The following is a 57671-nucleotide window of genomic DNA, read 5'->3' on the forward strand; positions in this document are numbered from 1 at the left end:
CGCACCTAAGAAAAACTAGGAGCGCACCTAAGAAAAACTAGGAGCGCACCTAAGAAAAACTAGGAGCGCACCCGGTTAAAATTAGCCTTCTCCTAATTTCACTTAGGTGCGCTCCTAAGTAAACTGCGCGCCGTTGCAGTGTAGGGTTTGCGCTCCGTTTCGTGCAGGGTTTTGAACGCCTCCATGTAGCGTTCTGTGTAGGGTTTACCCCCACCCTTCGTGTAGGGTTTTGCACGCTTCAATGTATAGTTTGTGTATAGTTTGTGTAGGGTTTGAAGCACAAACTATACATTCCGTAACGCACGGGGAATCAATAAGATACATGGTTGAATATAGGATTTGTGTATAGTTTGCAGAGTTTTTTCTTTTCCCCTTTTATTTACGTATAGTGTAGAGTTGAATGCAGTTACAACAAACCCTACACAGCGATGAAGGTGCCGCCGCTGTGTAGGGTTTGTGCAGAAAACAGTTGGTGGCTTTTCAGACGACAACAGCATTGAAAAAGGTGCTCCCCAATAGCCCCTCGGCGGCGTTGTCCTCGGATTAGGCTTTGGTCACGCATTTTCCTCCCGATGCCACCACGTGTCAAACAAAAAACGCTCCGCCCCAACAAACGGGACGAAGCGATTTTTTTGAGAGGGGGTGTAAGAGAATGCCCCCTTATGTGTTTTCAAAAGAAAACGCCGAGTGCGAAGACTTATTTTCCGGCGAGGGGAGACGGAGTGGAATAGACGCGAGCGGCGAGTTCCTTGTCGAGCATGAAGAGACCGTAGCCGTTGTCGCCAATCATGCGAAGGTTGTCAATCATGTTCTGAGCGTTCTCTTCTTCTTCGACCTGCTCGTCGATGAACCACTTCAGCATGCTCTGAGAAGCATAGTCATTCTCGGCGGTGGTCAGTGCGAAGAGGTTGTTGATGAGAGCCGTCACTTTCTGTTCGTGAGCCAGGGTGGATTCAAACACGTCCAGCGGAGATTTCCATTCCTGCGGAACGGCTTCAATCGGCTGAAGTTTCACCTCGCCGCCACGCTGCAGCACATAGTTGAAGAAGATGCGAGCATGGTCCTGCTCTTCGCGGAATTGGATTTCAAACCAGTTTGCCATGCCGGGGCGTCCGGTTTTGGCACACCAGGCAGACATGGAGAGATAGAGATAAGCCGACCACATTTCGGCGTTGATTTGGGCGTTGATGGCGTCCTCGATTTTTTTGTTAAGCATAATTGTAAGTGTTTTATTATTGATTGTTTGTTACTGCACTACTTTATCGCCACCGCGGCGACCACACCGCAAAATTACGAAAAAATGAAATGCTTGTCACAAGCCGGACCGAAAAAACTTGTACCGACTTTCACTCGTCTTTCCAAAAGCCGGGAACGAAGGGGAGCAGGAGACAGAAGATTTCCAGACGTCCGGCGAGCATGAGCAGCGAAGACCAGACTAACTGGGCATCGCTGAGCACGTCCCACGTACCGAGTGCGCCGACGGTGTAACCAATGGCAGGACCTACGTTACCGATGGAAGTGAAGGAAAGACCAACGGCGTCCAAAGCAGGAAGTCCGCTGAGCAGGAAGAAGAAAATGGAAAGGATGACGAGAAGCACGTAGAGGCTGAGGAAGACGAGCAAGGTGCGACCCATGCGGGGCGTGATGAGACTGTGCTGAATGCGAAGGGGAATCACGGCATGCGGGTGGAGCATCTGCCGCAGTTCGCTGCGAATCATCTTCCAAACCATCAGAATGCGCACACACTTGACGCCGCCCGAAGTGGAGCCGGAGCAGGCGCAGACAAAGGAGCAAAGCAACAGCACAACCCACGTCACGGGATGCCACAACATGAAGTTCTCATCGGTGAAGCCCGTCGTGGTCTGAATCGAAGCGACGGTGAAGAAACCGCTGCGCAATGCGTTCTCAAGGGGAAGATGATGCACAAAAAACAAGGTGGCGCTGATGGCGAGGGAGGCAGAAAAATAGAAGCGAAGATAGAAACGCAACTCCTCGTCGCGGAACACGTCTTTCACACGGCGCTTGATGAAGAGCAGATAGGTCAGCGCGAAATTCACGCCGGAGAGCAGCATGAACACCGTGGTGACCCACTGAAGTAGCGGAGACTGATAGTGCGCAATGGAGGCGGAGTGAGTGGAGAAACCACCGGTGGAAACGGTGGAGAGAGCGTGATTGACAGCATCGCCGAACGACATTCCACAGAGGAAATAGGCGGAGGTACAACTAATCGTCAGAAAGAGATAGACCGAAAGGAGCCAGCGGGCAGTGGTGGAGATGCGGGGATGGAGTTTCCCCGTGCGAAGCCCGGTGCTTTCCGCGGTGAAGAGTTTCAGGTCGCTGCCGCCGATGTGCGGAAGCACGGCGATGGTGAAGAAGACGATTCCCATGCCGCCAATCCAGTGGGTGAGACTGCGCCAAAGGAGCAGGCTCTGGGGGAGCGGGTCAATCTCGGGCAGACACGTGGCGCCGGTGGTGGTGAAACCGGACACGGTCTCAAAAATGGCGGCTGCAAGGCGCGGCGTCGCACCGCTGAGCAGGAAGGGTAGCGTACCGATGAGCGAGAAGGTGACCCAGGTGAGCGCGACGATGAGATAGCCATCGCGGCGGCTGAGACGGTTCTCGGCACGGCGACCAAAGTGGCGAAGCAAAAAACCGAGCAACGCCGAGACACCCACGGGAACGCCAAAGGTGAGCAAATCTGCGTCGTAACCGGCATCGGCAATGCCTACGCCGAGACAAAGCAGGAGCATGCCGGTCTCCAAAAAGAGCAGCATGCCGACGGCTTTTGAGATGAGGGGAAAGTTGAACATGACGTGAAAGCAACAAAAAGCGGGGAGCCTATAATTATATGGTATAAGTATCCTCTCCCCCTACTTGAAGAAGCGTTCGAGTTTTTTGATTCCTCCGGCGAGACAGAATGCAACGACGGTGTCGCCGGGTTCGATGACGGTGTTACCGTTGATGAGCACGCCCTTGCCGTTGCGCACGAGACCGCCGAGGGTGACGGAGTCGGGCAGTCCGAGGTCTTTCACGGGGCGGCGAGTGACCAGCGCCTTGGCAGGTGTCTGGAACTCTGCCACGTCGGCGTTGGCGACGGTGAGGCTCTTGACGGTGGTGATGTCGGCGCGGAGCATCATGCGATAGATGTGGTCTGCGGCAAAGGTTTTTTTGTTGATAATCGTTCCGATGTCAAGACTCTCCGCCATGGAGATGTAGTCTGTGTTCTCAACCATCGCCACGGTTTTTCTGACTCCGAGGCGTTTGGCGGCGAGGCAGGCGAGGATGTTTTGTTCGGAGTGTTGTGTGAGGGCGACAAACGCCTGTGCCTTTCTGACCCCCTCCTCTTCCAGCAGGGAGAGGTCGCGACCATCTCCGTGAAGGATGAGCGTGTGGTTGTTTTTGACAACTTCGTTGAGCTGCAAGGCTCGTGTGGCGTTGGACTCGAGAATTTTGGCGTGCATGTGGTCAGGCATGTGATTGACAAGATGCACGGCAGTGCTGCTGCCGCCCATGACGAAGAGATGCCCCACCTCGGGATAGTCCTCCTTGCCCGCCGCGTCACGGATGATGTCGATGTAGTCGGGCGTCGTCATGAAATAGACCACATCGCCGGCGATGAGACTGTGGTTGCCGTGGGGAATGAGTGTCTCGTCGCCACGCTTGATCGCCACGATGTGATAGGGCGCATCTGCGCCGCACAGTTCCTTCAGGGGTTTGTTGAGGATGAGGGCGTTCTCTCTCACCTTGACGCCGAGCAGGATAAGGGCGCCGTTCTGCACCTCCCACCACTGGCGGGTCCAACTGCGTTTGATGTTGTGGAGAATCTCCATGCCGGCGAGCATCTCGGGATAGATGATGGAATCTATACCGACCGTGCGGAAGAAATCGCTGTGCTCGGGCAAGGTGTATTCATAGTTATCGACACGCGCCACGGTGCGTCGTGCGCCGATTTTGGAGGCGAGCATACAGGCGGTCATGTTGTGCGCCTCATCGGGGGTGACACCAATGAAGAGGTCTGCTTTCTTCACCTCAGCCTCTTTGAGGGCGGAGATGGAGCAGGGCGGCAGGGCGAGGGTCAGGATGTCAAAGTTGGAGGAGATGTCTTCCAACTTCTCGGGATTCTCGTCCATGAGCGTGATGTCGTGGTGCTCTTTGGAAAGCAATTTGGCAAGGTGAGTGCCCACTGCGCCGGCACCGGCAATGATGATTTTCATTCTATGGGGAACCTAAGTAATATGAAAAAAATAAGTTGCGTCAGATTTGAATTAGATTTTCGAGGTCAGATTTTCACCCGAAGAAGGAGCATAGCCGTAGCTATGTGACTGATGAGGGAGGAAATATGGACCGATAAGATTTTCAAAGATGATGCAGGTTATTTTTTGAGGATTACTAAAAACAGGTTGAGTTGATCTTTGATTTCTTAGAGATGAACTTTTGGCAGTTGAGGGGGCATGGCGAGCCATGTGACTGACGGGACTCACAAAAAGGGCGCGCTAAGAAATGAATTACTCTTAAAGACTCTGCAACCCAAAAAGGCAGCGCTTTCCTTTGAACGCTCCTTATCCCGTCATTTATAGAACACCTCACTCTCTGATAACGGAGTAATTCGCTGCGAGGAGGACTGCAGCCCCTAAGTAATCTGAAAATAATAAGTTGCGTCAGATTTGAATGACATTTTCGAGGTCAGATTTTCACCCGAAGAAGGAGCATAGCCGTAGTTATGTGACTGATGAGGGAGGAAATATGGACCGAAAAGATTTTCAAAGATGATGCAGGTTATTTTTTGAGGATTACTAAATCTTCAAAATGGCTTCGGCGATGCCTTCGGCGTTCAAGCCGCAGAGGGCGCGAAGTTCCGCCACCGTGCCGTGTTCCACGAAGTGGTCAGGCAGCCCGAGGCGCACGATTTGCGGATGGAAACCGTGGTCGGACATCCATTCCTCCACCGCACTTCCCATGCCGCCGGCACGGGAACCGTCTTCCACCGTGACGATGCGCTCAAACTTCGCTGCAATCTCGCGGAGCATCTTCTCATCCAGCGGTTTGACAAAGCGGAGATCGTAGTGCGCCACGCTGAGTCCGCCAGCCTTTCCTTCGGCGAGACGGATGGCTTTCTCCGCTTCCGTGCCAATGGGACCAAGGGAGATGACGGCAATTTGTTCGCCGTCCTTCAAGCGACGCCCGGTGCCGACGGGCACCATCTCCAACGGACACTTCCAATCAACGAGAGAACCTCTGCCGCGAGGATAGCGCAAGACCCAGGGGCAGTCCTCGGAGGCTTGGGCAGTGAACATGAGTCGGCGGAGTTCGTGCTCGTCAAACGGCGAAGCAATCACGAGGTTGGGCACGGTGCGGAGCGAAGGGATGTCAAAAGCACCGTGGTGGGTCGGACCGTCTTCACCAACCAGACCGGCACGGTCGAGACAGAGCACAACGGGCAGCGAGGGCAGTGCCACGTCATGGATGACGTTGTCGTAGGCTCGCTGGGCAAAGGCGGAGTATATGTTACAGAAAGGTTTAAGTCCTTCTTTCGCCATGCCGGCAGAGAAGGTGACGGCGTGTCCTTCGGCGATACCGACATCAAAGGCGCGGTCGGGCATCTCGTTCATCAGGATGTTCATGGAACAACCTGTGGGCATGGCGGGTGTGACCCCGACGACGAGAGGATTCATGCGGGCGAGTTCCAGGAGCGTATGTCCGAAGACGTCTTGGAACTTGGGCGGCAAGGGGCGTCCGGGGTCTTCCTTGATTCTCTCTCCGGTCTCCACGTCAAACTTGCCGGGCGCGTGCCAGATGGTGGCTTCCTTCTCGGCGGGCTCATAGCCTTTTCCCTTGACGGTGTGGATGTGGAGGAGTTTGGGACCTTTCATGTCCTTTATCTCTCTCAAGACCCTGACGAGATCTTTGACGTTGTGTCCGTCGGTAGGTCCGAAGTAGCGGATGTTCAGCCCCTCAAAGATGTTCTGCTGGTTGGTCAGGAGGGATTTCAGCGAGTTGTTGAAACGAAGGATGGAATTGCGGCGCTTCGGCGTCAACCACCCGATTTTCTCGAAGAGGTGGGAAAGGGCAAAGCGCAAGCGATTGTAGCGATTAGAAGTGTGAAGATGCAACAAATATTCCTTCATGCCGCCGACCGGTCGGTCGATGCTCATGTTGTTGTCGTTGAGGATGACAAGGAGGTTGTTGGGCGTGTCGGAAGCGTTGTTGAGACCCTCAAAGGCAAGTCCTCCACTCATGGCTCCGTCGCCGATGAGTGCCACGACGTGGCGGTCGGGGTGTCCGTTCTTCAGCGTGGCGAGCGCCATGCCGAGGGCTGCGGAAATGGAGTTGGAGGCATGACCGCAGGGAAAGGTGTCATATTCACTCTCCTCGGGCGAGGGGAAAGGACGGATGCCGTGGAGTTTGCGGTTGGTGTGGAAGGCATCGCGGCGTCCGGTCAGGATTTTGTGACCGTAGGCTTGGTGCCCGACGTCCCAGACAAGACGGTCGTAGGGGGTGTCAAAGACATAGTGCAACGCCACGGTGATTTCCACCGTTCCAAGACTGGAGGCGAAATGTCCCGGGTTGTCGGACAGTTCCTTGATGATGTCGTGCCGCAGTTCGTCACACACTTTGGGCAACGCGTCCAAGGGGAGTTGCCGCAAATCGGCGGGGGAATTGATATGTGGGAGATACTTATAGTCTGCGTCCATAATCACAAATTTCGCTCGGCGGTGAGCACAGTTGTCTCATCGCCGAGCGATAGATTTTTAGATGCCGCGAGCGGTCATTTCAATGATTTTCACCACGAGGCGTGATGCCTTTTCCAACGAAGGAATGGGGAGGAATTCGTGAGGACCGTGGAAGTTCAGTCCGCCGGCAAAGATGTTGGGACAGGGCAGTCCCATGAAGGAGAGCTGTGCGCCGTCCGTGCCGCCGCGGATGGCTCTGACTTTGGGTTCGATGTCAATCTCTCGCATGGCGTCAAGGACGATGTCGATGATGTGGGGCATGGGCTCGACTTGCTGACGCATGTTGCGATACTGCTCGGTGATGGTGGCAGTGGCAACGCCTTCGCCATATTTCGCATTGACCCATGCCACGGCTTTTTCCACAAATGTCTTTCTCTCTTCAAAGCGCGCGCTGTCGTGGTCGCGGATGATGAAGGAAAGGGAAGCGTGCTCCACGTTTCCCTCGATGTGAAGGAGATGGTAGAAGCCCTCATATTCGGCAGTGTGTTCCGGTGTCTCGTGAGTGGGGAATTCGGCAGCGAGCACGGCGGCGACCTGTGCAGCGTTTATCATTTTTCCTTTGGCATAGCCCGGATGCACGCTGACGCCCTTGATGTCGATTTTGGCAGCGGCGGCGTTGAAGTTTTCATATTCCAACTCACCGAGTTCGCCTCCGTCCATGGTGTAAGCCCACTGACAGCCGAACTTCTCCACGTCGAAGGCTTTGGCACCGAGTCCGATTTCTTCGTCGGGATTGAAGCCAACGCGCACCTTGCCGTGTTTGATTTCGGGGTGTTCAAGGAGATAAGCCATGGCTTGCACGATTTCGGCGATGCCGGCTTTGTCATCGGCGCCGAGGAGGGTGGTACCGTCGGTGACGATGAGGTCTTCTCCGATGTGGGCTTTGAGTTCGGGGAACTTCTCGGGCGTGGTGACGATGCTCTTCTCTTCGTTCAGGACGATGGGCGCGCCATCGTAGGCTTTGACGATGCGGGGCTTGACGTTTTCGCCGGAGCAGTCGGGGCTGGTGTCCATGTGGGCAATGAAGCCGATGACGGGCACGTCATCGGTGGTGTTTGCGGGGAGGGTGGCATAGACGCAACCGTTGTCGGTCATTTCAACGTCTTCAAGTCCGAGCGTCTCCAGTTCGTTTTTGAGGAAGCGGGCGAGGTTGAACTGTTTGTCGGTGGAGGGTGTTTTACCGGTGTCTTCGGCAGACTGTGTGTCGAAGGCTACGTATTGGAGGAATCTTTCAACAATATTCATGGTTCTTTGGTTATTTTCAACTCGCAAAAGTAACCATTTCCGCTGAACCGCGCTTCATGTTCTCTCTTTTTCCTTGATTTTAGGCAGTTTTCGTGCGCGGCATACGGTTCGTACACGGCTCTTCTATTCTTACATCTATTTTTTGAACACGAATCGAATGAAGGTTTTTGAACACAAGTCCTAACCTGTGCCACGAACTGCGCTGCGAAGGCACACTCTGTCTTGATGCATACGAGCAGAGCGCCGCAGCGCGGATGGGCAGTAAAATGGAACAGGTGGCGAAATCTTTGCGTTGCAGACGATGGGTTTATCCGGTCATTTCTTGATTTGCTCGATGTCAACGAGGTGGTTGGCGACGGCATAGATGGTGAGACCGGCGACGCTGTGGATTCCGAGTTTGCGGGCGATGTTCTTGCGATGCGTGAGCACCGTGTTGAGGGAGATGAAGAGTTTTCCCGCAATTTCTTTGTTCGACATGCCGCAGACAACGCAGTGAAGCACTTCCCTTTCGCGCTCGGAGAGATTGCTGTCGGGCGTGGCAGCGGACACTGCTGCAGCGGCAGGCTGTGCACCGTCCACGCGCACCCGTGCTTCCAAGATTCTGACGGCAGGCACGAAGATGCTGTCCTCCACGAGACAGTGGAGACGCAGGTCGTTCTCGCAGGTGAAAATGTCAAAGAGCACGGAGTGAAGGAGTTCGGTGCGTCCCGAGGGAGCGTAGTAGCGAATGATGATGTTTTTGAGTTCCTGCAGTTTGGTGTCGATGCTGCCATGGACGCGGGCATAGCGTTCAATGCTGTAGTCCTCGGAGACTTCCCCTTGCAGCAGACGAGCGACATAGGCAAAGACCCGCTTGTTCTCGTGTTGCATGTGCTTCCTCACCTCCTCCATGTAGTCGTCATAGTAGCGAAGGATGTGATAGGAAACGTCATCGGGGCGGGAGCAGTCCAGTGCTTCGAGGAGTTTGCGCCGGATGGCGGGAAGTTGGAAGTCGAGGAAATAGTTGTGTGCGCGGCGGAGATAGTCAGTGAGGCAGTTGACGGAGAGTTGTTCAAGTTCTTCGGGCAGTTCTCTCGCATTTTGCTTGATGAAATTGGCAACGGTGACGAAGGTGAAGGCATCGACACCCTGTTCCTCGCAAACCTGTGCGACCGTCTTGTCGCCCACCCCGAGGGGGAGACCGAAGCGTGCCATCAGTTGAAGCAGTCCGGGCTGGTCGCTGATGAGTTCCGCCATGGGATGCGTCTCTTTGTATTTTCCGTGAATCATGGGAAGACAGCGTTTTTACGCTGCAAAATTAAGTTTTTTCTTTCATCACGGCGGCTCACCAAAAGTGGGTATTTCTTCGGCGTCAGAGGTGAGAAACGGCAGAAAAGGGGTTCACGCGGTGGGAGGGAGAATGCCCCAACAGTGTGATTGCGAGGGCTTCGGCATCGCCCTACCTTTGCAAATGATTTTTAACCAAGTTTTATGCGACTCTTTCTTCTCCTTTCACTGCTCACGCTGACGACAACCTCGCTGACCTCCGCCGCGCCGGAGGCATCGAGAACAGCCACGTTTTCAACGGTGGATGCCGTGACCTGCGCCACGCCGCCCCAACGCCCCGCAAAGCAGTCGGGTAAGACCAAAAAGACTAAGAAGAAAACAGCACCGGCGGACACCGTCCACACCTTATATATATAAGCAAACGAAAACTTACGCGAACGCATCTCGCTAACAAAACCTCTCTCCAAAATGAATCACCTTTCCTTCCCCTCTCCCCTTCTGGCGGGAACGCTTCTGCTCGCCTTGGGCATGACATTTTCCACCCCTGCCGCCGCCGAGAATGACTCGATTCCGGCGAAGAAGGACAAACCGCACCTGACGCTGGGCGGCTACGGCGAAGTTGTCTTCAGCCGCAACTTTCACAGCGACAACATCTATCGCTACCAGAACCCGGCGAAATATCGCAACGACCCGTCCCACGGTCGCTTCGACGTTCCTCACGTGGCAATCTCTTTGGAGTATTATTTCGGCAAAGGCTGGCGCATGGGTTCTGAAATTGAGTTTGAGCACGGCGGCACGGGAGGCGCCTATGAGCAAGAGTATTTTGAAGGCGGCGAATGGGAACAGGAAACCGAGCGCGGCGGCGAGGTGGAGATGGAACAGTTTTGGATTGAGAAGACCTTCTTCCCCTGGCTGAACGTGCGAGCCGGTCACATCGTCGTGCCTGTGGGCTACACCAACGCCCGCCACGAGCCGCTGAACTTCTTCACGGTCTATCGTCCCGAAGGAGAAGCCAACATGCTGCCCTGCACATGGCACCAAACCGGACTCAGCATTTGGGGCGAAGTGGGTTCACTGCGCTATGAGGTGCAGGCGCTGGCGGGACTCGATGCCTTCAAGTTCTCCCAAGACAACTGGGTGCAGAACGGTGCGGCGTCTGCCTTTGAATTTTCCGTCGCCAACAAGATTGGACTCGCAGCACGTCTGGACTGGTGGGCGATGCCGGAACTGCGCTTGGGACTGAGCGGATACTATTCTCACACGATGCACAACTCCTATCCTCACGACCTCGAGGGCAACGACGAGAACGGCAACAAGAAACGCTATTCGGACGTGAAGGGCAAACTCGCCATCGGCTGCTTCGACTTTTCGTTCGAGAAAGGCGGATTCCGCGCCATGGGTTCTGCAGACTACGGCTATCTGAGCGACGCTTCGACCATCAGCAGCATCAAACAGAACCTCACTGCCAACACGGCACCGACCGACAAGTCGCGAGTGGGAAAGAATGCCTACGCACTGGGAATTGAGGCGGGCTATGACGTGCTCCGACCCTTCGCCAAAAGCCTGCCGAAAGCGGGGCAACTCTTTGTTTTTGCGAGATATGACAACTACGACTCCTACGTTCCGGCGTCAGACATGGCGGAAGCGCCCTACACGCATCGGCAGGTACTGACGGCGGGCGTGAACTACATGCCCATCAAGCAGGTGGCAATCAAGGCGCAATATGCTCACCGCTTCCTGCGCCACACATTCAACGACGAACCCTCCGTCTCCCTCGGAGTGGTCTATCAAGGCTTCTTCATCAAATGAGAATCTACGGTAGCATAAATCACCGATAAAAAACATACGTAACATGAAACACACCAAACACCTGATGCTCTCCTTCGCCGTGGCTGCTGCCACCGTCACGCTTGTCTCGTGCAGTGACGACAACGCGGTCATCAACCCCGCCGAGGCGGAAGAAAACGAGAAAGTGACAGCACTCACCGCCATCAACAAACAGTACATCGAAGGCACGGTCTATCCGACCTATGCACTGCTGGCGGACTCCACCGCCTGTCTCTTCGACGCGCTCCACGCCATCAAACTGAAACTGCGCCACGCACCGGAAACACTGACCGACGCGGAGGTGGCAGAGGCATGCGAGACGTTCCTCCGCGCACGCTCCAACTACGAAACCAGCGAGGCATTCCTCTATGGCGCAGCCAGCGACTTCGGCATCGACCCGCACATCGACTCTTGGCCACTCGACCTGCAGGGGTTGGCAGTGGCACTGACCAACACGGCACAAATCGCTGCCATGGACACCTACGAGGAAGGCGGACAGGATGACCCCGAACGCTTCACGGGCGACACCTACGCCGGAGAGAAACTCGGACAGGCGCTCTTGGGCTTCCACGGCATTGAGTTCATCCTCTTCCGAGAAGGCAAACCGCGCACCGCCGATGACCTGCGAGGCACGGACAACTATTCCGGCACTGCTCTCGCGGGACGCTATGCCGTCAGCGGTCTCCACGAAATCATCTTCGCCACCGCCGTGGCGGGTGACCTCCGCAACAAATGCTGGCAGATGGAAGTGTCCTGGAACGCCAACGCTCCCGCTGAACACATCGCCAAAGTGGAGGACATGGAATGGCCCTACACGCTGGGAGGCAGCGGTTTGTCCTACGGTGAGAACTTCCTCCGCGCCGGACAGCAGGGCAGCACCTACGCCTCTGTGCGCAAAGCCGTCGAAGCGATTCTCGTGGCAGGATGCGCCAACATCGCCGATGAGGTGGGCATGACGAAAATCGGGAAACCGCACACCGGCGAGGACGTGAACTACATTGAGTCGCCCTACAGTCACATGTCGCTCGTGGACTTCCAAGACAACATCCTGGGCATTGAGAATGCCTACATGGGAGGACGCCTCGGAACTCACCGCAACGAGACGCTCAGTCTCCACGCCTACATGCTGAAGCATCACCCGGAACTGGACACGAAGGTCGTGAATGCCATCGCCGCCGCAAAAGAGAAAATCGCTGCCTGCCCCGCACCGTTCGTGCTGAACTACACGGACGCAAGAGTCGCTGAAGCCTCTGCCGCCTGCACCGACCTCTCCGACGCGCTCATCGAAGCCTCTAACGCCATCTTGAGAGAATAGACTGAGAACTGCGAGACGCTCGGCACCGTGTTTGCATCCGTTCTTCGCCTGCAAAATCCACAGGAATCCGCTCCTTTGCTTGAAGAATCTGCTCTGCCGTGGTCAGTCTCCCACCCCCGTTCGCATCGCGTAAGCGGTGGGCTACCATGGCAAAACACGCCGACCCTTTTGACCTTTTGACCCTCTTAACCCCTTTCTCATGAAACAACTTCTTCTTCTCACCTCTCTTGCTGTCTGCTTCTCTTGCAGCGACGACAACAACCTCATCGTGCAGGAATACGTTCCGACCGACGACGCCTCTTTCGTCGGAAAAGCCGTGGGAAACTTCTCTAAAGAGGAGTGGTTCCCGGGCGGAGAACTGGGCACGTCCGACGACGTCAGCCCGTCATCCTACGAAGCACCCACACCTGCCACGGACAACCAAGGTCTCACCCAGAACTTCAAAAACGGCGAGACCTTCTTTGAACGCAACTTCAACATTTCCACCGCGCCGTTCTCCGGTCTCGGACCGGCTTGGGTGCGTCAGTCCTGCATCGCCTGTCACCCGGGCTACGGACACGGCAAACGTCAGACCATCTATCGTGCCAACGACTATGGGAACGGCTATCTGCTTGTGGTCTATCATCCCACTGCCGGCACCGATGCGCTCGGCAATTCCTACGCCGCCAACAGCTACGTGACCGAAGTGACGGGCATGCCGCAGACCAAAGCGGCTGAACCGTTCCTCCCGCCCATCGATGAGAGCGGAATCCACATCAGTTGGCCCGAAGCCGCCGAAGGAGCGCTCCCCTTCACCTTCCCCGACGGCGAGACCTACAGTCTTATCTATCCCGTCGTCACCATCGACCCCGAAGCGTTCCACACCTCGCCCGTGCCGACAAACTACGAGTGCCGCATTGAAAGCACAATCGGAATCTATGGCTCGGGGCTGCTCGATGCCATCACCGAGGACGACCTCCGCGAACAGTATCGCGCCGCTGCGCCCTACTGCGAACTGAACCCCACCATGTGGGACAAAACAGCCAATGACTTCGCCGCTTCGGCGTGGTACACGCTGGCAGACGGCACAAAGGCGGTGAAACGTTTCACCTACGCACTCACCCGTGCCTCCCTCCAAGACGGCGCCGGCGCCAACGCGATTTGGAACATCACAAACGTGACACGCTCCGACCGCCACAAACTCTACACCACCGACGCCTGGGCACGCGCCATGAGCGAGACTCCGTCCGTCATCGATGCCATCCTCGCCGACCCGACTTCACCCTACCGCGGCGACGGCACTCGAGAAGGTGCGGCACAGGCGGTGAAAACGCTCCTCTCACCCACCACGGACCAGACCAACAACCTCTTCCACAATTTCGCGGAAGAGATGAAGGACAGGGACTACTATGACTTCATGGTGTGGCACCGTGGACTCGCCGTGCCCCGTGCCCGCAATCTGCAATCTGAAGAAGTGCAGCGCGGCAAGAAACTGTTTGAGGAAATGGGCTGCGCCACCTGCCACCGTCCGTCGTGGACCACGGGAGAGGACAACTACTGGGCACCGGAAAACATCAAGGCGCAAGGCGCACTGCCGAAATATCCGCGTCAGGTCATCTATCCCTACACGGACATGCTTCAGCACCGGCTTTTCATGCTGAACGACATCCGCACCGGCTGGTGTCGCACCACACCGCTCTGGGGACGCGGACTTTCCCTGCAAAACACGGGAGCTGACGACCGACTCCACGACTGCCGCGCCCGAAACGTGATTGAAGCCATCATGTGGCACGGCTACAGCCGAGAGAGCGATGCCTTCAGCACCACGCAGAAGTTCTACAATCTCCCGAAAGCGGACCGAGACGCCGTGGTGGCTTTCATCAACGCCATCTGACAAGAAACAGCGCTGAGCACACCGAACACAAGCGGCAAATCTTCCCGCCGCACGGTCACTGCTTCCATAGGACACGGCAGGAGTGACGAAATCCCAAGGAAAAAGCGACGCCACACCGTCCGGAAAGACCTTTTTGAGCCTACAAAGAGTCAGCCCGAAGTCCGTTTTAGCGGACTTCGGGCTGGATGTTTTCGCCACTTGGAGTTTTAGTAATCCTCAAAAAATAACCTGCATCATCTTTGAAAATCTTTTCGGTCCATATTTCCTCCCTCATCAGTCACATAGCTACGGCTATGCTCCTTCTTCGGGTGAAAATCTGACCTCGAAAATCTAAATCAAATCTGACGCAACTTATTATTTTCATATTACTTAGCGGCAGCAATGGTGTTTTTAGGTGAGGTTTTCAATCAAGGGGAGACGGACGAAGGCGGGGCAGAGACGGATTCATCAGTCTGTCCGGCGTTCGTTTCCGAACGGTGTCGCTTCAGATGAAGAAATAGAGAGCAGCGAAGGCAAGAAACAAAAGCGCAAACGCAAAGATAGGAATGATGTAGTCCCAGCGTCCAAAACCGTGCCGATAGCGGAGACGGCGATTGTCACCTTGGGAAATGAAGGTTTTCTTTTCGCGGGAAGAATGATGTGCGTGGTGATGCCCCCTCTCGTTTTGGTTGGAAGAAGAAGCGTAGCGAATGTCGGAGGGTGCAGTCTGTTCGGGCATGCTCATGTGCGATGGTAGTTTTTTGAATGATTTACTAAGAGAGACCTCAAAAATGCAGGAACCGCTGTCCGAGATGCGGAGTTTTCTTCGGAATTTGTCAAAAGCGGTCGTTGAATCAAAGGCTTGCTTTGCGAAAGCAGGAAAGTGAGGTTGCAAATGCAAAAATCTCTCAAAATTTTCATCTGAGCAAACATTTGCTCCTTTTTTCCTTCAAAAATCCGATTCCGTCTATAAAATACGACTCTACAGCACCATTTTTTGGTCGTTTCGTCACCACAAGGACGTCGTTCAAGACACTTCAATCTCCATCATGGTTTTCCGCGGGCGGAATCCGTGGCGTTCATAGAAGGCACGGGCTCGGGGGTTGCACTCCCAGACGTTCAGCGTCAGGGCGTCGCAATGATTCTCGCGTGCCGACGATTTGACCGCCTCGAGCAATTTCCCGCCGATGCCGGAGTTTTGGAAGCGTTCGTCAACGCAGAGGTCATCAAGATAGAGCGTGCGATGCGGAAGAAGCACATGGTTCTCCTCCACTTCCTGCAGTGCGCACAGCGCATAGCCCACCACGCCCTCGGTTTTGACTTCTGCAACGAGCATCACTTGTCGCCGGTCGGTCAGCAGCGTGCGTAGTTCGGCTGCATCATATTTTGTGCCGACGCGGAAGAGGTCGGGACGTCCGTCGTGGTGAGTTTGACTGATTTGGCGCAGCAGGCGCAGCAAGGCGGGAATGTCGGCTTCAACGGCGCGGCGAATGATGAGAGCGTGAGATTCGTTCATGGTTCGAGAAAAATGCAAAGCAGTTGCAAAATTAGAACGCGGCGATGAAAACGGAGCACGCAATGGGGAGTTTTTATGTTGTCGGGCAGAAAAATACAAGAGATTTGCGGAAGAGTTGAAGTTTTTGTATGAAGAAAACGTGAATGGCGCGTGAAAAAGTCCTACATTTGTTGCGGTTTCTTCGCGGATGACGGTTTTTCCCGTCTTCGAACAAACATTTGTTTCGCCCGTGCGGAACACTCCGAAAACTTCAACCTGAACCTTAAATCTAATCCCATGGCTATTGAAAAAACACTCGTTCTGCTGAAACCCTGCACGCTGCAACGCGGGCTGGTTGGTGAAATCCTCGGAATCTTCGAGCGTAAAGGACTTCACCTCTGCGGTCTGAAGATGATGCAACTCACCGATGAACTCCTCAGCGAGCACTATGCTCACCTCAGCGAGAAACCTTTCTTTCAACGTGTCAAAGACTCCATGATGACGGCACCCGTCATTGCCGTGTGCCTGGCTGGAGTGGATGCCATCGCTGCTGTCAGAGCACTTGCAGGTCCTACCAACGGACGAAACGCCGCCCCTGGAACCATTCGCGGTTCCTATTGCATGAGTTTCCAAGAAAACATCGTTCACGCTTCCGATGGTCCGGAAACCGCAGCCGTAGAACTGAAGCGATTCTTCAAGCCCGAAGAAATCTTTGACTGGAAACAGTGCACCTTTGACTATCTTTACGCCAACGACGAGTTCTGACGTGTACACCACGTCTGCCGAGAGGCAGACAACACGAAAGAAGAAACCAAAATTGAAGGGTTGTGCCCCGCGATTCTACAGGCGCAACCCTCTTTTTGTGACCTGCCACGAGCCCCTGAACGGCAAAATTTGCCGAACGCCGCGATTTCCGTAACTTTGCTTCGTCAAAAGTACACCTTGCGGCACACCCATTATATATGGGGTGTCCTAAAAATTACGGGATAAGGAACGTTCAAAAGAAAGTGCTTACGTTTTGGTCGCTTTTCGTTTCTTAGCGCGCCCTTTTGTAAGTTTCGTCAGTCGCATAGCCCGCTATGCTCCTTCCTCAACTGACAAAAGTTCATCTCTAAGAAATCAAAAATCAACTCAACCTAATTTTTAGAACACCCCATAATATCAACCACCCGTCTCCGTTCTTTGTATATAATAGGTATAAAAGGGATACTAAGAAATTGACCTCTCAGCCCCAAAGGTTTCCTAAATGCCATGAAGAAACTCTTTTCCCTCCCCCCCCTCGTGGTCGGCGCGTTCAACGACATTGACCCCCACAACGCACAAGACAGTTTCTGTGCCTCAGACCCTGCAGAACGTAAACTTGGCTCCGGCGGAGGCACCGCCTGGCTGCTCGCATCAGCCCATCGGGCAGAAGCCCCCCACGTTCCTTTCGCACAATGGCTGAAGAAGGAAAAGAGAATCCTCCTTCACGCCGGAGGACACAGCCGTCGCCTGCCTGCCTACGCACCAAGCGGAAAAGTGCTCACGCCAATTCCCGTCTTTCGCTGGGCAAGAGGGCAAAGGCTGGGACAAAACCTCCTTGACCTACAAGTGCCGCTCTACAAAAAAATGCTGCACCTCGCGCCCAAAGGAATCCACACGCTCATCGCAAGCGGAGATGTGCTGCTCCGAGCCACTGACCCCATTCAAGAAATTCCGGAAGCAGATGTCGTCTGCTACGGACTCTGGGGCGACCCTGCTCAAGCGTCTCACCACGGAGTCTTCCTCATGAATCGACAGCACCCGGCAGAACTGGACTTCATGCTGCAGAAACCCTCGCCCGAACGACAAGCAGAACTGATGCAAACCCACCTTCTGCTCATGGACATCGGCGTTTGGCTTCTCTCCGACCGAGCCGTGGAGAGACTGATGGCGAAGGCTGCTGCACGATATGCCGAACTGCCCGAAGGCGACGCCCCCCAAGCACCCGCGCCGGAGGACTTTGAGACCTATGACCTATACTCCGAATTTGGTTGCGGTCTCGGACTGAATCCTTCCTCGCCGGACCCCGCACTGAGCGACTTGAGCGTCGCCGTGCTCCCGCTGCCCGGCGGTGAATTCTACCACTTCGGCACGAACCGCGACATGATTGAGTCCACCATGGCGATTCAAAACCTGGTGAAAGACCAGCGCTACATCCTCAGACGAGGAATCAAACCGCAAGGTTCCGTCTTCACGCAAAACTGTGTGCTCAAAAACAGCCCTACGGCACAAAGCCGCAACATCTGGGTGGAGAACTCCTTTGTCGGAGAGGGATGGCAGTATTCCTTCGACCACATCCTCACGGGCATTCCCCGCAACGACTGGCACGTCAGTCTGAAACCGGGCGTCTGCATCGACATGGTGCCTGTCGGCGAAGAAGACTTTGCCCTGCGCCCCTACGGCTTTGACGATGCCTTCCGAGGAGCGGCTGACGACGATGCCACTCTCTATCTTTCTCAGCCTCTCACCGAATGGCTGCAACGACGAGGAATCGACAAGGAAGAACTGAGCAACACGCAGGACTTGCAGTATGCCCGCCTCTTCCCCGTGACCTCCGACATGAAACGCCTCGAAGAACTGCTGCACTGGTTCATCAGCGAAACTCCGGATGCTGAGACCACCGCTCTTTGGCGCAGCCTGCCGCGACTCTCGGCAGCAGGACTCTCGGAACAAGCCAATCTCCATCGCCTCGTGGCACAACGCCGAGAAATGCAGGCGGAAACGATTCCGATGATTGCCAAAAACTGGCGGAGAAGCGTGTTCTATCAAATCAACCTCAAAGACATGGCGGAACGCTATGCCAAAGAAGGATGGGAACTCCCCAAACCGCTGCCCGAAGACGCCGCACTCATGATGAAAATCCGCGACGCCATGTTCCGGGCAGAAGCACTGCGCCACACCGATCCCGAAAACGCCGCACGTCACGAAGCAGAGGCTTTCAGCCTGCTGAGAGAAGGACTCACGGAAAACGTGTTGCACAAAAGATGTGCCCCGCGCTCCACCGTTTTCGCCGACCAGATTGTCTGGGGACGCAGCGCCGTCCGCATCGACCTCGCGGGAGGCTGGACCGACACACCGCCCTACTCGCTCAACTCGGGCGGTAACGTCGTGAACCTCGCCATCGAACTCAACGGGCAACAGCCTTTGCAGGTCTATGTCAAACCCTGCAAAAAACCGCTCATCATTTGCCGCTCCATCGACTTGGGAGCCATGGAGGTCATTGAAACCTACGAACAGCTGCGCGCCTACAACCAGGTGGGCTCTCCCTTCTCCATCCCCAAAGCAGCACTGACACTCGCCGGCTTCCTCCCCGGATTTGCTGAAGAACGCTATGACACCCTGCAAGAACAACTGGAGGACTTTGGCTGCGGCATGGAAATCACACTCCTCTCCGCCATCCCCGCCGGCTCAGGACTCGGAACGAGCAGTATTCTCGCCGCCACCGTGCTGGGAGCACTGAGCGACTTCTGCGGTCTGGGCTGGGACAAGAGCACGATTTGCAACCGCACACTCGTCTTGGAACAACTCCTCACGACGGGCGGAGGATGGCAGGACCAATACGGCGGTGTCTTGAGTGGCGTCAAACTCCTCCAGACCTCCACCGGCTTCGACCAAAACGCCGTGGCGCGCTGGCTGCCCGACACGCTCTTCACCGCACCCGAGTTCCGGCCCTGTCACTTGCTCTACTACACGGGCTACACTCGCACGGCGAAAAACATCCTCGCGGAAATTGTCCGCGGAATGTTCCTCAACAACACGCGACACCTGACACTGCTGGAGAACATGAAACAGCACGCGCTGAACGCGTTCGAAACGCTCCACGGCGGAGACCTTGAAAAACTCGGACACATCGTACGCACCACCTGGGAGCAAAACAAAACACTGGATGCCGGAACGACATCGCCAGCCATCGAACACCTCTGCGAAATGATTGACGACTACTGCTACGGCTACAAACTGCCCGGCGCAGGCGGAGGAGGCTTTATGTATATGGTGGCGAAAGACCCGGAAGCCGCCGCACGCATCCGACAACTGCTCAAAGAAAAACCGCTGACCAAGAACTCGCGCTTCGTCGAGATGTCCGTCTCCCACACCGGACTCCAAATCAGTCGCTCGTGAAACCAAGACGGAAATGAACGAGCCACAATGTTTAAAGACGCCATATTTATTTAGATAAAGCAACCGGAAACAAAACCATCTGCAAAAACTAACTCTCACAAACTTCAACCATGTCACTTCGTTTCTTCACTGCCAAAACCCTGCTGTGGGGGCTGGCTCTCCTTCCCTTCGTCGCCGTTGCACAGGTTCAACGGCAAATGCAAAGCGTCCCGCGCCGGGACACACGCCCCGTTGAAGTCGCCGTTTTCAGCATCAATGACTTTCACGGTGCCTTCATTGCATCGCCCGAGAAAGGCATCGCCGGTGCTGCCGCCGTCTGCGAAACACTGGACTCCCTCAAGAAAGTCTATCCCTGCCACCTCACCGTCTCCGCCGGCGACAACTTCGGCGGAAGTTACTTCTACAAAGTCACCGGCGGACAACTCATGCCTCTCTTCTTCCACGAAGCCGGCATCCGCCTCTCCGCCCTCGGCAACCACGAGTTTGACGATGGACAAGACGCACTGGCGGCAAAGTGGGCTGACTCGCCATTGCGACCAAAGGATTGGGACATGACTTACGTTTGCGCCAACGTGCGCAACACCGCCACAGGCACGCTACCGTCCTGTGTCTCAGCATCGGCACTCACAGAGGTGACCCTGCCCGGCGGAAAGAAACTTCCCGTGGCTTTTGCGGGACTCCTCACCTCCGCCACGCCACACCAAGTCAGCGCAAGGAGAGTGAAAGGACTCTGTTTTGACGGACGATATGACGTGGTTCTTGACTCCCTCCTCGCCACGCCGGAAGGAAAAGCACTTGCTGCCGCACCGCTCCGCCTCCTCCTCACCCACATCGGCACAACGACCAACGCCGAAGGACAACCCGTTTGGGACGACCCCGACGCTGAAGCACTGACCAAACTCCGACCCGGAGACTGGCACGGTTTCTTCTCTTCCCACACGCACCAAAAAGTGAGAGGACACATCAACAAGAACAGAATGCCCGTGGTGCAGGGACTCTGGCACGCGGACTACATCAGTGCACTCATCTTCTCCATTGACACCACGAACCTGGACGTGGTCGGCGTCAAACCGTGTCTCTTCCCCGTCACACAGCGCCGCATCACTTCACCCGGTGCCCGCCGTCTGCAACAAGTCACGGATTCCCTGCTTCTCCACACCACCATCGGCGGACTTCCACTCTCGGAACATCTCACCACGCTGCCCGAGGCACTCATCCACCGCCGCAACCAAAATGACCAGCAAACAGAACTCGGCACACTCGTCACCCGAGCCTACGAAAACGCCTTCCGACGCGACGCTCACTGTGGCATGCAAGACGTGGTCATCGGCTGCAGCCATTTTGGCAGCATCCGCGCTGCGCTTCCGAAAGGTGAGGTGACTGTGCTCGACGCCGGAGAAGCCCTGCCTTTTGCCAACAAACTGCGAGCCTACTCCCTCACCGGAAGACAACTCCGCGATTTGGTGGAATATGGACTCCGCTGCCCCCTCGGACGCATCCAACTCTCCAGTCTCGAAGTCAAGACGGACGGCGCGGGACACGTCAAGAAACTCGTCGCCGCACTGCCCTCCGGCAAAAAAGTGAAACTGAAAGACAAGCAAAACTATGTCCTCGTGGTGGATGAATACATGACCACAGGTGGCGACGGCTACAACCCCTCCTTCTTCCCCGAAGCACAGGAAGTTACCACCGAAAACATGCCCACCACCACGGACTCCTTCATCCAGTATTTGAAAGAGATTGGGAAGAAATAAGGCGAGTGAGAAGTTCACTCTTATATCGTAAAAACTCTAATTCACCAACCTCCGGAACTCCCCTCCTCATCTCCCATGCCACTTTCCTCCTCTGTCCCCACCACCTTGCGCAACGATTTGAACACTGCCATCCTCTTCTGCCCAGAACAGGCTGCCGAAGAGAACGGACTCACGGGCGGTAGAACGCTCCTGCCCGAATGGTTTCCACAGAGTGGTATCCAAATCTCTTGGCCGCACGAAGACACGGACTGGATGCCCATGCTGCAAGAAGTGACGGAATGCTACCTCCGTCTCGCCTTCGCCATAGCCTCCCGAGAACCACTCCTCATCACAACGCCACAACCCGAAGCGCTGAAAAAACTCCTCAGAGAGAAAATGCCGCAAAACGTCTGCGACCGCATCCGCATCGTCGCCTGCCCCACCAACGACACGTGGGTCAGAGACTACGGATTCCTCACCGTGCTCCACGAAACGCAGATGGAACTGCTGGACTTTCGCTTCCGAGGCTGGGGTGGAAAGTTTGAAGCGGAGAAGGACAATGCCGTGAACCGTCACATCCTCTCGGAGATGAACGGGAACTATGTGGACTGCCTGGACTATGAATTGGAGGGCGGCAGCATCGAAACCGACGGACGCGGCACGCTGCTCACCACCTCCCGCTGTCTCTGCAACACGAACCGCAACGGCGGACTGACGAAAGCGCAATGCGAAGCCGCGCTCTCCGAACGGCTCGGCGTGAACCGCTTCCTATGGCTGGACCACGGCTATCTGGCAGGCGATGACACAGACTCCCACATCGACACACTGGCGCGCTTGGCACCCGATGACACCATTATATATATAGGACTTCCCGATGCCTCCGATGAACATTTTGAGGAGTTGCACGCCATGCGGGAAGAACTCCGCGCCTTCCGCACCGCCGAGGGAAAACCCTACCGTCTCTTGGAACTGCCCTTCCCCGACCCGATCTATGACCCCGACGGCGAACGCCTTCCCGCAACCTACGCCAACTATCTCATCCTCAACCGTGCCGTGCTCTATCCCACCTACGCGCAACCGGAACATGACCAACAAGCCGCAGCCGTGCTCGCGCAAGCCTTCCCCCACCACGATATCGTCGGCGTGGACTGCCGCGCACTGATTCGCCAACACGGCTCGCTCCACTGCGCCACGATGCAATATCCGCGCACCATACTCACCTTTTGACATCACGCGCTCCATGAAAGAAGAAAGAATTTTGAAAATAGGCATCGTGCAACAACGCTGCACCGCCGACGTTGAACAGAACAAACTGAATCTCGCACACCGCATCCGACAAGCTGCAGAGCAGGGCGCCAAGTTGGTCGTGCTGCAAGAACTCCACAACTCGCTCTACTTCTGCCAAACGGAGAACACGGACCTCTTTGACCTGGCGGAACCGATTCCCGGACCCTCCACAGAGTTCTTCGGAAAACTGGCTGCCGAACTGGAAATCGTCCTCGTCACCTCCCTCTTCGAGCGACGCGCACCGGGACTCTACCACAACACTGCCGTGGTCTTGGAAACCGATGGCAGCATCGCGGGAAAATATCGTAAAATGCATATCCCCGACGACCCCGCCTACTACGAGAAGTTCTACTTCACACTGGGCGACCTCGGCTTTGAACCCATTAACACCTCTGTCGGACGCCTCGGCGTGCAGGTCTGCTGGGACCAATGGTATCCGGAAGGCGCACGCCTCATGGCTCTCGCAGGAGCGGAACTGCTCATCTATCCCACTGCCATCGGCTACGAATCCGGCGACACCGCGGAGGAACAGGCTCGTCAGCGCGAAGCATGGACCACGGTGCAACGTGGTCACGCCGTGGCAAACGGACTACCCGTGATTGCCGTCAATCGCACCGGTCACGAAGAAGACCCGAGCGGACAGACTCGCGGCATTGAGTTCTGGGGAAGCAGTTTCATCGCCGGACCGCAAGGAGAATTTCTCTTCCGCGCCGAGGAGCACGAAGAACAAGTGGCAGTAGTGGAGGTGAACTTGAGTCGCAGCGAGCACGTGCGTCGCTGGTGGCCCTTCCTCCGCGATCGCCGCATTGAACACTTCCACGACCTGACACGCCGCTTCCGCGACTGAAACTTTTTATCTGCGTTTATCAGCAAAAGCAAAATGACCATTTAGGGCTGACTCCCGCAACGGGTGCCAGCCCTGTTTTTTCACCTCCGTCTCGAAAAGTTTAGCGGACAAAAACAATATAGGGGTGTTCTAAAAATTAGGCTGAGTTGATTTTTGATTTCTTAGAGATGAACTTTTGTCAGTTGAGGAAGGAGCATAGCGGGCTATGTGACTGACGAAACTTACAAAAGGGCGCGCTAAGAAACGAAAAGCAACCAAAACGTAAGCACTTTCTCTTAAACGTTCCTTATCCCGTAATTTATAGAACACCCCTATAATATATATCATATTTCAAGGGCAAGAAAAAACTATGCAAACTATACACAAACTCTACATTTAACCCTGCATCTCTCTGATTTCCCGTGCGTTACGAAATGTATAGTTTGTGACGCAAACCCTGCACAAACTATACACTGCGGGTGGACGATAAACTTATCAATCCGAAGTTCGCAGAACGCCTGAGAAGAGCGTCAAAGTAAGTCAAGGGCTTCAATACCTCTTTTCACGGTCACTTTATCCTCTTTCAACAGGAAGACGGTCGGCAACCCTGTTGGAAGGGGTTCTCCGTCTTCATCAACGCATCCGACTGAGAATGCTTGTGCGTCCTCACGCTCACCAATGAACTCAACAGCGTTGAAGCCTTGTTCTGCGGCATTATCTTGAATGATTTTCGGGATCTGTTTCATATCAATTGCAAAATTAAAGGTTTTTCTCGGAACTGATAACATTCTCAGGTTGAACTCTCTTCACGGTTTCCTATACCACGAACGGCTCATGGCTGACGGGGATTTGTTCAAAATAAGCCTTGCCACACCATTCGTCAAGATAACAGAATGAACCGCACACAGACCATTTGTCAGCTCTGTTGTATTCGTCATTCCTAAAATCAGCCATGACTAACTTAGGCTTGAACGGGGTCAGCCCTCTTGATTGTCACAGGCGTCACGGGAGCTGAGTTTCATCAAAATCTTCATTCTTCAAAAACATAGCGCTCGCGGACGGCGTTGCTTCGTTCCTACAAGCCGGTTTGTTACTCCCACGCGCCGCCTCGTCACTTTCCCTTTAAAATCCGGTTCTGGGAGCGCACCTAAGAGAAATTTGCCTTCCTCAAATTTTAATTTCCCTTCCTCAAATTTTAATTTCCCTTCCTCAAATTTTAATTTCCCTTCCGCAAATTTTTCTTGGCCTTCCCTTAGTTTTTCTTAGCCTTCCCCTAATTTTTCTTAGCCTTCCCCTAAGTAAAACTGCGTGCCGAGTAGGCAAAACTTTTCTCAGCGAGATTCCCTCGAAGAGCAAAAATGTAGGATGGAAACCGCGTTTTTGCATATTTCCGCCCAAACCTACATTTATATTTTTTGCTTCACCACAACCCTACACACACCGCCGCGCAACCCTACACAATGTAGGGTTTTGTGTAGAATTTACAGACCAAACCCTACACAACTAACCCCTATGATTATCAGAATTTAAACCCGAACTGTGTAGGGTTTGAAGGAAATGCATGTACCCTTGAAAAACGTATAGGTTTGAAAGGTGAAAACGCGCGCCTCGCACGCGAAGCCTATTTCATATTTTTTCCTGCGTTCCCTTTTGAGGGCATCTTGGCACAAGTTTTGCTGTAAGCACCCAACACACCACCTTTTTTTGATGATTACCGTCCGGCAAACGAACATATATAATCCCCCAAACGACGGGGTTTGGTTTTTCAAAACGATGGGTTTCATTTCACAAAACGGCGCGTATATTTGATGGGGTTGAACAGGGTTTGAACAGGACCTGTTCAATGCTTGTTCAACGCTTGTTCAATGATTGTTCACCATGCGTTGTGGTCGTTGGTGTCGGCGGAGAGCATGAATGCGATTCGTTTTCTTCTGAAACGAGGAGGAGATTTTGCATGGAATGAGTGGAATCGGGGTAAATGGAAGTGGAATGGAGGTAAATGGACGCGAATGGGGTAAGCGCCTCCCTGCATTTTTGATGAAGTTTTTGGGTCAAATCAAGGCGATTACCTAACTTTGCCCCCAAAGTGTGGAGTTTCAACGAAGCAACTTGTTCGTTGGAACGCAAGGAAGCACTTTTGAAACAGTAAACCATACATGAAAAACATACGCTTTTGCTCTATGAATCGAATCTTGTCAGTGGTGGGGTGCAGCCTCGCCCTCTTTGCCACGCTCCCCTCGTCGGCTCAAATCTCTTTGGTGAACCCCGTGCCCCACGAAGTGAAGGTGACGGACGCGAAATGTCTTCCGCTTCCCAAAGCGTGGAAGGTGGTGACGACAGATGCACTGAGTGACTGTGCAGCCGCCAATGCGTTGAAAACGAACAAAGTCGGCGTAAACTTTTCTTCCTCCGCTTCCTTCACCGTGACCCTTGGCGTGAAAGGCGACAAGTGCGTGGCGAAGGTGAAGAACATGATTCCCGACCGCCACGAGGGATATTATCTTCGCATCGACAAGAAGGGAGCAGTCATCGCTGCTGCCGATGAGACCGGACTCTTTTGGGGCGTGCAGACCCTGCTGGCGTCCATGGCAGAAGGCAAACTGCAAAAAGCGGAAGTGACGGACTGGCCCGATGTCCCCTATCGCGGCACGGTCGAAGGCTTCTACGGCACACCTTGGAGTCACAAAGCCCGTCTCAGTCAGATTGAATTCTACGGTCGTCACAAGATGAACGTCTATATCTACGGTCCGAAGGATGACCCCTACCACCGCAATCAGTGGAGAGAACCTTATCCCCAAGATGAGGCTGCCCGCATCCAGGAACTCAACGAGCACGCAAAGAAACACGGTGTGAAGTTCTACTGGGCAATCCATCCGGGTGTAGATATCAAATGGACGGTGGAAGACAGAGACCACCTCATGGCGAAGTTGGAGAAGATGTATGCCCTCGGCATTCGCGCTTTCGCTGTCTTCTTTGACGACATCTGGGGTGAAGGAGCAAAAGCCGACAAGCAGGCAGACTTATTGAACTATGTCGATGACCACTTCATCGCCGTCCACAAAGACGTGGCTCCGCTCATTCTCTGCCCGACAGAGTACAACCGCGCCTGGGCTGACGATTCCAAAGGTTATCTCCGTACGCTCGGTACGAAGATGAACAAAGACATTCACATCATGTGGACCGGTAACACCGTGGTGCACTGCATCGACAAGGAGTCCATGGAATGGATAAACTCCCGCATCGACCGCAAGGCATACATCTGGTGGAACTTCCCCGTCAGCGACTTCGTGCGCGACCACATTCTGATGGGACCCGCCTACGGCAACGACCTTGACATCGCCGACACCATGTCCGGTTTCGTCAGCAACCCCATGGAACACGCCGAGACCTCCAAAATCAGTCTCTACGGCATCGCCGACTACACTTGGAACATGCAAGCCTACGACTCACAGAAGGACTGGGAAGCCGGTTTGCGCGAGGTGCTTCCGAAAAACTATGAAGCGCTGCGCACCTTCGCTCTCTACAACAAGGACCTCGGACAGAACGGTCACGGTTTCCGCCGCGAAGAAGGCGATGAACTCCTGCCGCTGGCGAAGCGCATCGAAAATGGCGAGGCTGGTGCACTGAAGGAACTCCAGGAAACCTGCACGCGTCTCGACAAAGCCGTCGATGCCCTCCTGGCAGACCACTCCAACCCCGAACTGAACCGCGAACTCCGCCCCTGGCTGCTGCAAGGCAAGAACCTCGCTGCCTACGGCTATGACGTCGCCTGCATGGCAGTGTGTCTGAAGGAAGGCAGTGCCGCTGTCGGAGGCAAAAGTTTCCAAGCTCTCTATGACGCGGCAAAGAAGAAGACGCTGGAAATGTATGAGTTGGAAAACTCCGACGTGCGCCACGCTCTTCAACCCGGCATCAAGGTCGGCACGAAGGTGATGCTCCCCATGCTGAACAAACTCTTCACCGCCACGGTCACTGCCTACAACACACAGAACGGCACTTCGCTGGAATCATCTGCAGACTACAATCCCTTCAAACTGACCTCCGACGTCGCCCAACTCGCCCTGCTTCCCGTCAGTGTCAGAGGCAACGACGTCACTGTGGCTCCCGCGCTGGAAGTCATCAACTGGCAGAAAGACGGTTCGTTCACGATTGAAGGCGACCGCGACATCACCTTTGCCGGCATGGACTTCAACTTCGGCGTGCCCAAGGTGGCTGGAAAATTCCGCCTCGAACTCTTCACCAACGGTGCTTGGCGTGAAGTCAGCCTCCTGCACTACAGCGACAACGACCCCGTCATCCACACGGGCAACGAACTCGGCGGCATGACCGCTCGCAAACTGCGCATCACGAACGTCAGCGGACAAGATTTGCAAGTCTATTTCAAGCACTTCAAGTTCGTCAAACAATAAATCACACCTCGAGAGTGTCCCTCCGCCGTCAAAGCGCGAGGGACGCTCTCGCTGTTTTTTGTGACCCTTTTAGGTCGGAGCGAAGCGCCCTCCCCCCCTTTTGACTTCAAATAACTTTCATACGCATGAAACGTTTCTCACTCCTTCTCTTTGCTTTGTGCGCATTCCTGTTGGGCGCACAGGCTGCTGTCAGTTTTGATGCTTCCAAGAAGTATCGCTTCGTCAGCAAACGATTCAACGGCACGGGCAACATGGTGCTTGGCAGCAACCACGGCTCGACGGCGTTGATTTACTATGACGTCACCTCCTCCGACATCCCCGCCGATGCATGGTGGTATGTCGAAGCCGGCACGAACGGAGGCTACTCCATTCGCAACGCCGTCTCCAACGAGTACATTATATATAGTAGTGTGCGCGAAGAGAGGGTTGCCAAGGGACTCCGTCTTTCCTCCTCGCTCTCCGGCACCACCACCGAGTGGACCTTCACGGAGACCTCCGATGGCTATCTCACCATCGGCAACGTTCGCGAAGTGACTCAGTGGTTCAACATCCGCACCGACGGCACCTATCTCGTGGGCACCTACACGGGCAACACCGGCAGCGACAATGAACTCTTCACCATCCTCGACGAAGAAGGCAACAGCGTGATGGACGGCGAGAGCAAACCCGACCCCACGCCCACCACCGAGGATAAGGGCGTCACACCTTCCGGTGCCTACTGGGAGAGAATTGGATTGGCGCAGCCTGTGGTCTATACGACTGACACTTCCGACCCCGTCCTCTACACCATCATCAATCTCCGCCGCCAGCAATATGTCGTGGCATCCTCCAACGTGCTGTACCAAACCTCCGACGAGGACCAAGCCACTGCCTTCTACTTCGTGCAGAGCGGAAACGGCGTGCAGGTTTACACTTCCACGGGAGAATACGTCAAAACGGCTTTCACCCAACTGAACGAGGGAAACTACGGCCTCAGCACCGCAAGCGGCGTCACCGATTCCAACATCTGGCAAATCAACTGGGAAACCGGACTCTATGATTCCTCCTATCAGAGCGTGGACGGTTATTCGCTTACGAAACTCACCGACCTGCCGGCAGACGACACCGCCACAAAACCGGGTCAGAAACAAAGTTCCAAACTCTCTTGGAATGACTACGGCGGCAACTACATCGGACTTTGGGATGTGGATGCGGGTTCCACCTTCGCCTTCGCCTCTGCCGACCAGCGCCACTTGAACTACCTCGCAAGCTACGGCATCACCTTTGAAGGCGTCACCACCGACCCCGATGCTGACACCGAGTTCCTCCGCAACACCCGCGGACAGAGCGAGGTGGGAGAATATTGGGAACGCGTCGGAGTGGACAACCCCATCGTGGGAACGACTGACACCTCCAACCCCGTGCTCTACAGCATCCTAAATCTCAAGCAAAACAAATATGTCAAAGCCGGCACCGACGCCCTTGAATTGACAGACAATCCTGACGAGCGCACCCACTTCTACTTCGTCACAAGCGGAACGCTCACACGCATTTTCACCGAAGACGGACGTCTCGTCTTCACTGACTACTCCACCACTGACGCCCTCAACGGTCACGGCGTGAACGTCCTCTCGCAAAGCGTGGGCGGCGGAATGTGGAAGATTGACAAATATGCTGCCACCGTCTATTCCGCCTACTCGCTGATGAAGTCCGACAACCTCAACACGGGCAGCGTCTCCGGTTTGACGCAGAGTTCCTACAGATACTGGTCCTCCACCTCCGGCAATGTCGTGCCCCTCGGCGACCTCAGCGTGGCAGGCAGTTTCGTCTTCACCTCTGCCGACACCCGCCATTTGGACAACCTCACCGGACAAGGCATCAACTTCGACGGCGGAGCAGACAAACCGACCGGAGAGATTGCCATGACCACGGCTGTCGAAACCATCCGCATCAGCGGAAAGGACGTGATTCGAGACACGAACTCCGGAATCTGGTATGCTCCGCTGCCCTCTCCCGTTCGCAACGGCGCGGCGTGGGCACCGACGCTGGAAGCCGTCTTCAAGTCCGGCTATGAGAACTTCACCTTGCAGTTGAACGGACTGACTCCCGATGCTGAGACTCACGTCATCGACTTCAGCGACGTCAATTGCGACCAGACCTATTCGTTCCAACTCTATGACGAAGACGGCACGCTCCGCTCCACGGCGCAGGTGCAGTTCACCTATCTTCCCTTGGTTGAAATCAACATGCCTTCTTGCAACGGCACGACCTACACCACCGGTTCCATGCGCGTCACCGATCCCGACCTCGCCGGCTATGACCCCGAAGTGATTGCCGCCTTCCGCTATCGTGGCGCCACGGCACAGGGATTCGCCAAGAAAGCCTACGCCATCAAACTCCGCGACGAAGCAGGCAACTCAGTGGACAGACAGTACTTCGGGCTGCGCTCGGACAACAACTGGATTCTCGACGCCATGGCGGTTGACCCTGCCTGCATGAGAAACCGCGTCAGCACCGACCTTTGGAACGACTTCGCCACACCGCCCTACTACAAAGACCGTGAAAGCAAAGCCCTCACCGGCACGCGCGGCAAGTTCGTCGAAGTCTTCCTCAACGGAAAATATCACGGGCTCTACTGCATGACCGAGAAACTCGACCGCAAGCAGATGAAGTTGAAGAAGTATAAGGACGCTGCAACCAGCACCTCAGGAAAAGAAGAAATCCACGGCGTGCTCTACAAGTCCTCACAGTGGAGCTACGAAGTCTTCATGGGTCACAACATTGACTCCGACTACTATCCTCACACTCCTCCCTCTGCCTATTCCAACACCCTCGGCACCGAGGTTTGGGGAGAATATGAGTTGAAATATCCCGACTTCGAAGAAGAAGCCGTTGACTGGCAACCCCTCTACAACGCCGTGAACCTCGTGGCTTGTGCCAACGACGTCGATTTCGGCGCTTCCGTGAAAAGTTTCTTCGACTATCCCGTCGTGCGCGACTACTATCTCTTCATTGAACTCATGCTCGCCACCGACAACCACGGGAAGAACATGCACTGGGCAGTCTATGACAAGAGCGGGGCAGAAGGCAACCGCCTCACCATCGCGCCTTGGGACATGGACGGAACCTGGGGCATCAACTGGGCTGGTAAAACCAGCTACACCAACAATGCTGAACAGGACTTCGATTCCTTCCTTTGGACCTACGAACACGGACAGCTCACCCTCTACACCCGTCTGCAGGAACTCAAGACCCTCACTTGGGAAGACGACTTGAAAGAACGCTATGCCGAACTTCGCGCCAACTGGTTCAACGAAGACAAGCTGGTGGAACGCTTCCAAACCTACGCCGCTCTCTTCGCCGACAGCCGGGCTGACCTCCGCGAGCAGTCTCGCTGGCCGACTCTCCACAACCAGATTCAGTCTTCCGTCGCCTACGCCGCTCAGTGGATTCCCACCCGTGTCGCCTATCTTGACGAGAAATACGGCTACGACCCGACCCTCTCCTCTGTCAACGATGCCAAAGCAGAGAACTATCTGAAGATTACCGGTGCTTCCCGCTCCATCGGCATCTCCGCCGGCGTCGCACGCACCGTTCGCATCTATGCTCTCTCCGGCCAGCTGGCACGCACCGTTCAGGCAGGTCCGGGCTTCACCGAAGTGAACGGACTCGAACCCGGCGTCTATGTGGTCGAAGGACAGAAAGTACTCGTAAGACAATAATTATATATTAGCACTTCCCCATAAAGAGTTGAAAGGCTCGTGACGTGTCAAAAAACGGATTCGACCCCTCAACTCTTTTCCTAAATCCTTAAAACTTCTCTATGAAAAAACTCCAGTTCTTCCGTCAGACTGCACGCTGGCAACGTCGTGCACTGTTGTGTCTCCTCACCGCCGGCTCCTTGTGGAGCTTCTCACAGCCCGACGAGTCCAAAACCTATCACATTCGCTCCTTCACCACCGACAAGGTCGTTTCCAACTTCAACAACGGAGACAATGACGCTCCCGTGATGGTTGAAACCGAGGACGAAACCTCCTTCGGTCAGAAGTGGAAGTTCGTCAAGGCTGGTGCGACCGAAGGGGTCTATATCATCACCAGCGCCGGCTTTCCCACCGCCGCCATTGACGTGGCGCCCAACAAGAACTACTTTCTCCTCAACTGGACAGCCAACACCGCGAGCGACAATCAGAAAATCCTCGTGCAGGCAGTGGAAGGAGAAGACGGCGTCTATCAACTGCTTTGGAACAAGACTCCGACGATGGGCGTCACCGAACTCTCCGACAGTCGTCTGCAACTGACGAACAACCTGACCTCACAAGCCACTTGGTTCCGCCTCGTGGAGACCACCGAGCAGGTGCTGCCCAAACCGAACAAGTGGGAAGACGAGACCTGCTTCGGCGAGAACAAACTCGCGCCCCACGCCACCTTCATGCCCTACGCCACCACCGCCGCCCTTCGTGCCGACGCCGTGCGCTATGCCCAACCTTGGAATGACCCGAACGGTGCAGAGTGGCTCTCCCTCAACGGACTGTGGAAACTGAGTTGGACCAACGCTCCTTCCAACGCTCCCGAGGAAGAGTTCTGGGGCGACGACGCCGACGTGGAAGAATGGGACACCATCACCGTGCCCTCCTGCTTGGAGATGAAAGGCTACGGCAGTCCTTATTACATCAATGTCGATACGCCCTTCAACGACAACTATCCCAAGATTGTCATGCGTGCCGGCTGCGTGAACTCCGCAGCCTCCTATCGACGCACCTTCATCCTGCCCGAAGGCTGGGAGAATGACAAACGTGTCGTGCTTCACTTCGACGGCATCTATTCCGCTGCCTTCGTCTGGGTCAACGGAGAATATGTCGGCTACACACAAGAGTCCAACAACGATGCAGAGTTTGACCTCACCTCCGTGGTGCGCAGCGGAGAAAACAACATCGCCGTGCGCGTCATCCGCTTCTCCGACGGTTCCTACCTGGAAGGACAAGACATGTGGCGAATGTCCGGCATTCACCGCGATGTCTATCTCTATGCCACACCCAAGACCTACGTGCAAGACCACTTCCTCAGTTCCACGCTTTCCACTTCCGACTACACTTCCGGCTCGCTCCAAGTCAGTCTGAAAATGGAGAACCCCGCTGCTGCCGCCGTCACCAAACACGTCATCGCCACCCTCCTCTCGCCCTCCGGCGAACAGGTTGGCAGCGAGCGCGCCGAGGTGAACTTTGCTACCGGCGAGACCGAGAAAGAAACTGTCCTCACCTTCTCCGCGCTGAGCGGGCTGCAACTCTGGAGCGCAGAGACGCCTTCGCTCTACACGGTCGAAATCAGTCAGACCGACGCTGACGGCAACGAAGAGATGGCATTCGCCACGAAACACGGTTTCCGCGACGTCCGCATCAAGAGCGGAAAGGTCTATGTCAATGGAAAAGCCGTGCTCTTCAAAGGCGTGAACACACAAGACACGCACCCCGTCCACGGTCGCTCCATCGATGTCGCCACCATGCTGCGCGACGTGCAAATCATGAAGCAAGCCAACATCAACACCGTTCGCGGCAGCCACTATCCCCGTCAGGCAAAGATGTACAGCATGTTTGACTACTACGGACTCTACTGCATGGATGAGGCAGACATCGAGTGCCACTACAACTGGGAACAGGGCGGCAACACCATCACCCGCGCCCAAAGTTGGCAACCGCAGTTCGTGGATCGCATGGAAAGAATGGTGATGCGCGACCGCAACTTCCCCTCCGTCATCTTCTGGAGCCTCGGCAACGAGAGCGGCACGGGCATCAACATGCAGGCTGCCTACAATCGCGCCAAGGAACTTGACCCCGCCCGCATCGTCCACTATGAAGGCGCCACACGCGGCGGAGCAGCCTACACCGACCTCTACTCTGTCATGTATCCCACCGTCAGCGCCGTCGCCTCCGCTGCCAAAAACAACTCCAAGAGGCAGCCCTATTTCATCTGCGAATATGCCCACGCCATGGGCAACGCCGTCGGTAATCTCAAAGAATACTGGGAAAAAATCGAGGGCAGCACCTACGGCATCGGAGGCTGCATCTGGGACTTCGTGGACCAGTCCATCTACAGCGCCGAAGACATCAAAAACGGAACGCTCACGCAGAACGGAAGACCCAAGTATATGACGGGCTATGACTTCCCCGGTCCCTCACAGGGAAACTTCGTGAACAACGGGCTCATTCCCGCCCACCGCGCCTGGACTTCCAAACTGGCACAGGTGAAGCAGATTTATCAGTACGTCCGCTTCGGCTCCCTCTCTTCCAACAAATATCTCCAACTCACCAACGGCTATGCCTTCACGAACCTCAACGCGTTTGACGTGACCTACGCCGTGCTCTGTGACGGCGAGGAAGTGGAAACCGGCGAAATCGCACCCATCAACTGCCTGCCCGGCAACAGTTCCCTCGTCACACTGCCCATCGCCACCACTTTGGAGGAGGGCAAGGAGTATCTCCTGAACGTCACCTTCTCCCTGCGCGAAGCCACTTCCTGGGCAGAGGCAGGCTATCCCATCGCCGCGCAGCAGTATGTGCTCCAGTCACGCCCCGACGCCTTGCCCGCAGTGGCAACAGATGCTTCGCTCTCGCCCGTCACCGTGACCAGCTCCGTGATTGGCAGCAACACGCTCTACAACATCAGCAACGGTAAAGAGACCATTGAAGTCTATGGAATGGGAAAGATGCGCACTTGGAAATATGACGGCAAAGCCATCATGGAGAACATGTACAACTTCCTTGACTACTCCGACTTCCGCTGGGTGGAAAACGATGAGGCAACCGGCAACACCCGCAACACCGGCAACGGCATCACTGCCTACGCCATGACGCAAGTCCCCACCGTGGACGCCGACGGCTCCGCCTACTGGACCACGCTTCACACCGGAACACTCTGCAACGCACAGTATGACTACCGACTTTATCCCAACGGCACACTGGACGTGCAAGTGACCTATACGCCTCAGTCTTCCGACCTGCGCCGCATCGGTTCCGCCATGCAAATGCCCTCCGGTTTCCAAGAAGTGACCTACTATGCCCGCGGACCGTGGGACAACTTCTGCGACCGCAAGGAGGCAGCCTTCCTTGGACGCTACACTTCCACCGTCGCCGACATGCTTGAACCCACGCCGCGTCCCCAAACCTCCGGCAACCGCACCGAACTGCGAGAACTGACGCTCCGCAACGTCACCAACGACCTCATCCTCTCTCTGCAGACGGAAGGACAGGTGGACTTCGGTGTGCTGCATCATGCGGACAAAGACCTCGCCGGCGTGCGACACGCTTGGAACCTCGGCGCAACTCCTTCCAAGACCATCCTGCATTTGGACTATGCACAAAAAGGACTCGGAAACGGAAGTTGCGGCAAAGGAACGGGTACGCTCGCAGGCTACTGCCTGCCCTCCTCCGGCACCTACACTCACCTGCTCCGCTTCCGTCCCTATCTCAGCACCGAGAGCGGACTGGGACAAGTGGAAACGCTGACGAACTGCCGAGCCTGGGTGGTTGAAGGAATCCTGCACCTGCAAGGCAGCCTTGACGCCGGCACGGAAGTGAAAGTCTATGACCTCGGAGGCTCTTGCGTTGCCACCGTCCGCACCGACGGCAACAGTCATCAAACCGTGAACCTCAACTCACAACCTCGCGGAACCTATCTCGTGAAGGTCGGTCGCCGCACCTTCAAAGTGCTCCGCTAACAACCCGAAAATGACTTTTGACACGGCAGTGAAGACATTCTGCAAAGCGAATCATGAAGATTCTGCGAAGAAAGTGTTACATTTGCCACTGTCATACAGACTACGCAACGAAAGAATATCCCTAAAACTCTCAAAACTTAAATAATACCATGAACCAACAAGATTTACAGCACATCGCCCAAAGTTTCCAAATCAAAGGCGACGTCGTGGAAGTGAAGCCTCTCGGCAACGGACTCATCAACACCACCTATAAGGTCGTGACTGCGGGAGACGCTCCCGACTACGTGCTCCAGCACATCAACACCGCCATCTTCCCCGATGTGGACATGCTGATGAACAACATCGTCTCCGTCACCTCCCACATCCGCGGCAAACTTGAAGCAGCCGGCACCGCCGACATCGACCGCAAAGTGCTCGAGTTCGTGCCCTGCAAGGACGGAAAGTACTACTATCTCTTTGATGAGAAATATTGGCGCGTGATGGTCTTCATCCCCGACACCGTCTCCAAGAGCGGCGTCACGCCCGAAAGTTCCCGCATCGTCGGCGAGACCTTCGGCGACTTCCAAGCCAAACTCGCTGACATTCCCGCCAAACTCGGTGAGACCATCAAGGACTTCCACAACATCGAATTCCGCCTCCAGCAACTCAAAGAAGCCATCGAGGCTGACAAGATGGGACGACTCGCTGCCACACGCGACATCGCCGACGAAATCGAGAAACGCGCCGAAAGCATGACCCGCAGCGAAAGACTCTACCGAGAAGGAAAACTGCCCAAAAGAATCTGCCACTGCGACACCAAGGTGGACAACATCCTCTTTGACCAAGAAGATAACGTCCTCTGCGTCATCGACCTTGACACCGTCATGCCGAGTTTCGTCTTCTCCGACTTCGGAGACTTCCTCCGCTCCGCTGCCAACACAGAGAAGGAAGACAGCGATGCCTACGACAAGATTCGCTTCCGCATGGAAATCTTCAAGGCGTTCACCGAAGGCTATCTCAAAACCGCCTCTGCCTTCCTCGAACCCATTGAAATCGAGAACCTGCCCTACGCAGCCACTCTCTTCCCCTACATGCAGCTCGTGCGTTTCTATGCAGACTATCTGAACGGCGACACCTACTACAAGATTCAGTATCCGGAGCACAACCTCGTTCGTTCTCGCAACCAACTCACGCTCTTGCAGCGCGCCGAGGAGTGCATCCCCGAAATGGAAGCATTCATCAAAGAACAACTCGGCAAGTGATTCGCTGAGACCGTCACACATTCATTTCCCTTTGAACGCTCACGACCGTCGGACATCCGGCGGCCGTGAGTTTTTTTGTCCGGCTGTCCGGTAAGTAATATGAAAATAATAAGTTGCGTCAGATTTGAATGACATTTTCGAGGTCAGATTTTCACCCGAAGAAGGAGCATAGCCGTTGCTATGTGACTGATGAGGGAGGAAATATGAACCGAAAAGATTTTCAAAGATGATGCAGGTTATTTTTTGAGGATTACTAAACTCACTTGATGGTTTGACTCCGTGGATGCTTGCGCAGGAAAAGTCACTCTTTCCTTAGGCTCTGTCACTGCTGAAAGCCGTTTCGTCACTTCTGCGTGCGCATCTCGTCACTTACCGCTCGGCGAACGGTAAGTAACGAATCGGCGCGCAGGAGTGACGGAGCGGCGGGAAAGAGTAACGAGTCGGCGCACAGGAATGACTTGATGCCGTAAAACTTTTAGTGAACATCCACGTTTTTTCCTTTGGCTTCGTCACGCTTTCCTTTGACTTCATCACGCTTTCCTTTGTCTCCGTTACTTTTTCCCGCCGGCTCGTTACTTACCGCCCCTCGGGCGGTAAACCTGCCGTCCCACGGGCGGTAAACCTGCCGTCCCTCGGGCGGTAAACTTGCCGTCCCTCGGACGGTAAGTAATAAGTCGGCTTGTAGAAGTAACGAGTCGGCGCGCGGGAATGACTTGATGCCGTGAAAATTTTAGTAGTCAGCCACGTTTTTTCCTTAGACTCTGTCACCCTTTTCTTTGTCTCCGTCACTCTGTCAAGCCTATTCCCTTGCTTTTTCCTTAGGCATCGTTACTTACCGCGGCACGGCGGTAAACTTACCGCGGCACAGCGGTAGACATGCCGCGGCACGGCGGCAAACTTACCGCGGCACGGCGGTAAACTTACCGCGGCACGGCGGTAAGTGACGAGGCGGCTTGTAGGAGTAACGAATCGGCGCGCAGGAGTGACGGAGTGGCGCTCGCGAACAATTCTTGGAACAAAAAAATTATTGCTGTCCGCTGAAACTCACATCACAAAAAAGCGTGGAGTTTTAGAGGACAGCAATAACAGAGGAAAAGTGGGAAGAGGGAGTCACTCCCTCAGTGTTTTCTGTGGTGCGCTGAACGTTTTTCAGTCTTCTTTCGGAGCCTCATCAATCAAGTCCATGAACTGGTCAAGCTTCGGAGTGATGATGATTTGCGTGCGACGGTTGCGCTGCTTTCCTTTCTCCGTATTGTTGGAGGCGACGGGATTGTATTCGCCTCTGCCGGCAGCGGAAAGGCGTTTCGGATCTACGCCATACTGATTCTGCAAAGCCTGAACGACGGACGAAGCGCGGAGTGCGGAGAGGTCCCAGTTGTTGCGAATGTTTTTCTGAGAGATGGGCACGTTGTCGGTGTTGCCTTCCACGAGCACGTCATAGTCCTTGTAGTCCATGATGATTTTGGCAATCTTGGAGAGGGTTTCGCCGGCGCGCTCGCCAATCTCATAACTTCCGCTCTTGTAGAGCATGTTGTCTGCCAAGGAAATATAGACCACACCTTTGAGCACCTGCACGTCCACGTCGTTCATTTCTTCGCGAGTGAGGGAGCGGGTGAGTTTGTTGGTCAGTGCCTGGTTCAGCGAGTCGCTCTTGGACTTGGCTTCCACGAGTTGTTTGATGAATTTGTTGGAGGCGTTGATTTCATCCACGAGTTTCGAGATGTTCACCTGACCCTGCGAAACGTTTTCCTGGTAGGAGCCTTGCAGTTTCTTATAGGCTTCCTGCAATTCTTTGTTGCGCTGTTTTTCTTCTTCAAGACGAGCGGCGAGAGAGTTGCGGTCAGAAGTGTATTCCGCGATGCTCACCTTGGCTTCTTGATAGTCATTTTGCAGACTCTGTTGCTCGGTTTTCAGTTTGTCGTATTGTCCTTGCAGTTCTGCATACTTTTTCTTACTTACGCATCCGGTCAGCACGAGCGCGAGACACGGAACAAAAAGGAATTTGATGGTTTTCATAAGTCCTACAAAATTTGGTTCTCTGTGGTTTTTGATGGATTTTGCGAGCAAAGGTTTATGAAAAAAACGGGAACACCCGCACTTTATTCGTTTTTTAACCGATTGCGAGCAAATAGGCTTCATTTCTGCACAGTCGCTCTTGTTTCAGGCAGTCTTTTCTGCGTTTTGTTTTGCCTCGCGCTCTCTCACGTCTTTTTTCCAAATGAAGAAAAAAAGAACGGAGACCGCGGCGGCGCAGGCGGCGGTGGCATAACCAATTCCCGCCGGCAGATTGAGGGCTTCGGGCGACACAATAAGATAGGTCGTGCAGACGGAGGTCATGAACACGGCAGGGACGAGAGTGATGACGTAGGGTTTGTGTTTGAGCGTCAAATAGACCGTGAGCATCCAAAGCGTGAAGACGGAGAGCGTTTGGTTGGACCAGCCGAAATATTGCCAAATCACATTGAAGCCTTCGGGGTTGCCGACCTGCCAAAGCAGGAGGCCGAGCGTGGCAGCAAAGATGGGAATGGAGATGAGGAAGCGATGACGAATCTTTTGCTGTGGCACGCGGAATGCCTCGGCAATGATGAGACGTGCGCTGCGCAACGCCGTGTCACCGCTGGTGATGGGCGCGGCGACTACGCCGAGGATGGCGAGTAGTCCGCCGAACCAGCCGAGCCAGTGGTTGCAGACGAGACTCACGACGGTGGGAGCGGCAGTGGAAAAGCCTTTGTTGCCGAAACCGGGGAAGGACTCGTGACCGGGCGTCGGTTCACCATAGAAGAAATACATTGCGATGGTTGCCCAGACGAGTGCCACCATGCCTTCCGTAATCATGGCGCCGTAGAAGATTCGGCGGGCGTTGCCCTCGCTCTTCAGACAGCGTGCCATCAAAGGACTTTGTGTGGCATGGAAGCCACTGATGGCGCCGCAGGCGATGGTGATGAAAAGGCAGGGGAAGAGGTCTTGCTTCCAATCGGGCACCACGGTGAGGGCGCGGTTGGAAAGCCCGTCCCAAATTTCGGGAATGGCAGGCATCTTGATGAAGAGACAAACCATGAGCGCCACTGCCATGAAAAGCAGAGAGAAGGCGAAGAGCGGATATATCTTCCCAATAATCTTGTCAATCGGAAGCATCGTAGCGAGGATGTAGTAGGCAAAGATGATGGCAAACCACATCGTCACGTCGCCGCCGAATTTTTCCAAGAGAAGGGCGGGGCTATACACGAAGACCGCGCCGACCATGATGAGCAGCAGCACGGTGAAGACGAGCATGAGACTGCGCGTCTTCCCGCCCAGATATTTTCCAATCAACTCGGGCAAACCCATGCCGCCGTTGCGCAGCGAAAGCATGGCGCTGAGGAAGTCGTGGACCGCACCGGCGAAGATGCAGCCGAGCACAATCCAAAGATAGGCGGCAGCACCGAACTTCGCCCCCATGATGGCGCCGAAGATGGGACCCGTTCCGGCAATGTTGAGAAATTGAATCATGAACACTTTCCAGCCGGGCAGGGCGATGTAATCAACGCCGTCGGCTTTCAGCGTGACCGGTGTCGGATGGGAGGCGTCGCACCCAAAGACGCGCTCCACGAAACGGCCATAGAAAACATAGCCGAGAATCAAAAGCAAGAGACTGATGGAAAAGGTAATCACTGCGAAATAGTTTTTGTGGTGTTTGTGAGGATGAGAACGAGTTTCGTGAGCAACGACCGCCACGGGGAGACGGTCTGCGCCGAAAGACTGTGCAAAATTAGCAATTTATTTTCTGTTTGCTCAGAATCAAGACAAAAGGAAACCCCGGCGGCACGTTTTGTGTCACCGGGGTGAGAAATAGGAATTGAACTATAGAAGTTCTGTGATTTTACATCATTCCGCCCATGCCGGGGTTACCCATCGGCAGTTCGGGCTTGTCTTCCTTCTTGTCGCAGATGACGCATTCGGTGGTGAGGAACATGCCTGCCACGGAAGCAGCGTTTTCAAGTGCGACGCGGGTCACTTTGGCGGGATCAACGACACCTGCCTTGCGGAGGTCTTCGAAAGTCTCGGTCTTGGCGTTGTAGCCGAAGTTGCCTTCGCCTTCGCGCACTTTGTTGACGATGACTGCGCCTTCAAGACCGGCATTGTAGCAAATCTGACGAAGCGGCTCTTCGATGGCACGACGCACGATGGCGATGCCGGTGTTCTCGTCGGCGTTGTCGCCGGTGAATCCTTCAAGAGATTTCTGAGCGCGGATGTAGGCAACTCCACCGCCGGTCACGATGCCTTCTTCGACAGCGGCGCGGGTGGCGCAGAGAGCGTCGTCGCAGCGGTCCTTCTTCTCTTTCTGCTCAGTCTCACTGGCAGCACCGACTTCGAGCATGCAAACGCCGCCGGAGAGTTTGGCGAGGCGTTCCTGGAGTTTCTCTTTGTCGTAGGAAGAAGTGGAGTTGGCGATTTCAGCCTTGATTTGTGCGATGCGGTTCTGGATTTGTTCCTTGTCGCCCTTGCCATCGACGATGGTGGTGTTCTCTTTGCTGACAGTGACCTTCTCTGCCGTTCCGAGCATGTCGAGTGTGGCTTCGTCCAACTTCATGCCCTTCTCTTCGCTGATGACCACGCCGCCGGTGAGGACTGCGATGTCTTCAAGCATGGCTTTGCGACGGTCACCGAAGCCCGGAGCCTTCACGGCGCAAATCTTGAGTTGGGTGCGCAGACGGTTCACAACGAGCGTAGTGAGAGCCTCGCTGTCCACGTCTTCTGCGATGACGAGGAGAGGACGACCGCTCTGCACGGCGGGTTCGAGGATGGGGAGGAAATCCTTGATGTTGGAAATCTTCTTGTCGTAGATGAGGATGTAGGGGTTCTCCATGACGCACTGCATCTTCTCTGCGTCGGTCACGAAGTAGGCGGAGAGATAGCCGCGGTCAAACTGCATGCCTTCCACGGTCTTGAGTTTCGTGTCGCGACCTTTGGCATCCTCGATGGTGATGACACCATTGACGCTGACGGCACGCATTCCGTCGGCGATGAGTTTACCGATTTCGGCGTCGTTGTTGGCAGAGATGGTGGCTACCTGTTCGATTTTCTCGTAACTTTCGCCGACCTGTTCACTCTGTTCCTTGATGCTTTCCACGACTTTAGCGACAGCCTTGTCAATGCCACGCTTCACGTCAAGGGGATTGGCACCTGCAGCGACATTTTTCATTCCCTCGGAGAGAATGGCTTGGGTGAGGACGGTGGCAGTGGTGGTTCCGTCTCCGGCATCGTCACCGGTTTTGCTTGCTACGCTCTTAACGAGTTGTGCGCCTGCATTCTGGAAAGCGTCGTCGAGTTCGATTTCCTTTGCCACGCTCACACCGTCTTTGGTGATGCGGGGAGCACCGAATTTCTTGTCAATGACAACATTGCGTCCCTTGGGACCGAGAGTGACTTTGACGGCATTGGCGAGCGCGTCGGCACCTTCGCGAAGACGTTCGCGGGCGTCAGTATTGTAGATGATTTCTTTTGCCATGGTGTTTTCTATGATTTTTGAAGAGGTTTCTATTTATATATAAGGAATAAGGAAGGAGCACGCCTCATCAACCGAGGATGGCGAGCACGTCGCTCTGACGCATGATCATGTATTTCACACCGTCAAGTTCGACTTCGTTTCCGGCATATTTTCCATAGAGCACGGTGTCGCCGGGTTTGAGAATCATTTCCTCGTCTTTTGTGCCGTTACCGACAGCGAGGACTTCACCTTGAAGAGGTTTCTCTTTTGCGGTGTCAGGAATGATGATGCCACCGGCGGTTTTTGTTTCTGCGGGCGCGGGCTTGACGAGCACGCGGTCTGCCAAAGGTTTGATTTGCATAGTTCTTGGATTGTTTGGTTATTGTTTGATGATTTGTTTTCGTCCGTTTCGGATGGTTGTCACGCTTTGAGCGACGCCAAGTTGTAAGCCAAAAGCGTGCCAAAACTCTTTCAGCGCATTGAAAATATTGAAAAGATTGCGTTTTTCTTGATTTCTCGAGGATAAAACCGGAGCAAAAGCCGCGAAATGCCTACTTTTGTCAGTGACATCTGCCGCTGTGTCACCCTTTTTCTGCCCACCACGCCGAGAAAGAAGACTCGCCCGCGCAGAGCCAACCCCATGAGGGTGTGTTCAAGAAGTTTCTTTTGAACTCCCCTTCTTCCGGAATTGTTTGACCCCTTAGTAATATGAAAATAATAAGTTGCGTCAGATTTGAATGACATTTTCGAGGTCAGATTTTCACCCGAAGAAGGAGCATAGCCGTAGTTATGTGACTGATGAGGGAGGAAATATGGACCGAAAAGATTTACAAAGATGATGCAGGTTATTTTTTGAGGATTACTTAAAAACCATCGCACCATGAAAAAAGAAGAACTCATGCGCCGTGCCATTGCCCTCGCCGTCGAGAACGTTCGTCAAGGCGGAGGTCCTTTCGGCGCTGTCATCGCCCGCAACGGCGAAATCATCGCAGAGGGTGTGAATCGAGTCACTGCCCACAACGACCCGACAGCCCACGCAGAGGTGCAGGCAATCCGGGCTGCCTGCGAAAAACTTTCAACCTTTGACCTCTCCGACTGCGAAATCTATGCGTCCTGTGAGCCCTGCCCGATGTGTCTCGGTGCCATCTACTGGGCGCGACTGCATCATCTCTTCTTTGCCGCCACCCAGCATGACGCGGCGGAGGCAAACTTTGATGACGCTTTCATCTATCGCGAGATAGCCCTCCCCCACTCGTTCCGACACTTACCCACAGAACACATGACCACGGCGGAGGCAGGAGAACCCTTCCGACTTTGGAACGCAAAAACAGACAAGGTGGCTTATTGACCACCTTTTTTCATACCTGTAATTCCCGCAAGGTGCAGAGCCGCGGAAGGAGCGACTCGTGACGATTTTTGAACATGCAAAGCAACAATATTTTGCTTTCTTGGGGAACATAGGTATTTTTGTCGCTCAATAGCATGATTTATTCACCAAACGGGGCGATTTCGCCGCCAACTCTTCACTCTTTCCCATGTCAGACATACAGCTTCCCAACGACTACGCCGAATCACGCACGCTGCTCTATTGGGCTTTGACTGCCAACTATCTCACCTCCGACAAAATTGAAAAAATCGCATCGTTGTTCAACAAGCGAAAAGTAAAAATTAAGCAATATCTTGAGTCGTGGATGCAGCAAGGACTCATTGGTCACCTTGACAAGGAGGATTTTCGGAATACTACTTACTATTATATTCAGCCTGCTGTTTGGTTGAAGTTGATTGAGGAACTGAATTCGTCAGAACTGAACACCCGCATCAACAAACTTAGAACTTCTTTTCCGTCTCGGAGTGAGGTTCCCGATGACATGATTGACTTCACGCGTGCCGTGGTTCGCTTCAAAGAAGGAAAAAGCTTTGTCGCCTGCCTAGAAGATTTGGATTTTCTATGGTATGTCTTTTTAGATGATGAAGCTCCTTTTCCGGTAATGGTGCTTACACACATCATGCCGGATGAAAAATGGCATAAATTTATTGAAGGGCTCAGCATAGACCTATTTGAGTGGTTGACAAGTGAGTATTTTAGGAAACTACAGTATGACATTTGTACAGAAGAGGAAATCAACGCTTTGAAAAAGTTGATACTCAATCGTCCCGAACTTGATGAAAAAGACAAATACACTCTCAACAACTATATTTTGCTTCAGGAGTTTCTTTTGCGCCGGGGTTGCCTTCAGGAACTCATGGAGAATGAATCGGTTGACAAATCCTTCCTCTCTTTGCTCTCCAACATTGCTTTGGTGAAGCTGGGACAATATGATGAAGCAGTCAAGAAATTCAGGCGATACTTACGGGCGGAAGATGAAAATTACTTCGAGACCTCAATCTTTAATTTCTATTATGGTGTGGCTCTTCTCTATGCCACGCCAAGCGTGTCAAAGCCCTCCTTTAAGATGATTCACGAACTCATTCAATATGAGAATTTGCAACAGGGGGCTTTGGCCATTCTTGCTGAAATTGCGCAAAGCGGTGTCACACACATGAAGTCAAAGGAAATTTCCTTGCCGAAAGAATCTGACCTGGAGGCTGCTTTCATCATCCTTGTTGCCAAGCACTTCGGGCTCATGATTCCCGCCGGAGCAGACAGAATCCTTCAAAGAATACAATCGGAGGGAATCAAACTCCTTCAGTTGGAGTACCTTCATGATGAACCCTCTCTGGGTGGAGAGACTGTGTCGCAAGAGTGTGACATGAAACCCTCTTTGCACCCCTACGTGGTGAAGCCGGCATGGGAGGAGACGCTGGACGCTCTGCTCATCATGAGCAATCCCGCAAGGTCTTCCAAGACAGCCGAGAAGAAAACTTCAAGCAAACGAATCGTCTATGCGGTGGACACGAACAACTGGAACGTAGAAGTCAAAATGCAGAGCAGTCGCGACGGAGTGAAATGGACCGCCGGGCGTGTCGTTTCGCTGGAGCGCTTTGCAAAAGGACAAGCGGAAGGCATGCAAGCCATTGACTATGCCGTGAGCAAGCACGTGACATACCACAAGTCATACGGTTGGTATGGTAAAGACTACTACTCTCTCTGCGGAGAAAAGGCGATTGCAGCTTTAGTGGGGAATCCGTTGGTTTTTGATGTGAACACCGGACAGCCTTTGGAGGTGGAAAAGGGGAACATTCAACTCTCCGTGGCAGAAAAGAGAAAAAACTTCGAGATTCAAATCAATTTCGATGAGAGCCAGTTGAAGGACGGACTAGTGGTGGAGCGCGTCAATGCACAGAAAATCCGAGTCATCCAAGTGACTGAAATGCAGCGTACCATTCTTCATGGACTGACCAAATCCCTTCTTCCTCTTGAAGCAAAGCCCAAACTGACGAACTTGTTGGAGAATCTGAGCCAAAACGTGACCGTCATGAGCGGTTTGCTGCAAAACAGTCAGACATCCGAGAAGTGTCGCGCACATTCCGAAATCATTTTGCAGATGCAGCCCGTGGAGGAAGAGATTCGCTGCGTGCTGTTCACCAGACCGTTTGGCAAGGTGCCTCCTCTGTGCAAACCCGGCAAGGGAATGGAGGTCATCACCACCAACGTGGACGGAAAGAGCCTTCAAACCACTCGAAACCTGAAGCGAGAGAAAGAGAATCTGGAGGCTGTGATGGAAGTGATGCAGGACTATGAACTTCTCACCACCCAATCCCACGAATGGCTGTTCTCCGCCGCCGAATGTCTGGACTTGTTGGAGCGGCTGTTGCCTCTCTCCAAGCAGTGCATGGTGGAATGGCCGGAGGGCGAGCGTTTCAAGGTGAAACGTCAGGCGCTTGTCCCCTCCTCCTTCCATCTCTCGGTTGGCTCACTCGCGGGCTGGTTTGAGTTGAACGGGGAAGTGGAAATCAGTCCCACGCTGAAACTCAAGATGTCAGACCTGCTCGACCGCTTGCAGGGGGCAAAGGGAGAGTTCATTCAAGTTTGTGGAAAAGAATATGTTCGCCTCACCTCTGAACTACGCTCCTACCTTGAGAACCTCTCTCGCCTCACCACACGAAAACGAAAAAAGGTGCAGCTCTCCGGTTTCCACGCTCCCATGATTGACGCGCTTGCCGGACAGGGTATGCAAATAGATGCCGACAGCGGCTACTGGAACCTCATGAAACGAATCCGCTCAGCAGAAGAAGCGGAAATCAAGATTCCCAAAACCATTCAGGCGGACCTGAGACCCTATCAGAAGGAGGGCTATCGCTGGATGTCACGTCTGGCACTTTGGGGAGCGGGCGCGCTCTTGGCAGATGACATGGGACTGGGCAAAACCGTGCAAAGCATCACGCTTCTTCTGAGTCGTGCCTCCGAGGGGGCTCAGCTGGTGATTGTGCCCACCTCTCTGGTGCTCAACTGGAGGGACGAACTGACCCGTTTTGCTCCCTCGTTGAACGTGAAGTGGTTGGGACAGCAAGGTGCTGACCGCAAGGAAATGGTGGAAAATGCTAAAGCCTTTGACATCCTCATCATCACCTACGGACTTCTCATCACAGAAGAGAAACTCCTTCAATCCAAAGAATGGACCACCATCATCATGGACGAAGCGCACACCATCAAGAACCGTGAAACCAAAATGTCAAAAGTGGCGATGCAGTTGCAAGCCAACTTCCGCCTGCTCCTGACCGGCACGCCCCTGCAAAACCACATCAGCGAAATGTGGAACCTCATGCAGTTCGCCAACCCCAATTTGCTGGGGTCCTTCAATGAGTTCAATGAACGATTCATCCTCCCCATTGAGCGTGACCACGACAAACAACGGCAGCAACAACTGCGCCGCATCATTTCTCCCTTCATTCTGCGTCGCACCAAGTCTGACGTGCTCAGCGAACTGCCTCAGAAAACAGAGATTCTGCGAAAAGTGAACCTCAGTCCCGAGGAGTGGGCTTTCTATGACAACATACGCGAAAAAGCACTTGCCGCTTTGGAAGTGAACGAAAGCACTGCGATTCAGACCTTGGCTGAAATCACGCGTTTACGACAAGCTGCCTGCAACGCACGACTGATAAACCCCAAAGTGAAGATTCCCTCCTCCAAAATGGAATCCTTCCTGCAACTCGCTGAAGAGCTCGGGGAAAGCAACCACCGCGCCTTGGTCTTCAGCCAGTTCACCTCCCACCTGGCACTCGTACGCCAAGAACTTGATGCACGGGGCATTGAATATCTCTATCTGGACGGAGCCACCCCCGCCAAGGAGCGCGCCCGGCTGGTGGAGGAGTTTCAGCATGGCGACATGCCGCTCTTCCTCATCAGCCTCAAAGCCGGCGGCTTGGGATTGAACCTCACGGCTGCTGACTATGTCATCCACCTTGACCCGTGGTGGAACCCCGCCATTGAGAACCAAGCGACAGACCGCACCTACCGCATTGGACAACAGCGTCCCGTCACTGTCTATCGTCTCATCTCTTCCCACACCATCGAAGAGAAGATTCTCTCCCTGCACACCACGAAAAAGAACCTCGCCGATGCCCTCCTCGAAGGTGCTGACGTCAGCGCAGCCATGTCCAAAGAGGAGATGCTCGCTCTGTTGCGTGAGGCTGACTTTTGAGGGGAAGCCCCCCCTCCTCGTTTTGGGGATTATATAACGCGGGGCTGAAAACCTGGAAGGCGTGGTAAAAATTCGGGATGCCTTGCGCTGAGACGGACTGAAAGCCCGCTAACTGCGGCTTTGAATGAAAAACAAATGTGGAATTTCCACCGAAGGAACACAGGAGCGTTCCGGTGGAAATTCCACATTTTTGTTTTGCCCGGACTGTTCAACGAGTCTCAGAGACTCATTCACGCACAAGAATCTCCAAGCCTTGACGGCGGAGTTCAGCAACGGCTGTGCGGATGGCGGGACGATGCTCCGGAGCGATGCCCAACTTGTTGAGGTCAAGCACGGGGAGTGCGTCGGACTCGCGAAGGTCTTCCTGCGAAACAGAACGGAGAATCATGCCGACGCAGGAGGTGTTGTTCGTGATGGGGTCGATGAGAATGAACGCGCCGGTGGGTTTGTCGTCTTTATAGGCATCAAAGAAGACTTCCTTGGCGGTGAGCAGCGTGGCGCAAGCAATCTCGTTGAGTTCAAGATGGTCTGTGGCAGTGCGCTCCAGCGTGTTCACGTTAATCTTATAATCAAAATGGTCAATCTTGCAGCGCGTGAGGTTGGTCGTGTGCTTGAGATAGAAGGACTTCTTGACGTCCATTGGTTCTTCGTCCATCCAAACGAGCATGGCTTCGAAGGAGCGACCCACCTCGGGAAGGTTGTCGGGGTGTACAATCATTTCCCCACGGCTGATGTCTATCTCGTCCTCCAACTGTAGCGTCACGCTCTGAGGAGGGAAGGCATAGTCCAAGTCGCCATCATAGGTGACAATGCGTTTCACCCGGCTTTCCTTGCCGGAAGGAAGGGCGAGCACGCGGTCTCCCTTGCGAACGATACCGGAAGCCACCTTGCCGCTGAAGCCGCGGAAGTCAAGGTCGGGGCGCAGCACATACTGCACGGGAAAACGGAAGTCCTTCAGGTTGTGGTCGTTGCCAATCTCCACTGTTTCCAAATATTCCAAGAGAGACGGACCTTCATACCACGGAGTTCGCTCGCTGCGACTGACGACGTTGTCGCCTTCAAGCGCGGAGAGGGGGATGCACCTCACGTCGGGGATATCAAAAGGCTCAATGAAGGTGGTGAAGTCCTTGACGATGCGGTTGAAAACGTCCTGACTGTAGTCTTCAAGGTCCATTTTGTTCACGGCAAGCACGATGTGGCGAATGCCGAGGAGGGAGCAGAGATAGGTGTGGCGCTTGGTCTGAGTGATGACGCCGGTGCGTGCATCCACGAGGATGATGGCGAGGTTGGCGGTGGAGCCGCCGGTAATCATGTTTCGCGTGTACTGCTCGTGTCCCGGTGTGTCGGCGATGATGAACTTGCGTTTGTTGGTGGAGAAGTAGCGATAGGCAACGTCAATGGTGATGCCCTGTTCGCGCTCCGCCTTCAGTCCGTCGCAGAGGAGGGCATAGTCAATCTTTCCTGCACCGGCATTTCCGACGCGGCGGGAATCACGCTCGAGGGCAGAAAGTTGGTCTTCATAGAGTTTTTTGGAGTCGAAAAGGAGACGACCGATGAGGGTTGATTTACCGTCATCGACGGAGCCGGCGGTGAGCAGGCGCAAGAGATCCTTGCGCTCGTCCTGGTCCAGATATTCTTCAATGGACATGCGCCGTCCTTCAACGACAACTTCTTCGTTCTGTGCGTTGTTTTGAGGTTGGTTCATTCTTCTATACCGATAGGGTGTGTTCTATAAATTACGAAATAAGGAGTGTTCAAAAGAAAGTGATTGCGTTTTCAACTTGATTTTAGAACACCCCTATATATAATAAGGAGTAGTTATCATGAGGGCATCACGTTGGTCTTGCCGGACACGTAGGTCCAGGTTCCGTCAATGGAGATGCCTTTTGCTTTGGCGCCGGTGACGGTCATGTTGATGTCGCCGCCGTCGAAGGTGAGGTCACGTTTGCCTTTGATGCCTCGGCATTTGGATTCGAGGATGGGGTCGCCGGGCATGTAGGTCGTTCCGCTGACAGTCATCTTGATGCTGGTTGCGTTGCCGGAGGACTGGTTGATGAACATGTCCCACGCGGCACTGATGCCCTTGGCACCGTTGCCGGAAACCGTGGCGATGATGGTGCCGCCGGTGACGTAGAACGTGCTGTCGTTCTTGATGCCTTTGGTGTCGTCGGCAGCCACGTCAAGGTTGAAGGTACCGCCGGAGATTCTGACAAAGCCGTTGTCCACGTCCGTCAAGTCCTTGGTTTTCTCCACATCGATACAGTCGCCCTTAGCGCCGGAGAGGTTGAACGTGCCGCCGCGCGCATCAAGATATTGACCGATGTGCATGGCATCGCTCTCGGCGTGAGTCACGTTGAACGTTCCGAATCCGGCAGAGAATTGAGCATATTCGTCAGAAGCAAAGGCGTGTTTTGTGTTACCGACAAGGTTCAGCACACCGGCTCCGGAGAACTCGGCGTGACCGTTGACGAAGAAGCAGGCTTTCTGTACGCCGCCGGCAGCGTCCGCCAGAGTGGAGGTGGTGCCTTCGGGCAGGACGATTTTGATGCGTTTTCCGTTCTCGATGCTGATGGCGGATTGTGTCGTGTTGGCGAGTTGCAGGTTGTCAAGGATGACGGTGGCTTTATATTCTCCGTCCATGCCAAAGAAGCCGTTGTCGCTCGCTCCGTGGAGACGATAGGTCACCTCTGAAGCAAGCGTCGGGTCTTGGAGGACACTGACTGTGGCGTCCGTCACGGTGACTGCAAGCAAAGGAGCGACATCACCAGCCACGGTGATGCTCGCCTTGGCGCCTTCGTATGCCACATCCACCAAGCCGGGCGTATAGACCGTTGTCTTGTCCACGACAATGCTGTCGATGTCTGCCACGTGGAACGTGTTGCCCATGACCGTGAGAGCGGTGGCGTCAGCAGAGGGAACAATGTCGCCGGCGGTGGCTGCGGGGATGAGCGTGCAGACCGGTCCGCAGTGAACTCTCATGGTCTGCGCTGCGCTGCTGAGGGCGATGCCGAAAAGGAAAAGGAAAGAGTATAGTTTTTTCATTGTGCTGTCACTTTGAAGGTTTGACCATTGACTTTCACGAGATAGATGCCGGGAGTGAAGGTGGCATCCGGAGAGAGAGAACGACCATCGGCGGAATAGACTTGAACGGCTGCACCGGACTTCACGGAGAGTCTGCCGTTGCGAATGGCGGGAGCGATGCTGCCCTTGGTGAATACATTGGAGATGGCGGTTGAGGTCGTGGCAAAGAACATCTTGCTGACATCGCCGAGTGGGAAGGAAGCCGTTTGGACGCCGTTGTCAAACTTCATCACGCCGTTGTCGAAAGTGATTTTCAATTTGTCGGAGGAGAAACTGGTTTCTTCACCATTGGTCTGACGCAGCGTCAGATAGTCATAACTCTGCGCCGCGCAGGGAAGTGTGCTGAGCACAAAAAGGAGAGTAAGTAATTTTCTCATTGCGCAAGTATGGTTTTGATTTTGTGTAGGGGTGTTCTAAAAATTAGGTTGAGTTGATTTTTGATTTCTTAGAGATGAACTTTTGTCAGTTGAGGAAGTGGTGTCTCAGACAGTTCCTTACCGTCTCAGAACTTGAACTTATAGCCCAGCGAGATAGCGTGAAGGTCGCCCTCGTCATCGTCGTCCGCTCCGGTTTGGAAGACATAGCCCACCTCGAGGCGGTGCTTCTTGGTGATTTTCCATTCCGTGCCGACGCTCACGCGTTTTTTGTCGAGGCTAAAGCCTTCGCTGAGGTTGTTACTCAGTTCAAAGGAGGCGTAGGGAGTGAGCGGCGAGTGTTTGATGTTGTATTCGACCTGCAGTCTGGAGCGCAGGTAGTGTTTGTTCTTGGACTCTTTTTCTTTCACATCGGGTCCTTTGAGTTTGGAGAAGACACGTCCTTCCATGCAGTGTTTTTCGCCGGTCCAAGCGTCAATCATGTTGGCGGGAATTTCGTCACGATATTTGTCGCGGAGTGTGGTCGTGCTGCGATAGTGCGTGAACTGATAGCGTTCGCGCAGACTGAAGGTGAAGCGTCCGGCGGCGACTTTTCCCGTAAGGTCGAAGACGGCACGGTGTTTGTTGCGCCAGTAGCCGTGGTCCACGTTCAGTCCATTGGAGATGACGGTGGAGGGGTCATCCTCGTCGACTTCCCAATCCTCTTTCGTCTCTTGGAGATTACGCTGGTGGATAAAGTCATAGCCCACGCCGAGAGAAAGGAACTTGAAGGGTTTATAGGTCGCACCGAGGGAGAAGTCCCAGCGCTCCACGCTTCGCAGTTTGTCCTCGGCTCGGAAGTCAAGTCCGGCTTCCACGGAGAACTTTTTGGAGAAATCCTTCTGGGCGCCGAAAGACGTCCATAAACCGAAGTCATCGCCTGCCAGGGCGGTGAGAGGAGCGGCGGAGAGCAGTCCGAGACAGAGAAGTGATTTGCGAATGAAGGACATGGGCAGAGTCATGTGAAAATGAAAATTGTGTGTGGAACATTTGAGCCGCACCGCGGACGCTTTGAACCGCGGCTTCCTGCACCTTAGGGATTAGGAATCTTGAGCATGCGGTCGATGCTCTTGATGCGTTTGTCGGGGTCGTGATAAAAGACGCGGAGCATGGTCATATCGGTAAGAAAATCAACGGCGCCGACTTCGATGCGATTGATTTTGATGCCGAGACGTTTTTCGAGGTCTTCTTTCAGTTCGTCCATTCTGTCGGGACGGATGAGGTCGATGTTGTCATACTTCACCAACTTGCATCCCTCACTCTTGTTCGTGAGGAAGTTCTCGCAGAGCCAAACGCAGCCGATGAAGATGGCGTTGATGACGAGTTGGTCCACAAGCGTGAAGGAGTCGAAGCGACCATTGATGACAGAGAGGGCAACGAGGAAGAAGAGATAGGTCATCTCTCGGATGGGCACACTCTCTGTGCGATAGCGGATGATGCCGAAGATGGCGAAGAGTCCGAGGGCGGCGCCGATGCCCATGTCGCTCGAGCCTTGCAGCAGGAGGGAGATGAGCATGAAAATGCTGACGGAGAGAAGGATGAAGGTGAAATAGTAGTCTCTTCGGTGACCTTTGGGATAGTAGAAGAAGTGAACAATTATCCAAGTGACGAGGGAATTGACGGCGAGACTGACGATGAGGTTCACCATGGGCTCTGTCAGTTGTAAGTTATCGGCTGAGAAAATGTCTGAAAAGAGGGAAGTCATGAAAAAAAGAACTTTAAGAGAAGTGTTAAGGTTAGCATTGCGGACTCTTTTGAGCCACTTTGTTGATTTTGATGAGTCTCTTTTTGAAACGATTCACTTGTAGTGCGTCATTGGTGACGGTGGCACCGATGCAGTATTTGCTGAATCCGGAGGGTTTGATGCGGAGTTCTCGCAACAGCGGCAGGATGGGTGATGGAGCGCGTCCGTCTCTTTTGAGTTCAATGACGACGATGGGATTCATGTCCTTTTCCTTGCCCGTTTCGAGGTTGTGGAAGTGGATGTTGAAATCGATGGTGAGCCGTTCGGTCTTGTCGAAGTTGACGAGCGTGATGCGGTTGAAGCGATTCCCAACGGTGGGTTTGAGTTCGTCAAAGTGCCATCCGGTTCTTTGTTCGAGGAAATCCTCTCCAAAGTTCTCTTCCATGACGGCTTGAAGCGAGGGCACTTTCACGCGTTTCTTGTGGGTCTTCCCGTGGTTGTCTTTTTTCTTCACTTCGAGGAAGGATTCGTCAGAGGCGACGTAGGTTCTCACCCTGACTTTCGTGCGGGGGAGGTGTCCACACTGGTGTTGCTGATACATCGACTGCCCTTCCTTCTTGTCCCAGTAGGTGGTGGCGTAGGGGCTGATTCGATGTCCGTCAATTTCTTGTGAGAAATAGTTTCCACGAACCCTCTCAAGGAGTTTGACAAGCGTAGGGAAATTTGTGAGATATTTGCAGTCCGTCCTTTTCATCAGTCTGATGGCAGACATATCGTCCAACGTGATGGGCGGAAGTGCCTGGAGCAGTTGTTCAATTTGGGCGTCTTGGTCTTTCATAGCATCTTGTGTCTGTCCCAAATGAAGGAAAACAAAAAAGGATGAGGCACGGAACACTTTCCGTGGTTGTTCCTTCCCCATCCCTTCTGTCTCGTTAATCTATTAATTTGCGAGCAAAGGTAAAGATAACTATCAATTACGCAAAACTTCCCGTTACAAAATTGTGAAGGCTCGCTTCACGAGCCTAAAATTCATGCCGCTGCCTTCACCCGCGGCTCATTTCACCGGCTCCACGTGGGTATAGACGAACGTTTGCGCACCGAATCTTTTGCGGAGTTTCTCCTCAATGACGCGGGTGGTCTGATGGGCGTCGGCAATGGTGGTCTGTCCGTCCATTCGGAAGTGAACGTCGATGGCGCAGTAGTTTCCGATGCGGCGGGTACGGAGATTGTGTGGGTCGGACGTGCCGGGCTGTTCCAAGATGGTGTCACGGATGAAAGCCTCCTCTTCTTCGGGAAGAGACTTCTCCAGAAGTTCTTCAACGCTTGGCACGGTCAGTTCGCACGCCACCTTGACCACGAGGAAACTGACGACGATGGCTGCCAAGGGGTCGAGAATGCGCCATTGCTCTCCCAGGACAATCGCGCCGCCAATGCCGACTGCCGTGCCGATGCTGGAAAGGGCATCACTGCGGTGGTGCCAGGCGTTGGCGACAACGGTCTCAGAATGAAGGCGGCGCCCGCAGCGGAGCGTGTAGCGGAAGAGCACTTCCTTGGAGAAAATGGAGACGAGTGCGGCAATCAGTGCCACCCAGCCGGGACGACTGAGCGTGGCTCCGTTCATCCAGTCGTAGATTTGAACGGCGGCGCTCCAGAAGATACCGATGCCGACGGCAAAGAGCATGAGCCCGATGGTCGCCGTGGCAAGGGTCTCATATTTGCCATGCCCAAAATCGTGGTCGGCATCGCAGGGTTTCCCCGAGAGGCGGACAAAGGCAATGACAACGATGTCGGTCAAGAAATCGGAAAGTGAATGCACCGCATCGGCAACCATCGCCGAACTGCCACCGAGCCAACCGCAGAGAAACTTGAAGATGGGGAGCACGAAGTTCACAAGACTTCCCCAAAGCGTTACTTTGTAGATTTCCTTGCGGCGCTGTACCGCCTCACCGACCTGTGCTTCTGCCTGAGAAGTTGGATTTTGACGCTCTGGAGTTTTCATGACTCAATTCCCAAAAGATGGAGCAGTTGCCGAACACTTTCTTCAAGCGGCAGGGCTGCGGTGTCGAGACTGAGCGCAGGCTGCTCCGGGGCTTCAAAGGGAGCAGAGATGCCCGTGAAATTCTTGACTTCGCCGCGACGTGCTCTGGCATAGAGCCCCTTGACGTCTCTCGCTTCGCAAGCCTCAAGCGAGGTCGAAATGTAGATTTCTTTGAAATCGTCAGCACCGATGATGTCGCGAGCCATTTCTCTCAGCTCGCGCGTCGGCGAGATGAAGGAGGCGATGGTGATGATGCCCGTATCGACGAAGAGTTTACCGACCTCGGCAATGCGGCGGATGTTTTCCTTTCGGTCGTCTTCCGAGAAGCCGAGGTTGGCGTTGATGCCGGTTCTGATGTTGTCACCGTCAAGAATGCGGCAGAGGAGCCCGCGACGATGGAGTTCACGTTCCAAAGCGAGCGCCACGGTGGTTTTGCCGGAACCGCTGAGTCCGGTGAACCAAAGCATGACGCCCTTCTGTCCGAGCAAGGACTCTTTGTCCTCTCGGCTCAACATTCGGTCAAAGACCGGATAGATGTTTTCATTGGTTTTCATCATGGCTGCGAAGTTACGGCTTTTTCGGCAAACAAATTCATGAAGTTTCACTAACTTCGCCGCACATTTCCCTCTCGCCACCGCCGAAGCGTTCATGACGGCGCGGCGAACGCTCTCACTCACGCATATATTTATAAGGAGTGTTCTATAAGTTACAGAATAAGGAGCGTTCAAAAGAAAGTACTTACTCAACCTAATTTACGAACACCCCATAAAGGTAAAGTTCTCTCATAGATTTCAGTTCTCACATGGAATTCATCATCTCCTCTCCTTCCGAAATTCGTTCCACCGCCCGCCACTTCATCGAGTGGATGGGTGACCGCACCGTTTTTGCCTTCCACGGTTCAATGGGCGTGGGAAAGACGACCTTCATCAAGGCTCTTTGTGAAGAGTTGGGCGTGGAAGACACGGTCAACTCACCGACTTTCAGCCTCGTCAATGAATATCGCTCTGTCTCGGGCGAATTGATTTATCATTTTGACTTCTATCGCATGGAGAAGCCCGAAGAGGCAGTGGACCTGGGCTTTGAGGACTACTTCTTCTCCGGCGCACTCTGCTTCATTGAGTGGCCTGACCTCGTTGCGGATCTACTTCCCTCGGACGCAGTCTCCGTCCGCATGGAGGAACTGCCCTCCGGCGAACGAAGAATCGTTGCGGAGTGACGCCATGTCGATAGTCTCCCCTGCCCTCTCCGCTCAAAGTTCAAAGAGAAGACCGAAGGCGAGCGAGAGGGTCTGACTCCAGGGATACTCCTTGTTCGTCGCCTTCGACACGATGTAAAGGTCACAAGAACTAATCTCGTAGTAGGCAGAAATGGACTGGTGAATCAGTCTGTTTCTTTTGGGAATGTGATAGCAAAAGCGCTGCCCGAGGAAAATGTTTGTGCGCACCTTCGTGGAAAAACCGTAGTATTTCTTTGGATATTTTTCAGGCTGCGTCTTCCAAAAATCATCGCCGGAAATGGTGTTGAAGAAAATGCCCGTGGTCAGCGGCATGATGGTCCAGCGGCGACTGATGTGGCAATGCCAAGGAACATACCTCTCCTTGATGGTAAAGGTGGTATGGGCTTCGCCGCTGTGATAGCGCGGCAGGAAACCCACGAGCAGTTCCGTTTCCCAATTATCGTGACGACCATAGTGCCACCCGATGCCGACACTCATCAGTCCGATGCTACCGGCATACTGCAAAGTGAACTGCGTCGGGATGAGATTCGCCCAACCGCGGAGGGTGCGTTCGCGATGTCTTTCATAGAAGCTCTTCTTCTGCGCCGAGTCGCAACGGACGTTGCGCATCGTGTCCTTGAAAAGAAGCACTTCCGACGTATCGACCATTCCCAACTGCCGCGCCAAGGCTCTGATGCTGTCGGGTGGTAGAGAACTCACCGCAGGCGGTGTCACAGTGGAGTCGTTCTCGGTCATGAACGATTCCAATTCCGCGGCAAAGACAGACCACGGAAGGAGAAAAAGGAGGGACAAGGCGAGACAAACGCGCCGACACCCATAACGCTCAATATTCCACCACTTCATAACTGTAAGTTCCGTCCTCATTTAAGTCAAACACTAAGTATTCTCTCATTTTCGCCGCTCCGCATTCGTAGTAGAGGACGCCATCGCCGTAGAGGTCATTGACCTGGGTGTGATGTCCATGCCCGCAAACACAAAATTGCAGTCCTGGGAATTTTTTGATTTCTTCTTGGAACAAGTCGGACACGTTGTTGTTGAACTGCTCGGAAGTGGGTTGGGAATGCATGGCAGCAACCGTGCGTTTCACCTCGGGCGGCAAGGCGGTGCGGTCG

At 54.2% G+C, this 57671-nt stretch carries 41 protein-coding genes (1 of these 41 running past the window's edge); 17 read left to right on the forward strand and 24 right to left on the reverse strand.

From position 1 onward, the window contains the following. Positions 1 to 697: 697 nt before the first annotated feature. The 6 genes from I6E40_RS03095 to I6E40_RS03120 form a co-directional block, all read right to left on the reverse strand. Positions 698 to 1216 carry a ferritin gene (locus tag I6E40_RS03095; protein WP_235385446.1) on the reverse strand — a complete coding sequence of 173 codons (519 nt, stop codon included), beginning with the start codon at positions 1214 to 1216 and terminating at the stop codon, positions 698 to 700. Positions 1217 to 1346: 130 nt separating this feature from the next. Beyond that, positions 1347 to 2810 carry a TrkH family potassium uptake protein gene (locus I6E40_RS03100; RefSeq protein WP_235385447.1) on the reverse strand — a complete coding sequence of 488 codons (1464 nt, stop codon included), beginning with the start codon at positions 2808 to 2810 and terminating at the stop codon, positions 1347 to 1349. Positions 2811 to 2870: 60 nt separating this feature from the next. After that, on the reverse strand, positions 2871 to 4214 hold the full coding sequence (trkA, locus tag I6E40_RS03105; protein ID WP_235385448.1) for a Trk system potassium transporter TrkA: 1344 nt from the start codon (positions 4212 to 4214) through the stop codon (positions 2871 to 2873). A 579-nt stretch (positions 4215 to 4793) separates the two neighbouring features. Further along, entirely contained in the window at positions 4794 to 6692 is a 1899-nt protein-coding gene (gene dxs, locus I6E40_RS03110; protein WP_235385449.1) for a 1-deoxy-D-xylulose-5-phosphate synthase, read from the reverse strand. 57 nt (positions 6693 to 6749) lie between these two features. Beyond that, complete coding sequence (gene pepT, locus I6E40_RS03115; RefSeq protein ID WP_235385450.1) at positions 6750 to 7976, reverse strand: peptidase T; 1227 nt, start codon at positions 7974 to 7976, stop codon at positions 6750 to 6752. Between the two features lie 315 nt (positions 7977 to 8291). After that, positions 8292 to 9245: a helix-turn-helix transcriptional regulator gene (locus I6E40_RS03120; protein WP_235385451.1), complete on the reverse strand. Its 954-nt coding sequence runs from the start codon at positions 9243 to 9245 to the stop codon at positions 8292 to 8294. Between the two features lie 201 nt (positions 9246 to 9446). On the opposite strand from I6E40_RS03120, the gene I6E40_RS03125 reads away from it, so the two are divergent. The 4 genes from I6E40_RS03125 to I6E40_RS03140 all read left to right on the forward strand — a co-directional run bounded on the left by I6E40_RS03125 (position 9447) and on the right by I6E40_RS03140 (position 14257). Beyond that, complete coding sequence (locus tag I6E40_RS03125) at positions 9447 to 9659, forward strand: hypothetical protein (RefSeq protein ID WP_235385452.1); 213 nt, start codon at positions 9447 to 9449, stop codon at positions 9657 to 9659. Between the two features lie 51 nt (positions 9660 to 9710). Beyond that, the gene (locus tag I6E40_RS03130; protein WP_235385453.1) at positions 9711 to 11051 is read left to right on the forward strand and encodes a hypothetical protein; all 1341 of its coding nucleotides are present in this window, start codon (positions 9711 to 9713) and stop codon (positions 11049 to 11051) included. A gap of 43 nt (positions 11052 to 11094) precedes the next feature. Beyond that, the gene (locus tag I6E40_RS03135; RefSeq protein ID WP_235385454.1) at positions 11095 to 12384 is read left to right on the forward strand and encodes an imelysin family protein; all 1290 of its coding nucleotides are present in this window, start codon (positions 11095 to 11097) and stop codon (positions 12382 to 12384) included. 199 nt (positions 12385 to 12583) lie between these two features. Next, positions 12584 to 14257, forward strand: a complete 1674-nt coding sequence (locus I6E40_RS03140; RefSeq protein ID WP_235385455.1) for a di-heme oxidoredictase family protein — start codon at positions 12584 to 12586, stop codon at positions 14255 to 14257. 484 nt (positions 14258 to 14741) lie between these two features. Here I6E40_RS03140 and I6E40_RS03145 read toward each other — a convergent pair whose 3' ends face one another. After that, complete coding sequence (locus tag I6E40_RS03145) at positions 14742 to 14981, reverse strand: hypothetical protein (protein WP_235385456.1); 240 nt, start codon at positions 14979 to 14981, stop codon at positions 14742 to 14744. A 282-nt stretch (positions 14982 to 15263) separates the two neighbouring features. Next, complete coding sequence (locus I6E40_RS03150) at positions 15264 to 15752, reverse strand: GNAT family N-acetyltransferase (RefSeq protein ID WP_235385457.1); 489 nt, start codon at positions 15750 to 15752, stop codon at positions 15264 to 15266. Between I6E40_RS03150 and I6E40_RS03155 the strand changes: the two genes are divergently transcribed. The 6 genes from I6E40_RS03155 to I6E40_RS03180 all read left to right on the forward strand — a co-directional run bounded on the left by I6E40_RS03155 (position 15751) and on the right by I6E40_RS03180 (position 23738). Then, entirely contained in the window at positions 15751 to 15906 is a 156-nt protein-coding gene (locus tag I6E40_RS03155) for a hypothetical protein (protein WP_235385458.1), read from the forward strand. The two genes, I6E40_RS03150 and I6E40_RS03155, sit on opposite strands and share 2 nt — an antisense overlap. Before the next feature lie 122 nt (positions 15907 to 16028). Further along, positions 16029 to 16496, forward strand: coding sequence for a nucleoside-diphosphate kinase (ndk, locus tag I6E40_RS03160; RefSeq protein ID WP_235385459.1), 468 nt, complete (start codon positions 16029 to 16031; stop codon positions 16494 to 16496). 486 nt (positions 16497 to 16982) lie between these two features. Next, the gene (locus I6E40_RS03165; RefSeq protein ID WP_235385460.1) at positions 16983 to 19871 is read left to right on the forward strand and encodes a bifunctional fucokinase/fucose-1-phosphate guanylyltransferase; all 2889 of its coding nucleotides are present in this window, start codon (positions 16983 to 16985) and stop codon (positions 19869 to 19871) included. A 110-nt stretch (positions 19872 to 19981) separates the two neighbouring features. Beyond that, complete coding sequence (locus I6E40_RS03170) at positions 19982 to 21625, forward strand: bifunctional metallophosphatase/5'-nucleotidase (protein ID WP_235385461.1); 1644 nt, start codon at positions 19982 to 19984, stop codon at positions 21623 to 21625. A 75-nt stretch (positions 21626 to 21700) separates the two neighbouring features. Then, the gene (locus I6E40_RS03175) at positions 21701 to 22831 is read left to right on the forward strand and encodes an agmatine deiminase family protein (RefSeq protein ID WP_235385462.1); all 1131 of its coding nucleotides are present in this window, start codon (positions 21701 to 21703) and stop codon (positions 22829 to 22831) included. A gap of 13 nt (positions 22832 to 22844) precedes the next feature. Next, positions 22845 to 23738, forward strand: a complete 894-nt coding sequence (locus tag I6E40_RS03180) for a carbon-nitrogen hydrolase (RefSeq protein ID WP_317207396.1) — start codon at positions 22845 to 22847, stop codon at positions 23736 to 23738. A gap of 509 nt (positions 23739 to 24247) precedes the next feature. Here I6E40_RS03180 and I6E40_RS03185 read toward each other — a convergent pair. Then, on the reverse strand, positions 24248 to 24505 hold the full coding sequence (locus tag I6E40_RS03185) for a hypothetical protein (protein ID WP_235385463.1): 258 nt from the start codon (positions 24503 to 24505) through the stop codon (positions 24248 to 24250). Between the two features lie 1392 nt (positions 24506 to 25897). Between I6E40_RS03185 and I6E40_RS03190 the strand changes: the two genes are divergently transcribed. The 4 genes from I6E40_RS03190 (at position 25898) to I6E40_RS03205 (ending at position 37057) form a co-directional block, all read left to right on the forward strand. Next, positions 25898 to 28126: a beta-N-acetylglucosaminidase domain-containing protein gene (locus tag I6E40_RS03190; RefSeq protein WP_235385464.1), complete on the forward strand. Its 2229-nt coding sequence runs from the start codon at positions 25898 to 25900 to the stop codon at positions 28124 to 28126. A gap of 125 nt (positions 28127 to 28251) precedes the next feature. Beyond that, the gene (locus I6E40_RS03195; RefSeq protein ID WP_235385465.1) at positions 28252 to 31827 is read left to right on the forward strand and encodes a CotH kinase family protein; all 3576 of its coding nucleotides are present in this window, start codon (positions 28252 to 28254) and stop codon (positions 31825 to 31827) included. 101 nt (positions 31828 to 31928) lie between these two features. After that, the gene (locus I6E40_RS03200; RefSeq protein ID WP_235385466.1) at positions 31929 to 35816 is read left to right on the forward strand and encodes a glycoside hydrolase family 2 TIM barrel-domain containing protein; all 3888 of its coding nucleotides are present in this window, start codon (positions 31929 to 31931) and stop codon (positions 35814 to 35816) included. A 149-nt stretch (positions 35817 to 35965) separates the two neighbouring features. Beyond that, positions 35966 to 37057 (forward strand): phosphotransferase enzyme family protein, encoded by a 1092-nt coding sequence (locus I6E40_RS03205; RefSeq protein ID WP_235385467.1) that lies wholly within the window; start codon positions 35966 to 35968, stop codon positions 37055 to 37057. A 1149-nt stretch (positions 37058 to 38206) separates the two neighbouring features. On the opposite strand, the gene I6E40_RS03210 is transcribed toward I6E40_RS03205, so the two are convergent. The 5 genes from I6E40_RS03210 to I6E40_RS03230 all read right to left on the reverse strand — a co-directional run bounded on the left by I6E40_RS03210 (position 38207) and on the right by I6E40_RS03230 (position 43424). Next, positions 38207 to 39073, reverse strand: a complete 867-nt coding sequence (locus I6E40_RS03210; RefSeq protein WP_235385468.1) for a flagellar motor protein MotB — start codon at positions 39071 to 39073, stop codon at positions 38207 to 38209. 144 nt (positions 39074 to 39217) lie between these two features. Next, a complete protein-coding gene (locus I6E40_RS03215) occupies positions 39218 to 40708 on the reverse strand; it encodes a carbon starvation protein A (RefSeq protein ID WP_235385469.1) in 1491 nt (496 codons plus the stop codon). Positions 40709 to 40916: 208 nt separating this feature from the next. Next, positions 40917 to 42545 carry a chaperonin GroEL gene (groL, locus tag I6E40_RS03220; RefSeq protein ID WP_235385470.1) on the reverse strand — a complete coding sequence of 543 codons (1629 nt, stop codon included), beginning with the start codon at positions 42543 to 42545 and terminating at the stop codon, positions 40917 to 40919. A gap of 67 nt (positions 42546 to 42612) precedes the next feature. After that, positions 42613 to 42885, reverse strand: coding sequence for a co-chaperone GroES (locus I6E40_RS03225; protein WP_235385471.1), 273 nt, complete (start codon positions 42883 to 42885; stop codon positions 42613 to 42615). A gap of 110 nt (positions 42886 to 42995) precedes the next feature. Next, a complete protein-coding gene (locus I6E40_RS03230) occupies positions 42996 to 43424 on the reverse strand; it encodes a hypothetical protein (RefSeq protein WP_235385472.1) in 429 nt (142 codons plus the stop codon). Between I6E40_RS03230 and I6E40_RS03235 the strand changes: the two genes are divergently transcribed. Together I6E40_RS03235 and I6E40_RS03240 are read left to right on the forward strand one after the other, a co-directional pair. Then, the gene (locus tag I6E40_RS03235) at positions 43405 to 43872 is read left to right on the forward strand and encodes a nucleoside deaminase (RefSeq protein ID WP_235385473.1); all 468 of its coding nucleotides are present in this window, start codon (positions 43405 to 43407) and stop codon (positions 43870 to 43872) included. The genes I6E40_RS03230 and I6E40_RS03235 overlap by 20 nt on opposite strands. A 187-nt stretch (positions 43873 to 44059) precedes the next feature. Next, complete coding sequence (locus tag I6E40_RS03240) at positions 44060 to 48106, forward strand: DEAD/DEAH box helicase (protein WP_235385474.1); 4047 nt, start codon at positions 44060 to 44062, stop codon at positions 48104 to 48106. Positions 48107 to 48332: 226 nt separating this feature from the next. Here the strand turns inward: I6E40_RS03240 and cysN are convergent, their stop codons facing one another. The 8 genes from cysN to cysC form a co-directional block, all read right to left on the reverse strand. Continuing rightward, positions 48333 to 49754, reverse strand: coding sequence for a sulfate adenylyltransferase subunit CysN (gene cysN / locus I6E40_RS03245; protein ID WP_235385485.1), 1422 nt, complete (start codon positions 49752 to 49754; stop codon positions 48333 to 48335). Positions 49755 to 49927: 173 nt separating this feature from the next. Next, positions 49928 to 51148, reverse strand: coding sequence for a carbohydrate-binding domain-containing protein (locus I6E40_RS03250; RefSeq protein WP_235385475.1), 1221 nt, complete (start codon positions 51146 to 51148; stop codon positions 49928 to 49930). Beyond that, positions 51145 to 51564, reverse strand: a complete 420-nt coding sequence (locus tag I6E40_RS03255) for a hypothetical protein (RefSeq protein WP_235385476.1) — start codon at positions 51562 to 51564, stop codon at positions 51145 to 51147. The genes I6E40_RS03250 and I6E40_RS03255 overlap by 4 nt, the downstream gene beginning before the upstream one ends. 125 nt (positions 51565 to 51689) lie before the next feature. Next, positions 51690 to 52562, reverse strand: a complete 873-nt coding sequence (locus I6E40_RS03260) for a DUF2490 domain-containing protein (RefSeq protein WP_235385477.1) — start codon at positions 52560 to 52562, stop codon at positions 51690 to 51692. A 71-nt stretch (positions 52563 to 52633) separates the two neighbouring features. Beyond that, positions 52634 to 53305 carry a DUF4956 domain-containing protein gene (locus tag I6E40_RS03265; protein WP_235385478.1) on the reverse strand — a complete coding sequence of 224 codons (672 nt, stop codon included), beginning with the start codon at positions 53303 to 53305 and terminating at the stop codon, positions 52634 to 52636. Between the two features lie 31 nt (positions 53306 to 53336). Continuing rightward, a complete protein-coding gene (locus I6E40_RS03270; RefSeq protein ID WP_235385479.1) occupies positions 53337 to 54122 on the reverse strand; it encodes a polyphosphate polymerase domain-containing protein in 786 nt (261 codons plus the stop codon). Between the two features lie 216 nt (positions 54123 to 54338). Then, a complete protein-coding gene (locus I6E40_RS03275; RefSeq protein ID WP_235385480.1) occupies positions 54339 to 55283 on the reverse strand; it encodes a cation diffusion facilitator family transporter in 945 nt (314 codons plus the stop codon). After that, positions 55280 to 55876 (reverse strand): adenylyl-sulfate kinase, encoded by a 597-nt coding sequence (gene cysC, locus I6E40_RS03280; protein ID WP_235385486.1) that lies wholly within the window; start codon positions 55874 to 55876, stop codon positions 55280 to 55282. The genes I6E40_RS03275 and cysC overlap by 4 nt, the downstream gene beginning before the upstream one ends. A 248-nt stretch (positions 55877 to 56124) precedes the next feature. On the opposite strand from cysC, the gene tsaE reads away from it, so the two are divergent. Next, positions 56125 to 56538: a tRNA (adenosine(37)-N6)-threonylcarbamoyltransferase complex ATPase subunit type 1 TsaE gene (gene tsaE, locus I6E40_RS03285; protein ID WP_235385481.1), complete on the forward strand. Its 414-nt coding sequence runs from the start codon at positions 56125 to 56127 to the stop codon at positions 56536 to 56538. A 33-nt stretch (positions 56539 to 56571) separates the two neighbouring features. Here the strand turns inward: tsaE and I6E40_RS03290 are convergent, their stop codons facing one another. Next, the gene (locus I6E40_RS03290; RefSeq protein WP_235385482.1) at positions 56572 to 57402 is read right to left on the reverse strand and encodes a hypothetical protein; all 831 of its coding nucleotides are present in this window, start codon (positions 57400 to 57402) and stop codon (positions 56572 to 56574) included. Beyond that, positions 57383 to 57671, reverse strand: the 3' portion of a protein-coding gene (locus I6E40_RS03295) for a metallophosphoesterase family protein (RefSeq protein WP_235385483.1). The gene runs 524 nt beyond the window's last position; 289 of the gene's 813 nt are visible here — the last part of the coding sequence; the start codon falls outside the window, past its right edge; the stop codon is at positions 57383 to 57385. Before I6E40_RS03295 ends, I6E40_RS03290 begins: the two co-directional genes overlap by 20 nt.

The organism is Prevotellamassilia timonensis (assembly GCF_021531665.1).
Classification (GTDB): domain Bacteria; phylum Bacteroidota; class Bacteroidia; order Bacteroidales; family Bacteroidaceae; genus Alloprevotella.

What these genes read in the sequence shown, in the direction of transcription:
- I6E40_RS03095 (WP_235385446.1), bottom strand. Translation starts at nt 1,216, where the DNA reads ATGCTTAACAAAAAAATCGAGGACGCCATCAACGCCCAAATCAACGCC.
- I6E40_RS03100 (WP_235385447.1), bottom strand. Translation starts at nt 2,810, where the DNA reads ATGTTCAACTTTCCCCTCATCTCAAAAGCCGTCGGCATGCTGCTCTTT.
- trkA (WP_235385448.1), bottom strand. Translation starts at nt 4,214, where the DNA reads ATGAAAATCATCATTGCCGGTGCCGGCGCAGTGGGCACTCACCTTGCC.
- dxs (WP_235385449.1), bottom strand. Translation starts at nt 6,692, where the DNA reads ATGGACGCAGACTATAAGTATCTCCCACATATCAATTCCCCCGCCGAT.
- pepT (WP_235385450.1), bottom strand. Translation starts at nt 7,976, where the DNA reads ATGAATATTGTTGAAAGATTCCTCCAATACGTAGCCTTCGACACACAG.
- I6E40_RS03120 (WP_235385451.1), bottom strand. Translation starts at nt 9,245, where the DNA reads ATGATTCACGGAAAATACAAAGAGACGCATCCCATGGCGGAACTCATC.
- I6E40_RS03125 (WP_235385452.1), top strand. Translation starts at nt 9,447, where the DNA reads ATGCGACTCTTTCTTCTCCTTTCACTGCTCACGCTGACGACAACCTCG.
- I6E40_RS03130 (WP_235385453.1), top strand. Translation starts at nt 9,711, where the DNA reads ATGAATCACCTTTCCTTCCCCTCTCCCCTTCTGGCGGGAACGCTTCTG.
- I6E40_RS03135 (WP_235385454.1), top strand. Translation starts at nt 11,095, where the DNA reads ATGAAACACACCAAACACCTGATGCTCTCCTTCGCCGTGGCTGCTGCC.
- I6E40_RS03140 (WP_235385455.1), top strand. Translation starts at nt 12,584, where the DNA reads ATGAAACAACTTCTTCTTCTCACCTCTCTTGCTGTCTGCTTCTCTTGC.
- I6E40_RS03145 (WP_235385456.1), bottom strand. Translation starts at nt 14,981, where the DNA reads ATGAGCATGCCCGAACAGACTGCACCCTCCGACATTCGCTACGCTTCT.
- I6E40_RS03155 (WP_235385458.1), top strand. Translation starts at nt 15,751, where the DNA reads ATGGTTCGAGAAAAATGCAAAGCAGTTGCAAAATTAGAACGCGGCGAT.
- I6E40_RS03150 (WP_235385457.1), bottom strand. Translation starts at nt 15,752, where the DNA reads ATGAACGAATCTCACGCTCTCATCATTCGCCGCGCCGTTGAAGCCGAC.
- ndk (WP_235385459.1), top strand. Translation starts at nt 16,029, where the DNA reads ATGGCTATTGAAAAAACACTCGTTCTGCTGAAACCCTGCACGCTGCAA.
- I6E40_RS03165 (WP_235385460.1), top strand. Translation starts at nt 16,983, where the DNA reads ATGAAGAAACTCTTTTCCCTCCCCCCCCTCGTGGTCGGCGCGTTCAAC.
- I6E40_RS03170 (WP_235385461.1), top strand. Translation starts at nt 19,982, where the DNA reads ATGTCACTTCGTTTCTTCACTGCCAAAACCCTGCTGTGGGGGCTGGCT.
- I6E40_RS03175 (WP_235385462.1), top strand. Translation starts at nt 21,701, where the DNA reads ATGCCACTTTCCTCCTCTGTCCCCACCACCTTGCGCAACGATTTGAAC.
- I6E40_RS03180 (WP_317207396.1), top strand. Translation starts at nt 22,845, where the DNA reads ATGAAAGAAGAAAGAATTTTGAAAATAGGCATCGTGCAACAACGCTGC.
- I6E40_RS03185 (WP_235385463.1), bottom strand. Translation starts at nt 24,505, where the DNA reads ATGTTATCAGTTCCGAGAAAAACCTTTAATTTTGCAATTGATATGAAA.
- I6E40_RS03190 (WP_235385464.1), top strand. Translation starts at nt 25,898, where the DNA reads ATGAATCGAATCTTGTCAGTGGTGGGGTGCAGCCTCGCCCTCTTTGCC.
- I6E40_RS03195 (WP_235385465.1), top strand. Translation starts at nt 28,252, where the DNA reads ATGAAACGTTTCTCACTCCTTCTCTTTGCTTTGTGCGCATTCCTGTTG.
- I6E40_RS03200 (WP_235385466.1), top strand. Translation starts at nt 31,929, where the DNA reads ATGAAAAAACTCCAGTTCTTCCGTCAGACTGCACGCTGGCAACGTCGT.
- I6E40_RS03205 (WP_235385467.1), top strand. Translation starts at nt 35,966, where the DNA reads ATGAACCAACAAGATTTACAGCACATCGCCCAAAGTTTCCAAATCAAA.
- I6E40_RS03210 (WP_235385468.1), bottom strand. Translation starts at nt 39,073, where the DNA reads ATGAAAACCATCAAATTCCTTTTTGTTCCGTGTCTCGCGCTCGTGCTG.
- groL (WP_235385470.1), bottom strand. Translation starts at nt 42,545, where the DNA reads ATGGCAAAAGAAATCATCTACAATACTGACGCCCGCGAACGTCTTCGC.
- I6E40_RS03225 (WP_235385471.1), bottom strand. Translation starts at nt 42,885, where the DNA reads ATGCAAATCAAACCTTTGGCAGACCGCGTGCTCGTCAAGCCCGCGCCC.
- I6E40_RS03235 (WP_235385473.1), top strand. Translation starts at nt 43,405, where the DNA reads ATGAAAAAAGAAGAACTCATGCGCCGTGCCATTGCCCTCGCCGTCGAG.
- I6E40_RS03230 (WP_235385472.1), bottom strand. Translation starts at nt 43,424, where the DNA reads ATGAGTTCTTCTTTTTTCATGGTGCGATGGTTTTTAAGTAATCCTCAA.
- I6E40_RS03240 (WP_235385474.1), top strand. Translation starts at nt 44,060, where the DNA reads ATGTCAGACATACAGCTTCCCAACGACTACGCCGAATCACGCACGCTG.
- cysN (WP_235385485.1), bottom strand. Translation starts at nt 49,754, where the DNA reads ATGTCCATTGAAGAATATCTGGACCAGGACGAGCGCAAGGATCTCTTG.
- I6E40_RS03250 (WP_235385475.1), bottom strand. Translation starts at nt 51,148, where the DNA reads ATGAAAAAACTATACTCTTTCCTTTTCCTTTTCGGCATCGCCCTCAGC.
- I6E40_RS03255 (WP_235385476.1), bottom strand. Translation starts at nt 51,564, where the DNA reads ATGAGAAAATTACTTACTCTCCTTTTTGTGCTCAGCACACTTCCCTGC.
- I6E40_RS03260 (WP_235385477.1), bottom strand. Translation starts at nt 52,562, where the DNA reads ATGACTCTGCCCATGTCCTTCATTCGCAAATCACTTCTCTGTCTCGGA.
- I6E40_RS03265 (WP_235385478.1), bottom strand. Translation starts at nt 53,305, where the DNA reads ATGACTTCCCTCTTTTCAGACATTTTCTCAGCCGATAACTTACAACTG.
- I6E40_RS03270 (WP_235385479.1), bottom strand. Translation starts at nt 54,122, where the DNA reads ATGAAAGACCAAGACGCCCAAATTGAACAACTGCTCCAGGCACTTCCG.
- I6E40_RS03275 (WP_235385480.1), bottom strand. Translation starts at nt 55,283, where the DNA reads ATGAAAACTCCAGAGCGTCAAAATCCAACTTCTCAGGCAGAAGCACAG.
- cysC (WP_235385486.1), bottom strand. Translation starts at nt 55,876, where the DNA reads ATGAAAACCAATGAAAACATCTATCCGGTCTTTGACCGAATGTTGAGC.
- tsaE (WP_235385481.1), top strand. Translation starts at nt 56,125, where the DNA reads ATGGAATTCATCATCTCCTCTCCTTCCGAAATTCGTTCCACCGCCCGC.
- I6E40_RS03290 (WP_235385482.1), bottom strand. Translation starts at nt 57,402, where the DNA reads ATGAAGTGGTGGAATATTGAGCGTTATGGGTGTCGGCGCGTTTGTCTC.